Here is a 43,962-nt window from a genome sequence, read left to right as displayed (position 1 = left end):
CTCGTGGAGCCCGCCGACAGCGATCCGCGTGTCAGCGGATCGATGCCGGGCGACGCGCCCCGCTCTGCGGATCGCACTACGTCGTGAAGCCGACCGCGCCGCGGCGGGCGGGGACCGCCGCGCCCTCGTGGAGCCCGCCGACAGCGATCCGCGTGTCAGCGGATCGATGCCGGGCGACGCGCCCCGCTCTGCGGATCGCACTACGTCGTGAAGCCGACCGCGCCGTGTCGGGCGGGGACCGCCGCCCCCCTGGAGCCCGCCGACAGTGATCCGCGTGTCAGCGGATCGATGCCGGGCGACGCGCCCCGCTCTGCGGAACACGCCACGTCGTGAAGCCGACCGCGCCGCGGCGGGCGGGGACCGCCGCGGAAGAGGACTCAGTCCGTCTCGATGAGGATCCCGTCGTGGATGGCGCGCTTGCGGAGCGCCACCTTCGTGCCGACGTCGATGCCGACGACGCGGTACTTCTCGCGGATCCGCTTGAGGTACGACTTCGCGGTCTCCTCCGAGATGCCCAGCTCGAACGCGACCGACTTGACCGGCTCGCCGCCGCCGTAGAGGGCCATCACGCGGCGCTCCTGCGCGCTGAGCTTCGGCGCTCCGTCGGAGTCGCCGGTGGAGAGCGCCATGTCGAGCTCGTGCGAGATGTAGGAGTGGCCGTCCTTGGCCGCGCGGATCGCCTCGACGATCATGTCCGCGTCCTCGGTCTTCACGAGGTAGCCGAGGGCTCCGGAGGCGAGTGCCTCGCGGACCACGGCGGGCTCGGAGTAGGTGCTCATCAGCACGGTCTTCACCCCGGTGGTCTTGAGGGTCGAGAGCTTCACCGAGATCGGGATGTTGTCCTTGAGGTCGAGGTCGAGGAGCACGACGTCGACGGGGAACTCGGGGTGCGTGAGCAGCTCGGGCCAGGAGGCGACCGCGGCCACCAGCTGGATGTCGGAGGCGGCTCCGCGGATCCACTCCGTGAGCGCTCCGAGGAGCATCTTGTGGTCGTCCACGACCGCGAGAGTGATCTTCGCGTCAGCGGTGGGTGTCATCGGTGTCCTTCGGTCGGCGGTCGTCGGCGGTCTCTCGGCGGCTGCTCACCGGTCGGCGGGATTCTCGACCAGGCAGTCGATCTCGATCCGGAGCTCCCCGTCGCGCGAGGTGTCGCGGAAGACGCCGACCTGAGCGATAGCCTCCCACGTCGCAGGATCGACGCCGCGCAAGGGCGCGCCTGAGGAGCGGAGCGTGATCGGCACGAGCAGTCCTCGGGCGGCCGTCCCGGCTCCGGGATCGCGGGGGCTGCCCGACTCGACGTGGAGGACCACGGCGAGCCCGGTCGCGCTGTCGGCGATCAGCCAGATCGCCGAGAGGAGCCCGTCGCGCTGCTGGTGCCCGAGGAGCCCGGCGGTGCCGTCCGGGTCGTCGAGCTCGACGAGCGGCGCGAGCAGCTCGGACTCGAGCACGGCGTGGTGCAGCCAGGTCTCGCGCCGCCCCTCGATGAGGTGGAGGCGGAGCTGGGTGGCGAGCGAGGTCGCGTGCGCGGCGCGCTGGGCGTCGAGGGGCAGGCGGACCGAGCCGTCGCCCACCTCGGCGAGGAGGCGCTCGGCGGCGAGGTCGAGCCGTGCGAGCTCTTCCGAGGCGAGCATCCCGACCGCGTAGCGCGGGCCGAGCGTGGTGCTCTGCACGAGGGCGCGGTCGATCTCGAGCTGGACCATCCGGCGGAACCCGCGCATCATCACGACCACGACGACGGCCGGCGCGATCGTCACCACGAGGGCGCTGATGCGCACCGATAGCGCGCCCGCGCCGCCCGACTCCATCGAGAGGAACGCGATCACCTCGGCGATCGCGACGAGGGCGCTCACCGCGAGGATCTCGATCCCGCGCCGGTGGACGATCAGCGCGGCGTGCGCGACGGCGCCCGCGACCGCGGCGGTGGGGACGGTGCGGGCCGCGCCGGAGTCGGTCACGGCCACCAGGTCGAGCACGACGGCGGCTCCGAGGGCGACGAGGAAGCAGAGGTAGACCGGAAGCGGCAGGCGGCGTCCGCCGAGGTGGATCGCGAGGACGGTGGACCCGAAGGCCAGGACGACGAGGACCCAGGCGATCGCCGCGGGTGCGAGGTCGCTGTAGCGGGCGGAGGTCGAGAGGAAGATCAGCAGCTCGTAGGCGAGGATCGCGGCGGCGATGCCGTTGAGGCCGCTGCCGAGGTAGTTGGTGCCGAGCCCCTCCTGCTGGCGGCGGACCGAGCGGGCGGACCGGGAGGAGCGGCCGTGCGTCGCGGGCACGCGTCCCAGCAGCGGGGCCCGAGACTCCGGCGCGGGGCTCACTTCGGGACCTCCAGCACCACGGTCGTCCCCGATCCGGGGGCGCTGAACAGGCGGGTGCGGCCGCCGACGTCGCCGAGCCGGGCGATCACCGACTCCTTGAAGCCGAGCTTCGTGTCGGGGACGGTCGCGATGTCGAAGCCCGCGCCCGCATCCGTGACCATCGCGCGGACGGTCGTCTCGTCCTCGGTGATCGTCACGTCGGCCGAGGCGACGCCGGAGTGGCGGCGCACGTTCTCGAGGCACTCCGCCAGGGCGAGGACGAAGGAGTCGAGGGCCGCGCCGGTGAGCGCCACCTGGCCGGAGCCGTGCCAGATCACGTCGAGCCCCATCCGGCCGAAGCGGTTGCGGACGGTCTCGAGGGTGTTGGCCGCGGGGGCGGACGTGACGCTGGTCAGCTGGTAGGAGCCGGACGCGCTCGGGGTGGGGGTCCCGCCGAGCCGGAGCTGGCGCAGGAGCTGCGCGTCCTGCGCCGCCTGCTGCCGGAGCGCGTCGACCGACACTCCGCGGCCCGAGTGCGCGAGGAGCGTGAGGGTGGCCAGCACCGTGTCGTGCAGGAGCCGCGCGCCCTGCCGGCGCTGCGCCTCCGTCTCGCTGGCGAGGCGCTCCACGCGGTGGGCGTTGCCGATGCTGTCGATCCGCCGCACCACCCGCGGGACCGCTGTGCCGATCCAGAGGGCGAATCCGCAGAGCGTGCCCCAGGGCAGCAGGCTCTGGACGACCACGGTGGGGATCATGGTGCCGCTCGAGACGAGCACCGACGGGATCAGGCTCGGGAGGAGCACCGGCAGCAGCAGGAGCAGTCGGCGCGCGGACGTCGTCACGACCACGGCGATGCTCGCGGTCACGGCGTTCGCGGTGTTGACCAGGACGAACCCGGCGAAGTCGGCGCCCGGAGCGAGCCCCAGCGCGAGGCCCCAGCCCAGCAGCAGGCCGCCGACGGCGACCGCGATCACGCGGCTGCGGCGCCCCGTCCGGGCGAGCTCGACGTGGGCGGCCATCATGCCCAGGAGCAGCGCGACGGCGAACGGCACGGCGGCGGGCTGGAGCGTCCCGGGGATGAGGGCCATGCCGAGCGCCCCCGCCTCCGTGAGCAGGCCGATCCCGCAGGCGGAGTGGCGCAGCAGCCGGTCGCGCTCGCGGGCGCTGCGGATCATCGGCACGCTCTGGCCCCCTCCGGTCGTGGCGCGGGGCTGGCCCCCGTCTCACGATAGCCACTGGCCGGGCCGGCCGGAGCGGTTCGGGGCGTCGAACCGCGCCGGAGTCGGGCGGGTCAGGCCGTCGCGGGATGCGCCAGCAGCCGGGCGAGGTGCGCGCCGACCGCGTCGTCCTCGATGAGGAACCCGTCGTGGCCGAACGTCGAGGTGATCACCGCGACCTCTCCGCCGTCGAGAGCGCCGGGAGCGTGCGCCGCGATGATCCGCTGGCCCTCGACCGGGAAGAGCCGGTCGCTGTCGATGCCGAGGACGAGAGTCGGGCTGGTGATCCGGGAGAGGGCGGCCGCCTCGCCGCCCCGGCCGCGGCCGACGTCGTGCGAGTTCATCGCCTCGACGAGCGTGATGTAGCTGTTCGCGTCGAAGCGGCGCGTGAACTTGTTGCCGTGGAAGTCGAGGTACGACTCCACGGCGAAGCGGCCGCCGCCGCCGAGCGGGCTGAGCCCCGACTGCCAGCTGCGCTCGAAGCGGTCGTTGAGCTCGGAGGGGCTGCGGTAGTTGAGCAGTGCCATCCGGCGGGCGAGCGCGAGGCCGTGGTACGGGCCCTGGCCGTCGCCCGCGTCGTAGTAGGAGCCGCCCGCGAAGGCCGCGTCGTTGCGGATCGCCTCGAGCTGCACGAAGTTGAGGGCGATCTGGTCGGCCGTGGCCCGCGGGGGAGCGGCGAGGACCGCGAGGCGCGCGACCCGCTCCGCGTGGTCGATCCCCCACTCCAGCGCCTGCATCCCGCCCATCGACCCGCCGATGACGGTGTGCCACCGCTCGACGCCGAGCAGGTCGCTGAACTGCACCTGCGCCCGCACCTGGTCGCGGATGCTCGTGTACGGGAACCGTGCGCCCCACTCGTGGCCGTCGGGGGCGAGGGACGCGGGACCGCTGGAGCCCTGGCAGCCGCCGAGCATGTTCGGGGCGACCACGAAGAAGCGGTCGGTGTCGATCACGAGGCCGGGGCCGACGAGTCCCGACCACCAGCCGTCCGTCGCGTGGCCGGGATCGCCGCGGCCGAGCAGGTGGGAGTCGCCGGTCAGGGCGTGCAGGACGAGGACGGCGTTGTCGCGGCGCTCGTTCAGCGCGCCCCAGGTCTCGTAGGCGATGCGGGCGTGGGGGAGGCGGCCGCCCGCCTCGAAGTCGAACGGGCCGAGGTCGACGAAGCGGCGCCCGCCCGGGTGGTCGCCGTCGCGCCAGGCTCCGGTGGCGGGCGGCTTGCCGATGACCGAGAGGAGCTGGCGCTCGGTGACGAACGCCGACGGGACCGTGTCCTCGAGTGTCTGCTGCCAGTCCATAGCGCTGTCCATCGTGTCAGAGCGCCGCGGGGCGGAGCCGTTTGTTACGCCCTGCTCCCGCGCTCCTCCGCCCGCGCGCGGAGCGCCCTGACGTGGTCCTCGAGGACGGGGACCCCGTCAGGGCGCCGAGGGGCCTCAGGCGTTCGCGCGGGAGGCCTCGACGACGGCGCGCGCGGCGCGGAGAGCCTTGTCGAGGTCGGCGCGGAGGTCGTCGACGTTCTCGAGCCCCACCGACAGGCGCACCAGGCCCGGAGTGACGCCGGCGGTCAGCTGCTGCTCGGGCGAGAGCTGCGAGTGCGTGGTCGACGCGGGGTGGATGACGAGCGAGCGGACGTCGCCGATGTTGGCCAGGTGTGAGAACAGCTCCAGCGAGTCGACGAAGGCCCGGCCGGCGTCCACTCCGCCCTTGAGCTCGAACGAGAGCACCGCGCCCACGCCCTTCGGCGCGTAGCGGTTGGCCGCGGCGTACCAGGGCGAGGTGGGCAGGCCCGAGTAGTTCACCGAGGCGATGTCGGAGTGGTTCTCGAGGTACTCCGCGATCTCCTGCGCGTTCTGCACGTGGCGCTCGATCCGGAGCGAGAGGGTCTCGATGCCCTGGATGAGCTGCCAGGCGCTCGCCGGAGCGATCGAGGCGCCGAGGTCGCGCAGCAGCTGCACGCGGGCCTTGATGATGTAGGCGAGGGAGTCGCCGACCGCGTCGGTGTAGACGGCACCGTGGTAGGACTCGTCCGGCGTGGTGAGGCCGGGGAAGCGCTCGGCGTTCGCGGTCCACGAGAAGCGGCCGCCGTCGACGATCGCTCCGCCGATGACCGTGCCGTGGCCGCCGAGGAACTTCGTCGCCGAGTGCACGATGATGTCCGCGCCGTGCTCGAAGGGGCGGATCAGGTAGGGCGTCGCGATGGTGTTGTCGACGATCAGGGGCACGCCGGCGTCGTGCGCGACATCGGCCACTGTGCGGATGTCGAGGATGTTGATCTTGGGGTTGCCGACGGTCTCGGCGAAGAACAGCTTCGTGTTCGGGCGGACGGCGCGGCGCCACTCCTCGCGGTCGTCCTGGTTCTCGACGAAGGTCGTCTCGATGCCGAGCTTGGCGAGGGTGTACTTGAAGAGGTTGTAGGTGCCGCCGTAGATCGAGGACGACGAGACGATGTGGTCGCCGGCCTGGGAGATGTTCAGCACTGCCGCGGTCTCGGCGGCCTGGCCCGAGGCGAGCAGCAGGGCGCCGGAGCCGCCCTCGAGGGCGGTGAGCCGCTCCTCCACGACCGCCTGGGTCGGGTTCTGGATGCGGGTGTAGATGTTCCCGAACTCGGCCAGCGCGAACAGGTTCTGGGCGTGCTCCGCGTTGTCGAAGACGTAGGAGGTGGTCTGGTAGATCGGCGTCGCGCGGGCCTTGGTCACCGGGTCCGGCGCGGCGCCCGAGTGGATCTGCTTGGTCTCGAACTGCCACTGGTCGGAGTCGGTCATGGTGCTTCCCATCGGATCGTCGGGGTCGGGGACGGGGCCGTTCTCCGTCGCGACGAGCGTACGCGGGGGCCCGCCGGGCGGCCAGGACCGCCGACACACGGGGTAACGGCCGTCAGCGCCGCTCGGGCTGCCGGTCGCGCTTGGCGCCCGTGGGGTCGGCGCGGTCCGGGCGCCGGGGCCTCTCGTCGGCCGCCGGGGCGAAGAGCCAGGCCGCGCGGGGCTCGACCAGCCGGTGGAAGACCGTGCGGGTCCAGCCGAGCGAGAGCACGACCGAGACCGCGATGCAGAACACGATCATCAGCACGAGGGCGAGCGTGCTCTCCGTCCGCGAGAGGATCCCGGACTCCCGCAGCGGATAGAGGACGAAGCTGTGGAGGAGGTAGACGTACATCGTCGACTGCCCCCAGGCGGTGAGCGGGGTGCGGCGGCGCGGAACCAGCGCGAAGAGCGCGAGCGAGAGCACGACCGCTCCGGCCATCAGGGCCAGCCGCACCAGCCCGGCCCACCACTGGGTCTCGCCGAGGGCGTCGTAGGGGCGGTCGTAGAAGAACCAGTAGCGAAGGTCCGCCGCTCGGAACGCCTCGATGTTGACGGTCATGACGACCGCCGTGACCGCGAAGAGGACGACGGCGAGGATCCGGGCGAGGAGCACCCGCGACGGCGGCTGATCGAGCCAGCGCTCGACGGCGGAGCGGCCGCCGGGGGAGAAGCCGCGCAGCCGCCAGCCGAACACGAAGAACGGCAGGATCCCGATCGCGCGTGCGAGCGAGAAGGTCGAGTCGATGTTGTCGTAGTAGCTGACCCCGACCGCGAGCACCACGCTGATCAGCAGCGGCCAGCGCAGCAGCGCCAGGTAGGGGAGGACGAGGCGGAAGATGCCCAGCGCGAGCAGGAACCACAGCGTCCAGCTCGGCTTCGTCGGGTTGAACTCCTGCTTGCCCTCGACCAGGAACTGCACCAGGGTCCAGATCGTCTCCATGATCAGGTAGGGCAGGAGGATGTCGGTCAGCACCCGCCGCATCGCGCGCCCGCTCGGTGCGCCGCTCTTGGAGAAGTAGCCCGAGATGATCGCGAAGGCCGGCATGTGGAAGGCGTAGATCGTCAGGTAGACGATGAGCGAGGTGTCGGAGTTGGCCGTCAGCCTCTGGACGCCGTGCCCGATCACGACGAGGGTCACGCAGACGAAGCGCGCGTTGTCCCAGAGGGGCACGCGGCGCTTCGGGGTGACGGCTGTCCCGGCGGTCGCGGGAACCGGGTCGGCGGGCGGCACGCGGCCAGACTAGCGTTGGGCTGCGACGACGGAGTCGAGGGTGTCCGAGGCTTGACGGAAGGGGACGGGCGTGGATCGACGCGTTGTCGTGACAGGAGCGAGTTCAGGGATCGGGGCGGCCACGGTCCGCCTGTTCCGCGAGCACGGCTGGGAGGTCGTCGCCGTCGCGCGCCGGCGCGACCGGCTGGAGGCGCTCGCCGCCGAGACCGGCGCCGGGTACTTCGCCGCCGACCTCACCGACGCCGCCCAGGTCGACGCTCTGCGCGACCACCTCGCCTCCTCCGGGCCCGTGCACGCGCTCGTGAACAACGCGGGCGGTGCGCTCGGACTCGACTCGGTCGAGAAGTCCGACCCCGAGGACTGGCGCCGCATGTTCGAGATCAACGTGCTCTCGGTGAAGCTCGTGACCAGCGCGCTGCTCCCGCTGCTGCGCGCCGGGATCCGGGGGAGCGGCACCTCCGCGGACATCGTGACGGTCACCTCGATCGCCGGCCACGTCGCCTACGAGGGCGGAGGCGGGTACAACGCCGCCAAGCACGCCGCGCACGCGCTGGTCGCCGTGCTGCGGCTCGAGCTGGCGGGCGAGCCGATCCGCGTGATCGAGATCGCGCCGGGGATGGTGCACACGGACGAGTTCTCGCTGGTCCGCTTCGGCGGCGATCGGGAGCGCGCCGACGCGGTCTACGCCGAGGTCCCCGACCCGCTGGTCGCGGAGGACGTCGCCGCTGCGATCGTCTCCTCGGTGGAGCTCCCCGCCCACGTCAACCTCGACCTCGTGACCATCAAGCCGGTCGCGCAGGCGGCCCCGCACAAGGTCGCGAAGGGACCCCTGGCCCCGCGCGCCTGACCGATGTGACGCGGAGGCCCGCGACGGCCTAGCCTGTCCCTCATGGTTTCCGACGCCGACGACTCCGCCGCCCTCCTCGCCGCCACGGAGAAGGAGGTGCTCGGCTGGCTCGAGTTCGGCGACGCCGCTCGGCACCTGGCCGACGACGTGGTCGCGTCGGGCTACCGGCCGGAGCTGGTCGTCGCCATCGCGCGCGGCGGTCTGCTCCTCGCGGGCGCCGTGGCCTACGCGCTCGGCATCAAGAGCTGCGGCGCGCTGAACGTCGAGTTCTACACCGGCGTCGAGGCGCGCCTGGCGGAGCCCGTGGTGCTGCCGCCGCTGCTCGACGAGGCGTCCGTGCGCGGCAAGCGCATCCTCCTGGTCGACGACGTCTCCGACTCCGGCCACACCCTCGCCCTCTCGGTGAAGCTCATCCGCGCGATGGGTGCCGAGGTGCGCACCGTGACCCTGTACACGAAGCCGCGCACGGTGCTCGAGCCCGATTTCTTCTGGCGCCGCACCCCGCGCTGGATCGTCTTCCCCTGGTCGGCTCTGCCCCCGGTGGACGGAGCCCTCGCCGAGGACGACGAGTGAGCGTCCACCTGATCGGCGGCGGAGGCGGCGTCGAGCACGACCAGCAGCTGTACGGGGCGTTCCTCGCGGAGGCGCGCGCCCACGCGGTCGACGCCGGCCGGATCGAGGGCCCGCGCATCGCGATCGTCGTCGTCCACGACGGGCTCGGCCCGGAGGCCTACGCCGGCTACGCGGCACTGCTCGCGACGGTCGGCCCGCTCGACGCGTTCGCCGTGATGAAGCCGGAGGGCGGCCGGATCGATCCCGCGGTCTTCGACGACGTCGACGGGATCTTCGTCGGCGGAGGGCTGACCCCGGCCTACCGCGACGCGCTCGAGGCCTGCTTCCCGCGGCTGCGCGATCTCGTCTCCTCCGGAGTGCCGTACGCCGGCTACTCGGCGGGAGCCGCCGTCGCAGCCGATCGCGCCCTCGTCGGCGGCCACCGGATCGGCGGTGTCGCCGTCGTCCCGGAGGGCGCGGCGGAGGAGCTCGACGAGGTCACGGTGCTCGAGGGCATCGGCCTCATCGACGTGACGGTCGACGTGCATGCGGCGCAGTGGGGGACCCTCGGCCGCCTGGTCGCGGCCGTCGAGGCGGGCCTGGTCGACGGCGGCGTCGCGCTCGACGAGTCCACCGTGCTGATCGTCGGGACCGGCGCGCTCCGCGTCGGCGGCGCCGGCTCGGTGTGGCGCGTGAGCGGCAGCGACGCCGGAGTCGTCGTCGCGACGCTCGCGGCGGGCTGACCGGGTGGACCTCGCGGAGCTCGCGGCCTCGGGACTGATCGACAGGGGCTGGGCGGAGGCGCTCGCCCCCGTCGCCGGGGACATCGCCGCGATGGGCGACTTCCTCCGCGGCGAGGTCGCGGCCGGCCGGCCCTACCTCCCCGCGGGCCGCGACGTGCTCCGCGCCTTCGCCGCACCGCTCGCGGACGTGCGCGTCCTGATCGTCGGACAGGACCCGTATCCGACGCCCGGGCACCCGATCGGGCTGTCCTTCGCGGTCGAGCGCCACGTGCGCCCGCTGCCGAGGAGCCTGCAGAACATCCACCGCGAGCTCCGGGACGACCTCGGCGTCGAGCCGCCCGAGCACGGCGACCTCAGCGGCTGGACCTCGAGCGGCGTGATGCTGCTCAACCGGGTCCTCACCGTCGCCCCCGGCTCTCCCGCCTCGCACCGCGGGAAGGGCTGGGAGGCGGTCACCGAGCACGCGATCCGTACGCTGGCCGCCCGGGACGCGCCTCTCGTCGCGATCCTCTGGGGCCGCGACGCCGCGTCGCTCCGCCCGATGCTGAGGGAGGCCGGAGTGATCGAGAGCGCGCACCCCAGCCCGCTGTCGGCCTCGCGCGGCTTCTTCGGCTCCCGGCCGTTCAGCCGCGCCAACGCCCTCCTGGAGGAGCGCGGCGCGGAGCCGGTCGACTGGAGCGCTCTCGCGTGACCGGGCGCTCGCCCGCGGGGCGGCTACGCTGGCCCGGATCGATGGGCGGAGCCGAAGGGGAGCCGGATGCTTGAGGAAGAGTACGAGAGCCGGCGCGTCCTGCCGCCGCACCTGCGGAAGGCGCCGCCTCCCGAGCCCGGCTTCTCGTTCGAGATCCGCGACGCCCGCGACGCCGACCTCCCGGACATCCGCGAGATCTACAACCACTACGTGCGCAACACGGTGGTGACCTTCGACGAGGACGATTCGACGCTGAAGGAGTGGCGGACGAAGTTCTCCCGCAATCAGAAGCTCGGGCTGCCCTTCATCGTGGCCGTCTCGCCGTCGGGCCAGATCCTCGGCTACGCGATGGTGTCGCCGTGGTCCTCCAAGCGGGCGTACCGCTTCACCGTGGAGAACTCGATCTACCTGCGGGCGGCCTCCACCGGGAAGGGCCTCGGCCGGGCGCTGATGGCCGAGCTCCTCGAGCGCGCGAAGGCCGTGGGGATCCGTCAGATCATGGCCGTCATCGCCGACAAGGGCGCGGAGGCGTCGCTGGCGATGCACGCGCAGTTCGGATTCGTCGAGGTCGGCCGGATGGGCCGGGTCGGCTTCAAGTTCGAGCGCTGGCTCAGCACCGTCCTGCTGCAGAAGACCCTCAAGTAGGGCCGACCCGCCCCTGCGAATGCGCCTCATCGACAGGTGCCGGGGAGCGCGCCGTCCCTACACTGGACGGCATGGAATGGCTCGTCCCGCTCATCGTCGTCGTCGCGCTCGTCGTCATCCTCGGGGTCTACCTCTGGGCGACGTACAACTCGCTGGTCACCCTCAACGTCCGCGTGGACGAGGCGTGGAGCGACATCACCGTCCAGCTGAAGCGCCGCGCGGATCTGATCCCCAACGTGATCGACTCCGTGAAGGGCTACGCCTCGCACGAGCGCCAGGTCTTCGAGTCGGTGACGCAGGCTCGCGCCGAGACGCTGCAGGCCCAGGGCCCGGCGGAGGCGTCGGTCGCCGAGGACCACATGCAGAGCGCTCTGAAGTCGATCTTCGCGGTCGCGGAGGCGTACCCCCAGCTGCAGGCGAGCCAGAACTTCCTCCAGCTGCAGGGCGAGCTGGTCGACACCGAGGACAAGATCCAGTCGGCCCGGCGCTTCTACAACGGCGGCGTGCGCGAGATGAACACCAAGGTGAAGGTCTTCCCGAACACGCTCTTCTCGCGCCGGCTCGGCTTCTCGGAGCGCGAGTTCTTCGAGGTCGGCGATCTCGCTGCGATCTCGGAGCCCCCGCGCGTCCAGTTCTAGGCAGGCGCCGTGTACAGCGCGATCGCCCGCAACAAGCGCAACACGGTCCTGATCCTCGTCCTGTTCCTGGCGATCATCGGCGGCCTGGGCGCCCTGGCTGCAGCGGTCTACCGCAGCACGATGATCGTCGTGGTGGTGCTCGTGATCGCCGCCGGGTACGCGTTCTTCCAGTACTTCTTCGCCGCTCGCCAGGCGGTCGCGCTCAGCGGCGGCGTGGCGGTGGAGAAGGCGGACGAGCCGAGGCTGTACCGCATCGTCGAGAACCTCTCGATCGCGACGGGCACGCCGATGCCGAAGGTGTACCTGATCGACGACCCGGCGCCGAACGCGTTCGCGACCGGCCGTGATCCCGAGCACGCCGTCGTGGCCGCGACGACGGGCCTGCTCGCGATCATGGACGACGCCGAGCTGGAGGGCGTGATGGCCCACGAGCTGGGCCACGTCCGCAACTACGACATCCGCGTCTCGATGATCGTCTTCGGTCTCGTCGTCGCGGTGGGCTTCCTCTCGGACGCCTTCCTCCGCCTGGCCTTCTTCGGGCGGGGCGGCAACGGCAACGGCGGGGGCAACCCGGCGCTCCTGATCGTCGGGCTGGTGTCGATAGTCCTCGCGCCGATCGTCGCCTCGGTCGTGCAGCTCTCGATCTCCCGTCAGCGCGAGTACCTCGCCGACGCCACCGGTGCGCTGACGACCCGCCACCCCGACGCCCTCGCCCGCGCCCTGCTGAAGCTCGAGTCCGCGGGCCGGCCGATGCAGCGGCAGAACAGCTCGATGGCGCACCTCTGGATCGCCGACCCGTCGAAGCCGGGGGTGGTCGCGCGCCTCTTCGCGACCCATCCGCCGATCGCGGACCGCGTCGCCCGCCTCTCCGAGATGGGCTCGCGCTTCTAGCAGGCCGATCCGGCCGACGCCCCGTCGACGATCGCCGCCCCGCACCGCGTCCCGCTTCGGTCGGAGGTGCGCCCGTCACCGCGCCGGACGGGACGTCATCCGGTCGGAGCCGCGAGCGGACCGCCGTCGACGGTCGTCAGGTACTCGGCGAAGACCGGCGCCGGGTCGATGCCGCTCGCCGCCGCGTCGACCAGCGCCCGCCGGACCAGGGCGAGGACGACGGTGGCCAGGACGGCCGCCCGGTGCGGGGACGTGCGGCCGAGCCCCATCCGCTCCGCGAGGAACGGCGTCAGCGCCTCCTCGCCGTCGTGCAGCGACTGCGCCCAGACGGCGCGCATCGCCGAGGTCTCGGTGAGCAGGGGGATCAGCCGGAGGGTGCGGTCGAGCTGGGGACCGGAGGCCGCCGCGGCGAAGGCGTGGCCGAGCGCCGCGTTCAGCGGCTCGGCGGCCGGGCGCTCGAGGAGGGCGCGTCCCATCGCGGCGATCGCGGCGGCGAGCACCGGGCGCACGCAGTCCTCCTTCCCGCCGAGGTACCGGTGGAAGGTCCGGAGGGAGACGCCGGCCGCGTGGGCGAGCTCGCCCGTGCCGACCCCGACGACGCTCCCGCGCTCGAGCAGACGGGCGACGCAGCGCTCCGAGAGCGCCAGCGCCAGGACGCCGCCGGGCGCGCTCACGCGATCCTCCTCAGTGCTGCGGCGAGGGCGGCCGCGAGGTCGCCGCGACCGACGACCTCGACGGCGTCGAGGGCCTGCCAGGCCGCCGCCTCGACCAGCAGTGCGGCGAGCCGCTCCGGCGTGTCGGCCGGGGCCCCCGGCTCGAGCCAGGCGGCCTGCACGAGGAGGACCCGGCGTTTGCGCTCGCTCTTGAGGTCGACCCGTGCAGCGATCACGTCGTCGAGGAGCACGGGGAGGACGTAGTAGCCGTGGATCCGCTGCTCGGCCGGGGTGTAGATCTCGATCCGGTAGTGGAAGCCGAAGAACAGCTCGGCCCTCGGCCGGTGCCAGACCACGGGGTCGAACGGCGAGAGGAGCGCGTCCGCCCGGAGCGTGCGGGGGCGTCGGGCGTCGACGTGCCGCCAGAGCGGAACGGGCCGCCCGCCCCGCTCCCAGCCGCGCACCTCGACGCGCTCGAGCTCGCCCGCCTCGACCAGCTCGTCGATCGCGACGCGCGTGGGGGACTGGAGCAGCCGGTGGTAGTCGGCCAGGTCGCCGAGGGTGCCGATCCCGTGGGCCCGGGCCGCCCGGCGCACGAGCTCGCGGACGGCGTCGGGGAGGGGCACGTCGGCGTCGAGCACCGCGCTCGGGAGGAGCCGCTCGGCGAGACCGTAGGAGCGCTCGAAGCGCGTGCGCCCCGCCGTCACCACCTCGCCCCAGCGGAACAGGACCTCGAGGCCGCGCTTGATGTCGGACCAGCCCCACCAGGGGCCCGTGCGGACGTTGGCCTCGTGCTCGATCTCGGAGGCGCGGAGGGGACCGTCGGCGAGCGCGGCGCGGAGCCAGTCGAGGGTGGCGCGGTTCTCGTGGGCCCAGCCCTCGTGCTCGGGCAGGCGGACCCGGCGGTAGTGCTCCATCCGCCAGCGGTAGAGCGGGAGATCCTCGCGGCGGACGAGGGCGGCCTCGTGGGCCCAGTACTCGACGTAGGGGCCGTCGGGGGAGAAGGCCGCGGCGTCGAGGAGGGAGCGATCGTACGGGCCGAGCCGCGCGAGCAGCGGCAGGTAGTGGCTCCGCTCGAAGACGTTCACCGAGTCGAGCTGGAGCGGGCGGATCCGGTCCACGGCGGCGCGCACCCGGCGCGCGTCGACCCGGGACGGACGGGGGACGCCGAACCCCTGCGCCGTCAGGGCGATGCGGCGCGCCAGCGCGGCGGAGAGCTGCTCGGTCATGGTCCGCCCACGCTAGCGAACGCCCCCGACATCGCCGTCCCCGATTCGGCCCCCGGCGTTCGCCCGGCATTCACCGCCGCGCTCCCTCGCCGACTCGCGGCGCTCCTACCGTGCCCGAGGCCGTCCCACCGGGGCGGCCCACCCGACTCCTGGAGGACCCTTGACCATTCAGCGCCTGTCGCGCGCCGCCGCGGTCGCCGCCGCCGGCACCGCCCTCGTCTTCACACTCTCGGCCTGCTCCGGCGGCGCCACCGCCTCGTCCGACGGCGGCGGCGCGGACGCGGCGTCCGCCACGTCCGCCGCGGACCTCGGCGGGCTGGACGCCCTGGTCGAGGCCGCGAAGGCCGAGGGCGAGCTCAACGTCATCGCCCTGCCCGACACCTGGGCGAACTACGGCGAGCTGATCAGCGGCTTCGAGGACGAGTACGGCATCACCGTGAACTCCGCCGACCCCGACGTCTCCTCCGCGGAGGAGATCAGCACGGCGGAGAACCTCGCCGGGCAGGACACCGCTCCCGACGTGTTCGACCTCGGGCCGGCCGTCGCTCTGGCGAACACGGACATGTTCGCGCCGTACAAGGTCGAGTCCTGGGACGACATCCCCGAGGGGAACAAGGAGGAGTCGGGCCTCTGGGTCAACGACTACACCGGCCTGATGTCGATCGGGTTCGACGCGGCCGCGGTGCCTGCGCCCACGTCGCTCGAGGACCTCCTCGGCGCCGACTACCGCGGCTCGGTCGCGATCAACGGCGACCCGACCCAGGCGGGAGCCGCCGCGGCCGCAGTGCAGCTCGCGGCTCTCCAGTCCGGCGGCTCCGCCGACGACGTCCAGGCGGGGATCGACTTCTTCGAGAAGCTGAACGACGCCGGCAACTTCCTGCCGCTGGACCCGACCGACGCCACCATCGCCTCGGGCGAGACCCCTGTCGTCTTCGACTGGAGCTACAACAACCTCGCCGCCGGGAAGGCGAACGAGGGCACCCGCGAGTGGACGACGACCGTCCTCCCGGGCTCCGCCGTCGGCAGCTACTACAACCAGGCGGTCAACGCCGACGCTCCGCACCCCGCGGCCGCGCGGCTCTGGCAGGAGTACCTCTACTCCGACGCCGCGCAGAACCTCTACCTCGCCGCCGGCGCCTACCCGGTGCGCCTGGCCGCGATGACCGAGGCCGGCACGGTCGACCAGGACGCGCTCGACGCCGTCGGCGCCGCTCCCTCCGACCTCGTCCAGTTCACGGAGGAGCAGACCGAGGCGGCCTCGTCGCTCCTCGCCGAGAAGTGGGCCGCGGCGATCCAGTGACCACCGCTCCCGCCGAGGCCGTCTCCGGGGCGTCCGCGCTCCGGGGACGGCGCGGCACCCCGGCCGTGCTGGGCGTCGCCCCCTTCGCGCTCTACGTCCTGCTGTTCCTGGCCGTCCCCACGGTCCTCGCGGTGGCGACCGGATTCACGGACGGAGACGGCCGCTTCACCACGGCGAACGTGCTGGCGCTCGGGGATCCCGTCGTGCTGTCCGCCTTCGGCGCGTCGCTCGGGCTCTCGGCCGTCACCGCCGTCGTCGGCGCGGTGCTGGGCGCGGTCGTGTGCCTGGCCCTGCTCGGCTCCGATCCGCGCGGGGCGCTCCGGACCGTCGTCAATGCAGCGGCGAGCGTCCTCGCGCAGTTCGGCGGCGTGATGCTCGCGTTCGCGTTCATCGCGACGATCGGCGTGCAGGGGCTGGTGACCACCCTCCTCGCGGGAGCGGGCGTCGACCTCTACGCCGACGGCGTGTGGCTCTACCAGCTGCCCGGGCTCGTCCTCCCCTACCTCTACTTCCAGGTGCCCCTGATGGTGCTCACGTTCCTGCCCGCGCTCGAGGGCCTGCGTACGGAGTGGGCCGAGGCGAACGCGGTGCTCGGCGGGGGCCGGCTCGGCTACTGGCTGCACGTGGCACTCCCGGTGCTGGCGCCGTCGTTCCTCGGCTGCGTCCTGCTGCTGTTCGCGAACGCGTTCTCCTCCTTCGCCACCGCGGCGGCGCTCATCAGCCAGGGCGCGCAGATCGTCCCGCTGCAGATCCGCGCCGCGCTGGTCAGCGAGACGGTGCTGGGCCGCGAGAACCTCGCGGGCGCCCTCGCGCTCGGGATGCTCGCGGTGATGGTGGTCCTGATGTCCGGGTACGCGCTGCTGCAGCGCCGGGCCCGGCGGTGGCAGCGATGAGGCCCGCGCGGCTCCTGTCCGGGGCGGTGCTCGTGATCACCGGGCTGGTGTTCGCCGTCCCGATCGTCGCGATGGCGGAGTTCACGCTCCGCAGCGCCGGCGGCCACGACCTCGCGCACTGGACGGCGATCCTCGACCCGGAGAACGAGCGCGCCTACCGCTCGCTGTTCCAGGGGATCGGCAACTCGCTGGTCCTCGCCGTCGTCACCGCCCTCATCGTCCTGGTCCTGCTGGTGCCGACGATGCTGCTCGTCGAGGTCCGGCTCCCGCGCCTGCGCCGGGCTCTGGAGCTGGTCTGCCTGCTCCCGCTGACCGTGCCCGCCATCGTCCTCGTCGTCGGCCTCGCGCCGGTCTACTCCGTGGTCACCCGGCTCGCCGGCTCCGCGCCGTGGACGCTCGCTCTCGCCTACGGGGTGCTGGTCCTGCCCTACGCCTACCGCGCCGTGGCGGCGGACCTCGCCGGTCTCGACGCCGTGACGCTCTCGGAAGCGGCCCGCTCGCTCGGCGCGGGCCCGCTCGCGGTGCTCGGGAGGGTCCTCCTGCCGAACCTGCGCCGGGGCCTGGTCGCGGCCGCGCTGATCACCGTCGCAGTCGTTCTCGGCGAGTACACGATCGCCTCGCTCCTCAGCCGCACCACCCTCCAGACCGGCCTGGTGCAGGTGTCGAAGTCCGACGCCTACGTCGCCGTGATCTTCTCGCTGCTCTCGCTCCTCTTCGCCTTCGCCCTCCTGCTCGGGATCGGCCGCCTCGCGCGGATCGGCCTGCCGACGGGCCGGGCGCGCTCCTCGAAAGGCTCCTCGTGACCGCTCCCACCCTCCCCGGCGCCCGCGTGCGCTTCGTCGACGTGGAGCGGCACTACGGCTCCGCGCGAGCGCTCGACGGCGTCTCGTTCGACGTGGCCCCGGGTGAGTTCATCGCGCTGCTCGGCCCCTCCGGCTGCGGCAAGACCACAGCCCTGCGCGCCCTCAGCGGTCTCGAGCGGATCGACGCGGGGCGGATCCTCGTCGACGAGGAGGACGTCGCCCACGTCCCCGTCGCGAAGCGCGACATGGGCATGGTCTTCCAATCGTACTCGCTCTTCCCGCACCTGCGGGCGCGCGAGAACGTCGAGTTCGGGCTGCGCACCCGGGGAGTCGGGGCGCGCGAACGCCGGGCGGCCGCGGGGGAGGCGCTGGAGGTCGTGGGCCTCGGCGCCCTCGGCGACCGCTACGCGCACGAGCTCTCCGGCGGCCAGCAGCAGCGGGTGGCGCTCGCGCGCGCCCTCGTCACGCGGCCGCGGGTGCTGCTGCTGGACGAGCCCCTGTCGGCACTGGACGCGAAGGTCCGCGTCCAGCTGCGCGACGAGATCAAGCGCCTGCAGTCCGAGATCGGCATCACCACGTTCTTCGTCACGCACGACCAGGAGGAGGCGCTCGCCGTCGCCGACCGCGTCGCGGTGATGAACGCCGGGCGGATCGAGCAGCTGGGCGCGCCGGAGGACCTCTACGCGCGCCCGGCGACCGCCTTCACGGCCCGCTTCGTCGGCCTCTCGACGGTGGTCACGGGGACGGTCTCGTCGGGATCGGTCCTCGCGCTCGGCGTGCGCCTGCCGCTCGTCGACGCGGCGGCGGCGGACGGGCCCGTGTCGGTGTTCCTCCGCCCCGAGGACCTCGCCGTCGTGGCCGACGGCGCTCCCGACTCCCTGCCCGGAGTCGTCCTCGCCTCGAGCTTCCTGGGGCCGGTGCGGCGCTCGACCGTCCGGCTGTCGACGGGCGAGGAGGTCACCGTCCAGCACGCGTCGGGGCATCGCCTCGAGCCGGGGGAGCGGGTCGGCGTGCTGCCCGCGCGGCGCCCGGTGGCGGTCGGTCCGGCACCGGAGCAGGCGGCGGTCGGCGCCGCCGCATGAGCACTCCCCGGGGATACCGCGCGGGGTATGCGCCGGGGCCTAGTCTGGGCAGATGAGACTCGGCAGGTCCCGCCGCACCTCCGGCCCGCGCGCCGTCCAGCCCGCCGCGCCCGTCGCCCCGGCCGCCCCCTCCCGGCCCGCTCCCGTCGCCGATTCGGCCTTCGTGAGCGACGGGATGCGCATCGCGGGCGCCTGGGCCTGGCGCGTCCTCGTCGTGGTCGCGGCGCTCGCGGTGCTGGTGCTGCTCGTCATCGAGCTGCGGCTGATCGTCATCCCGCTCCTGCTCGCGATCGTGATCGCCGCCCTCCTGGTGCCGTTCTCGAGCTTCCTCCAGCGCCACCGCTGGCCCAAGTGGGCCGCCGTCGTCCTGGCGGAGCTGGGGATCGTCGTGGTGATCGGCGGGCTCCTCTTCCTCGTCGTCACCCAGGTCTACTCCGGCTTCGACGACCTCAGCCGGCAGACGGTGCAGTCCTACGACGACTTCAAGGCCTTCCTCCTCGAGTCGCCGCTCCACCTCACCGAGACCGATATCAACCAGTACGCGCAGCAGGCCCTCACGGCCCTGCAGCAGGACTCGGGGATGCTGGTCAGCGGCGCGCTCAGCGTCGGCTCGACCGTCGGCCACCTGCTGACGGGCGTGCTGCTCACCCTCTTCTCGACGCTGTTCATCCTCATCGACGGGCCGAACATCTGGAGCTGGGTCGTCCGCCTCTTCCCGCGCCGCGCCCGCGGAGCCGTCGATGGCGCCGGTCGCGCAGGGTGGGTCACGCTGACCAACTTCGTGAAGGTGCAGATCCTGGTCGCCTTCGTCGACGCGGTCGGCATCGGCCTCGGCTCCTTCCTCCTCGGCGTCCCGCTGGCCATCCCGATCGGCGTGCTCGTCTTCCTCGGCTCCTTCGTGCCGGTCATCGGCGCCGTGGTGACCGGGGCGCTGGCCGTCTTCATCGCGCTGGTCTACAACGGACCGCTGATCGCGCTCTTCCTGCTGATCGTCGTCCTCGCGGTGCAGCAGCTCGAGGGCCACATCCTCCAGCCGCTGATCATGGGGTCGGCGGTCAAGGTCCACCCGCTGGCCGTCGTGCTCGCTGTGGCCGGAGGCTCGATCATCGGCGGCATCGCCGGCGCCTTCTTCGCGGTGCCCGTCGTGGCCACGCTCAACGTCATGGTCAAGTACGTCGCGAGCGGAGCCTGGCGCTCGCCGACCCGAACCCCCGAGAGAGTTGCCGCAGAGCATGCAGACTAGCCGCGTCGTCGGACCCGCCCTCCACGAGTTCGAGGCGGCCCGCGCCGTCCTCGCCCCCGTCATCGCCGCCACCCCCATGGAGACGAGCACCTTCCTCGCGCAGGTCCTCGGCTCGCCCGTGTTCCTCAAGTGCGAGAACCTCCAGCGCACCGGCTCCTACAAGATCCGCGGAGCCGTGTTCCGGATGTCGCGGCTCACCCCGGAGGAGCGGGCCCGCGGAGTCGTGGCGGCCTCGGCCGGCAACCACGCGCAGGGCGTCGCCTACGCGGCGCGAGAGCTGGGGATCAAGGCCACGATCTTCATGCCGATCGGCGTCGCGCTGCCCAAGCTCGCGGCCACCCGTGACTACGGCGCTGACGTGGTGCTGAGCGGGCACATCTTCAACGAGGCGCTCGCGGCGGCGGCGGAGTTCGCCGAGCGCACCGGCGCGGTCTTCGTTCCTCCCTACGACCACCCCGACGTGATCACCGGCCAGGGCACGGTCGGCCTCGAGATCCTCGAGCAGGCCCCCGCCGTCGAGACCATCGTGGTGCCCATCGGCGGGGGCGGCCTCATCGCCGGGGTCGCCTCGGCGGCCAAGCAGAAGGCGGCCGAGGAGGGGCGCACTCTCCGCGTCATCGGCGTGCAGGCGGCCAACGCGGCGCCGTACCCCCTCTCGCTCGCGAGCGGCGAGCCGACCGCGATCACGATCTCTCCGACGATCGCCGACGGCATCGCCGTGGCGAAGCCGGGGCAGCTGAACTTCGCGATCGTCCGCGAGATGGTGGACGAGGTCGTCACCGTCGAGGACGACGACATCGCCCGGGCTCTGCTGGTGCTGCTGGAGCGGGCGAAGCTCGTGGTGGAGCCCGCGGGCGCGGTGGGCATCGCGGCGATCCTGACGGGGAAGATCCGCGACGCCGGAGCGACCGCGGTCATCCTGTCGGGCGGCAACATCGATCCGCTGATGATGGAGCGGGTGATCAGCCGGGGCCTGGCCGCGTCGGAGCGCTACCTCAAGATGAGCATCGGGCTGCCGGATCGTCCGGGGCAGCTGTCGCGCATCGCGGAGCTCATCTCGGAGGCGAACGCGAACGTGGTCGAGGTGCTGCACACCCGGCACGGCCGGGGCCTGCAGATCAGCGAGGTCGAGATCGAGATCAGCGTCGAGACCCGCGGCCCCGAGCACGCCGACCGCGTCATCCAGGTCCTCACCGACGCCGGCTACGCCCCCCGCATCTCCCGCAACTGACCGCTTGAGGGCGCCGCGGTGTTCTCCGCAGAGCGGAGGACAAAGCCGGTACCGGCGATCTCGCGCCCTCGCCGTCGCCGCGAAGCCTGCGCGGCGCTCCCGTTCGGAGAGGGCTGATCGTGCGTCACGGTGCTCTCCGCAAGGCGGAGGAGGAAGCGGTACCGGCGGTGTCGCGCCCGACGCTGTCGCCGCGAAGCCGGCGCCCCCCGTCTGGAGAGGGCTGATCGTGCGTCGCGGCGTTCTCCGCAAGGCGGAGGAGGAAACGATACCGGCGGTATCGCGCCCGACGCTGTCGCCGCGAAGCCGGCGCCCCGCTCCCCTTCAGAGAGGGCTGATCGTGCGTCGCGGCGTTCTCCGCAAGGCGGAGGAGGAAGCGATACCGGCGGTGTCGCGCCCGACGCTGTCGCCGCGAAGCCGGCGCCCCCCGGTCTGGAGAGGGCTGATCGTGCGTCGCGGCGTTCTCCGCAAGGCGGAGGAGGAAGCGATACCGGCGGTATCGCGCCCGACGACAACGCCGCGGAGAGCGCCGCGACGTGCGATCAGTGGCCGGACCAGGTCTCGACGTTGGCGACGCGGACCTCGATCTCCCGCCCGTTGGGTGCCGTGAAGCGGGCGGTGTCGCCGACGTTCAGGCCCATGATCGCCGATCCGAGGGGGCTCTGGGGGCTGTAGACGTCGAGGTCGCTCTCGCCCGCCATCTCGCGGTTGCCGAGGAGGAAGCGGGACTCGTCGCCGGCGATCTCGGCGGTGATGATGGTGCCGGCCTCGACGACCCCGTGGCTCTCGGGGGGCGTGCCGATCTCGGCTTCGCGGAGGAGGGAGGTCAGCTGGCGGATGCGGGCCTCGATCTTGCCCTGCTCGTCCTTCGCGGCGTGGTAGCCGCCGTTCTCCTTCAGGTCGCCCTCCTCGCGGGCGACCTCGATGCGCTTGGCGATCTCCTCGCGTCCGTTGGTGGACAGCTCGGTGAGCTCCGCCTCGAGGCGGTCGTACGACTCCTGGGTCATCCAGGTCACCTGTGACTGGTCGGCCATGGTGGGCTCCTGCTCTGCGGGCCGCGCTCGCGGCGCCCGGCAGCACCGTGCGGAGGTGTCCGCGTCCGGCGGTGGGGACGGCCGGCGTCAGGCGGCGGTGGAAATGGCGAGGCCCCGACGAGTCCGTCAGGGCTTCGGGCAAGCCTACGGGAGCCAGCAGGAGGAGATCAAACCTGTGTTCGCGAGCTCGGTGGTGCGGACGGTCTCCGTGTAGGAGCGGAAGCGCTCCGTCGAGGCGGGGTACTCCACGACCAGCCAGCCGACCACGGCGGACTGCTCGTTGAGGGCCTGGACCGCGCAGGCGACCTCGCGGCCGACGGGCGCGGTGAGGTCGAAGGAGACCGTGACGGTGCGGTCGTCGATGACCTGGTGCGCGGTGTCCTGGACGTCCACTCCTCCGCGTGCTCCGTCGAGTCCGGCCCAGACGACCCAGGCGGCGAAGACGGCGACGAAGGCGAGCGCGACACCGCCGAAGAGCCAGCGGTTCCCGCGGCGGGTGCGCGTCGTGCGGCCGTAGCGGGTGGCGAGGGGTCCAGCGGCGCGGACGGCGTCCGGATCGAGCGCGGGCGCGGCGGCTCCCTCGACGCTCTCGGACGTGCGGGCGGCCACGGAACTCCCTGGGTGATGCGTCTACTCTGGACGGGTGGCGCGCGTCCTTCGCGGACGGGAGCGCCGATCCCATTAAACCCCGAGGAATCGAGCGATCGTGTCCCAGGCCGTCGAGGTCTCCGTCGATTCGGAGGTGCGGGACACTCCGCGCCTTCTCGCCGTGCACGCCCATCCTGACGACGAGTCGAGCAAGGGCGCGGCGACGCTGGCCGCCTACGCCTCGCGGGGCGCCGAGGTCATGGTGGTCTCCTGCACCGGAGGCGAGGCCGGCTCCGTGCTGAACGAGGGCCTCGAGGCCCGCGCGCACGCCGAGCGCGACATCGGCGGCCTCCGCCGGTACGAGATGGCGGCCGCTCGCGAGGCGCTCGGCGTCGAGCACGCCTGGCTCGGCTTCGTCGACTCCGGCATGCCCGAGGACGGGAAGGTCGACGCCGCCTCGTTCGCGGGCCTGCCGCTCGCCACGGCCGCCGCTCCGCTCGTGCGCCTGGTCCGCCGGTTCCGGCCGCACGTGATCATCAGCTACGACGAGAACGGCGGCTACCCGCACCCCGACCACATCCGCGCCCACCAGGTCGCCGTCGAGGCCTACCGCGCGGCGGGCCTCGCCGAGGAGTACCGGGGCACGGGCGCTCCGTGGTCGATCTCGAAGCTGTACTACGACCGCGTCTTCAGCGGCCAGAAGCTGCGGGCGATCGCCGAGCACCTGCGCTCGATCGACCCGGGGGACCCGCGCCTGTCGGTCTTCGAGGAGATGAAGCGCTGGAACGAGGACACCCCGTACCTCGCGACCACGCGGGTCGTGATCTCCGGCTTCCACGATCGGCGCGATGCGGCCCTGCTCGCCCACGCCAGCCAGGTCGCTCCGGACAACGCCTTCTTCTTCCTCCCGCACGAGGCGATCGACGCCGCCTGGCCGACCGACGACTTCCAGCTCGTCGAGAGCCGGGTCGACGCGCCGACGCCCGAGACGGATCTCTTCGCCGGTCTCGACCTGGCCGAGCTCGCCCCGGGCCCGACCGCGGTCGTCCCGCCGATCGCTCCCGACCCCGAGCCCTCGGGGGACGCCCCGGTGCCCCCGGAGCCCGACGGCTCCGGCGTCGTCGTCGCCGACGAGGTGCGCGCGTGATCGCCGGGCTGCTCGAGGGCGCCCAGCGCGCCGTCGTCCTCGCCTCCACGACGGTGCCGACCCCGGGTCCCGAGTTCAACGAGGACACGGTCACGCCGGGCCTCTTCGGCTTCATCACGATGCTCGTGATCGCTCTGGCCGCCGTCCTCCTCGCGCTCGACATGGTCCGGCGCGTGCGGCGCACCACCTACACCGCCCAGGTGAAGGAGCGGCTCGACGCCGAGGAGGCGGAGCGCAGCGAGGGCTGAGCCCGGCCCGCACCGGTGGGCCCGGGCCCCGCTAGGCGTTGTAGGCGGGGTGGAGCGAGACGATCAGCGCCGCCGTCCAGTGGCAGAGGAACGCCACGGCAGTGAGCGCGTGGAAGATCTCGTGGAAGCCGAAGACGCCCGGGACCGGGTTGGGCTTCTTGATCCCGTAGATCACGGCGCCCGCGGAGTAGCAGAGCCCGCCGACGAGGACGAGCACCATCATCGTCGCGCTGGCCTCGAAGAGCGGTCCGAGGTACATCACGGCCGCCCAGCCCAGCAGCAGGTAGAGCGGCACGTAGAGCCAGCGCGGTGCCCCGATCCAGAAGACGCGGAAGCCGATCCCGAGCAGCGCCCCCGCCCAGACCAGGACCAGCAGGAGCGTGCCCTGCGCGGGCGGCAGGGCGAGCACGGCCAGCGGCGTGTAGGTGCCGGCGATCAGCAGGAAGATGTTGGCGTGGTCGATCCGCTTGAGGATCATCTTCGTCCGCGGCTTCCAGTCGAAGCGGTGGTACAGAGCGGAGTTCCCGAAGAGCAGGAGCGACGTGGTCGCGAACACCGCGGCCGCCCACTTCGCCGCGGTCCCCTCCGCGACCACGATCAGCACCACTCCGGCGACGATCGCGAGCGGGAAGAGGCCGGCGTGGATCCAGCCGCGCCAGGTGGGCCGGACCTCCGCCGAGGAGTCGTGCTCGATCGCGTCCTCGACGAGGGGGAGGGCGGGCAGGTCCGGGCCGTCCGCTCCGACGGCGTCTCCGCCGCGGACGGTGCGGGCGCGGGGATCGGACGGGGGAGGCGTCGGCCGCTGGCTCATGCCGGACAGACTACGACGCCGTCCCGGGCCGACGCCGAGCGCCGCCGGGCTTCGAGGAGCGCCCCGGGTCGACTACCGTGTCACTGTGCCGAAGCCGAGACTGCCTGTGGGAAGGGACCTCCTCTACGGCGTCTACAAGAAGCGCCTCCGCTCGAGCCTTCCCCCCGACTCCCTGCCGAACCACGTCGCGATGATCATCGACGGCAACCGGCGCTGGGCGCGGCAGCGGGCCCTCGAGACCGCCGCGCACGGCCACCGGGCCGGCGCCGCCAAGGTGCACGAGTTCCTGCAGTGGTGCGACGAGCTCGGCGTGCGCCACGTCACCCTCTACCTGCTCTCGCAGGACAACCTCGTCGGCCGCGACAGCAGCGAGCTGACCGAGCTGATCGCGATCATCGCCGACCTCGCCGAGGAGGTCTCGCAGCAGCCCGACTGGCGGGTGCAGCACGTCGGCTCCGACGAGGGCCTCCCGCCCTCGCTCGTGGCCGCGCTCGACACGGCGGAGGCGCGCACCGCCTCCCACACGGGCCTGCACGTCAACCTCGCGGTCGGCTACGGCGGGCGGCACGAGATCGCCCAGGCCGTGCGGAGCATCCTGGAGGAGCACGGCAAGCGCGGCTCCTCCATCGAGGACGTCGCGGGCCTGCTGACCCCGGAGCTCATCGGCGAGCACCTGTACACCAGCGGGCAGCCCGACCCCGATCTGGTCATCCGCACCTCGGGGGAGCAGCGCCTCTCCGACTTCATGCTCTGGCAGAGCGCGCACAGCGAGTTCTACTTCATGGAGGCGCTCGGCCCCGACATCCGCGAGGTCGACTTCCTCCGCGCGCTCCGCGACTACGCCGGACGGCACCGCCGCTTCGGCAGCTGACCTCGCGGCTCCTGCCGCACCACCGACCGGAAGGGCCGGCATGAGCTCGAACGAGGCCACCTCCACCACGACCGAGGACTACCTCGCCGGTTTCGGCGAGGAGACCGGGTACCTCGACTTCGGCCGGGTGGGCCCGCTCTCGGCGACCGTCGCCGCCGAGCAGGAGGCGGCCGTCGAGCTGCTGGTGCGCGCGCGCAGCGGCACCCTCGACGAGCTGTTCCGGCAGGACGAGCGCGTCCGGGAGGCGGCGGCGGCGCTCGTGCGCGTCCCCAGCGACCGCGTCGTCTTCCAGCCCAACACCTCGACCGGCCTCCTGCACGCGCTGTTCGGCGCCTCGGGCGCGGTGCTGCTGTCGGCCGCGGAGTTCCCGAGCCTGCCGTTCGCGGCGGTGCGCTCGGCGCAGGCTCTCGGCTCGGTGGAGCCCCGCTGGCTGCGGACCGAGCAGGGACGGGTGACGCCGGAGGCGGTCCGCGAGCAGCTCACGGACGACGTGACGACCGTCGCGGTGAGCCTGGTCGACTCCCGCACGGGCTACCTCGCAGACGTCGCGGCGATCCGCGACGTGATCGGCGACCGGATGCTCGTCCTCGACGCGATCCAGGGCTTCGGCGTCGTCGACGCGCCCTACGAGCTGGCGGACGTGGTCGTCACCGGCGGCCAGAAGTGGCTCCGCGCCGGCTGGGGGACGGGCTTCCTCGCGCTCAGCGAGCGGGCGCTGTCGCGGCTGACCCCGGTGCTCTCGGGCTGGACGGGATCGGAGCAGGCGGAGCCGTGGGACGAGGTGGCTCCGCCGCGCGGCGACGCCCGCGCCTTCAGCATCAGCAACCCGGACCCGATCGCCCAGGCCCGGCTCGCGTCGGCGCTGGAGGAGGTCGCCGCGGTCGGGCAGTCGACGATCGCCGCGCTCGTGGCGGAGCGGGTCAGCGCGATCGTCGACCTCGCGGACGAGTTCGGGCTGGCGGTCGTGGGCTCCCGCGGCGAGCACGAGCGCGCCGGCATCGTGGTCGTCGAGCCGGAGCCGGAGGAGCTGGCCCCGCTGGCGGCCTCCCTCGCCGCGCACGGCGTCACCGCGCGCCTGCGTCCGAGCACCGTCCGCTTCAGCGCGCACGCCGGCACCACCGACGCGACCCTCGCGCTGCTCCGCGCCGCCCTGATCTCGTCGGCCACGAGCATCGACTACTAGGCCGGATTCCGCGCGTTCACACACTGGTTACACATTCGTAGCGGTGAGAAGCACACGGATGTCATTCGCCGGGTTAGGTTCGAGTCATCAGGTACAGCGCCTGGTCGAGACGGCCACAGAAGTACGGCTCGACATCGCGCAGACGCCGAAGGGACACTGCGCGGTGCACGACACGCACCGATGAGACCGGCTCGAGGACATGAGCCGGGGGCTCCGGCCCCCGGAGTGTGGAGAGTCGTCGTGACAGTTCCCCAGGGCATGGATCCGCAGACCGGGACGCAGGGCGGCGTCCACCGCCGTGTCCAGCACGGCTCCTCGGATCCGGCCGATCAGCTCCTCCGCACCTACGTCCTGGACACCTCGGTGCTGCTGTCGGATCCCTCCTCGATGTTCCGGTTCGCGGAGCACGCCGTCGTGCTGCCGATCGTCGTCATCAGCGAGCTCGAGGGCAAGCGCAACGATCCCGAGATCGGCTACTTCGCCCGGCAGGCCCTGCGCCGCCTCGACGAGCTGCGCGTGCAGCACGAGCGCCTCGACTTCCCCATCGCCGTCGGCCGCGGCGGCACGCTCCGCGTCGAGCTCAACCACTCGAACATGTCGGTGCTGCCGAGCGGGCTCCAGATGGGCGACAACGACGCGAGGATCCTCGCCGTCGCGCTCAACCTGCAGAGCGAGGGCGCCGCGGTGACCGTCGTGTCCAAGGACATGCCGATGCGCGTGAAGGCCGCCTCCATCGGCCTCGCCGCGGAGGAGTACCTGGCCGAGCAGGCCCCCGAGTCCGGTTGGACCGGCATGGACGACGTGACGCTCGGCGGCGACGCGATGAGCGAGCTCTACGACCGCGAGCGGCTCTTCACGGACGTCGTGGCCGACATCCCGGTCAACACCGGACTCGTCGTCCACTCCGACCGCGGCTCCGCTCTCGCGAGGGTCACCGGCAAGCGGCAGATCACGCTGGTCCGCGGCGACAAGGACGTGTTCGGCCTGCACGGGCGGTCGGCGGAGCAGCGGCTCGCGATCGACCTGCTGCTCGACCCGGAGGTCGGCATCGTCTCGCTCGGCGGCCGGGCCGGCACCGGCAAGTCGGCGCTGGCGCTCTGCGCGGGCCTGGAGGCGGTGCTGGAGAAGCGCCAGCACAAGAAGATCATGGTCTTCCGGCCGCTCTACGCGGTGGGCGGCCAGGACCTCGGCTTCCTGCCCGGCGACGCGGCCGAGAAGATGAACCCCTGGGCGCAGGCGGTCTTCGACACGCTCGGGGCGCTGGTGTCGCAGAACGTGCTCGACGAGGTGATCGAGCGCGGGATGCTCGAGGTGCTGCCGCTCACGCACATCCGCGGGCGCTCGCTGCACGACGCGTTCGTGATCGTCGACGAGGCGCAGTCGCTGGAGCGGAACGTCCTGCTCACGGTGCTCTCGCGCGTCGGGCAGAACTCCCGGGTGGTGCTGACCCACGACGTGGCGCAGCGCGACAACCTCCGGGTCGGCCGGCACGACGGGGTCGCCTCCGTGATCGAGACGCTGAAGGGCCACCCGCTGTTCGCGCACGTCACGCTGACCCGCTCCGAGCGCTCGGCGATCGCCGCTCTGGTCACCGAGATGCTGGAGTCGAACGAGCTCGCCTGACGGGCTCGCCGTGCGTCCGACCCGTGGGATCCGAGGATCCCCGGGCCGGGCGCGTCCCTGCAGCGCACCGGGGCGTAGCGTGGACGGGTGAGCATCCTCGACGACGCGCTCCTCGAGCGCTTCCGCACCCGCGCGGCCGACTACGACGAGCGCAACGCGTTCTGCGCGGACGACCTGGAGGAGCTGCGCTCGATCGGCTACCTGGCGCTGCTCGTCCCCGAGGAGCTCGGCGGTGCCGGCCTCGGCCTGGAGCAGGCGGCCGCCGAGCAGACGCGCCTCGCGACCGCCGCGCCCGCGACCGCGCTCGCCGTCAACATGCACCTGGTCTGGACCGGGATCGCGCGACTCCTGCTCGAGCGGGGCGACGACTCCCTCCGCTCGGTTCTCGTCGACGCCGCGGCGGGTCACGTCTTCGCCTTCGGCAACAGCGAGGCGGGCAACGACCTGGTGCTCTCGGACTCGCTGACGCGGGCGGAGCCGCTCGGGGACGGCGGCTACCGTTTCACCGGCACGAAGGTGTTCACCTCCCTCGCGCCCGCCTGGACGCGGCTCGGCGTGTTCGGCCGCGACGACAGCGGGTCGGAGCCGCGGCTCGTGCACGGCTTCGTCCACCGCGGGAGCCCGGACTCGCCGGTCGCCGGGCTCGAGGTCCGCGACGACTGGGACACGCTCGGCATGCGGGCGACCCAGAGCCGCACGACGGTGCTCGACGGCGTCGTCGTCCCGGCCGAGCGGATGATCCGCTCGCTGCCCGTCGGACCGACCGCCGACCCCTTCGTCTTCGCCGTCTTCGCGGCCTTCGAGCTGCTGATCTCCTCGGTCTACCTCGGTGTCGCGCAGCGCGCGCTCGAGCTCGCCGTCGCCTCCGTCCGCCGACGGACCTCCCTCCGGGCGGGAGGGCGGCCACTGGCGGAGGACCCCGAGGTGCGGCACCGGGTGGCTGAGACCGGGATGCTGCTCGACGGGCTCGAGGCGCCCCTGCGCTCGGCGGCGGCCGACGTTGACGCGCTCGTCGACCGGGGCGCGCGCTGGTTCCCGTCGCTGGTGGGGGTGAAGATCCGCACCACGGAGGGAGCGCTCCGCGTGGTCGAGAGCGCCGTCCGGATCGCGGGCGGGTCGGCGTACCAGCGCAGGTCGGAGCTCGGCCGCCTCTACCGCGACGTGCTCGCCGGGCACTTCCACCCCTCCGACGACGCGTCGGCTCACGGCGCCTGGGCGTCGCTCCTGCTGGGACCGCTGCCTCCGCGCGACTGAGGCCGGGGAGGGACCCGCCGCCGCCCGAGCACACCTGCGGGCCGCCCTGTGGAGAACTCCGACGCCCCGAGGGCGGTGCCCCCTAGTCTCGGCGGATGCTCCGCGGATCTCTACTCGACCGGGCCGCCCTGCTCCTGGGCGCCCTGGCGCTCCTCCTGATCGGGGGCCCGCACCTCGGTCGGGCGCCCGGCCTCGTCCCGGTGGCGCTCGCGAGCGTGCCGCTGGTGCTGGCGGACGTGCGCGGGCATCGGCTCCCGAACGCGGTCACGCTCCCGCTGCTGGTGGTCGGAGCCGTCCTCGCGCCCACGGCGGGGACGCTTCTCGCCGTCCTCGCGACGGTGCTGTGCCTGGGCGTGCTGCATGCGGCGGGCGGGCTGGGCCTCGGTGACGTGAAGCTCCAGGCGGCCCTCGCACCGCCGCTCGCGGCTCTCGGACCCGAGCAGGTCGTCGCCGCGCCCGCTGTCGGCTTCGCGGTGGCAGGGCTGTGGGTGCTCGTGCTGCGCGTCCGCGGACGGGTCGCGTTCGGACCGTTCCTGCTCACGGGGTTCTGGCTGGTGCTCTGACGGCCCGCCTCCGCGCCGAGCGCAGGGACGGGCCGTCGGAGGGCCGGGCTCAGCCGGGGTGGGTCATCGACATGACGTCGAGGGCGCTGTCGAGCTGCTCCTCCGTCACCTCGCCGCGCTCGACGAAGCCGAGGTCCACGACCGACTCGCGGACGGTGATCCCCTTGGCGACCGAGTTCTTCGCGACCTTGGCGGCGGCCTCGTAGCCGATCACCTTGTTGAGCGGGGTGACGATCGAGGGGGAGGACTCGGCGAGAGCGCGGGCGTGCTCGACGTCGGCCTCGAGGCCGTCGACGGTCTTGTCGGCGAGCAGCACGGCGGAGTTCGCGAGCAGGCGGATCGACTCCAGCAGCGCCGTCCCCATGACGGGGATCGCGACGTTGAGCTCGAAGGCACCCGAGGCGCCTGCCCAGGCGATGGTGGCGTCGTTGCCGATCACGCGCGCGCAGACCATGAGGACGGCCTCCGGGATCACCGGGTTCACCTTGCCGGGCATGATCGAGGATCCGGGCTGGAGGTCGGGGATCCGCAGCTCTCCGAGGCCGGTGTTGGGGCCGGAGCCCATCCAGCGGAGGTCGTTGTTGATCTTGGTCAGGCTCACCGCGAGCACGCGCAGCGCTCCGGAGGCCTCGACCAGCGAGTCCCGCGCGCCCTGGGCCTCGAAGTGGTTGCGGGCCTCGGTGACGGGAAGGCCCGTCTCCTCCGCGAGGCGCGCGATGACCTTCTGCGGGAAGCCGGCGGGGGTGTTGATCCCGGTGCCGACCGCGGTGCCGCCGAGCGGGACCTCGGCGACGCGGGGGAGCGCCGACTGCACGCGCTCGATGCCGAGGCGGATCTGCGCGGCGTAGCCGCCGAACTCCTGGCCGAGCGTGACCGGGGTGGCGTCCATCAGGTGGGTGCGGCCGGCCTTGACGACCTCGGCCCACTGCTCCGCCTTGACCTCGAGCGACTCGGCGAGCTGCTCGAGCGAGGGGATCAGCGACTCGATCAGCGCGCCGGTGACGGCGACGTGGACCGAGGTGGGGAACACGTCGTTGGAGGACTGCGAGGCGTTGACGTGGTCGTTCGGGTGCACGGTGCGGCCGAGGGCCGTGGTCGCCAGCGAGCCCAGCACCTCGTTCATGTTCATGTTCGAGGACGTGCCCGAGCCGGTCTGGTAGACGTCGATCGGGAAGTGCGCGTCGTAGCCGCCCCCGACGACGAGGTCGGCCGCGTCGGCGATCGCCGCGGCGATGTCGGCGTCGAGCACGCCCAGCTCGGCGTTGGCCAGCGCCGCCGCCTTCTTGATGCGCGCGAGGGCCGCGATCTGGGCCGGCTCGAGGCCCGCACCGGAGATCGGGAAGTTCTCGACCGCCCGCTGGGTCTGCGCAGCGTAGAGGGCGTCGCGGGGGACCCGCACCTCGCCCATCGTGTCGTGCTCGATGCGGAAGTCGCCGGAGTCGTCGGTCGGGGAGTGATCCACCACGCTGTGTTCGTCCTTGTCTGATCGGTTGGTGCTGTGCTGTCCGGAGCCGCTCACGCGGGATCCGATCCCACCGCGCTCGGAGCGGCGGCGGAGGAGGCGGAGCCGGAGTCGCGCTCCAGCTCGGAGACGTAGGGGCTGAGCTCGGGCGGATCGATGCCGAGCACGACATCGGACATCACGGTGCCGTCCGAGAGCCGGTAGTTGGCGCCCACGAGGGCGAGCCGCCCGGTCGCGACCGCGTCGGCGATCAGCGGGGAGCGCTGGAGCAGCTCGGCGACCGTGTCGCGCAGGTGCTCGCGGCCGACGGCCAGCGCGTCGGTCGCCGACGGGTCGACGAGCACGCGGCCGTCCGGCTGGGCGCCCACGAGGCGGCGCACCGCGGGGATGATCGGCTCGATCAGGTGCTCGATGTGCGGGGGGAGCCGCTCGGCGCCGGGCGCCTGCGACTGGATCGCCGCCCGGACCGCTCCGCACTCGTCGTGGCCGAGCACGAGCAGCACCTTCACGCCGAGGACGGCGACGCCGTACTCCAGCGAGCCGATGATGGAGTCCGCGATCACCTGGCCGGCGTTGCGGACGACGAAGAGGTCGCCGAGCCCCAGGTCGAAGATGATCTCGGCCGCGAGGCGGGAGTCGCTGCAGCCGAAGAGCGCGGCGAGCGGGGCCTGCGCGGCGGCGAGCTCGGCGCGGCGCTCGACGTCCTGGCGGGGGTGGCGGGGCTCGCCGGCGACGAAGCGCTGGTTGCCGCGGAGCATCTCCTTCCAGACCCACGCCGGCGGGCGGGACTCGCGGGGGACGGTGCTGCTGGTTCCGAGGCTCATCGGGACTCCTCCTGGCCGATCTGCGGGGTGATGGCGTCCACGACCAGGCGGACCTCGTCCGTCGGGGCCGTGCCGTAGACGAGGTAGGTGCTGGAGCCCTCCGTCGTCTCGAGTGCGTAGGGCGTGTTGCCGGTGTCGTCGCCGGAGTCGCGGTGGTCGTAGACGGTCCAGTCGCGGCCGTCGATCGTCTCGACGCCGGTCGCCGCCCGGCGGTCGAGCTGCGTCGCGACCCAGGCCGCGTCCGCGTCGAGCCCCTGGCTCAGGCCGATGTAGCCCGCCTTCGGGGTGATCAGGCCGACGTACCAGTAGTCGGTGCCGTTCTCGCGGCGGAGCTCGGCCGCGTTGGCCTTCCAGCCCTCGGGCAGGGAGGGCACGGCGAGCGTCTGCTCCTCGCCCAGCTGGACCTGCGCGGCGACGCGGGGGACGTCGACCGAGGAGAGCTCCACGGTGTCGCCGCGGGGGACGAGCAGGACGATGAGCGCTACGGCACCGACGGTCGCGAGCAGCGAGAAGACGAGGTTGTTGACCGTCTTGCGCTGACGGTAGAGCCGGGAGTTCTCGGCCTTGCGTGCGGCCGTCTCGGCGGCCGTCTCCGGGCGCCCGAGCTCGGCGACGACCCGCGCGGGCTTCGCGCGGCTCATCCGGCGGCCGCCCCTCCGGAGCGGGCCGCGTCCAGCCGGGCGCGTGCTCCGATCAGCCACTCCTCGCAGCGGGCGGCGAGGGCCTCGCCGCGCTCCCACAGGGCGAGCGAGCGCTCGAGGGTGGAGCTGCCCTGCTCGAGCTCGGAGACGACGCGGACGAGCTCGTCGCGCGCCTGCTCGTAGGAGAATCCCGAGACGTCGGAGTCGGTCGCCGGGGCGTCGGGGGAGTCGGGCATGGGTCTGATCCTATCGATCGGGGCTGAGGGGGGACGGGTGGCGCGGCGGGCTCAGGACCGGCCGGCGGGATCGCCGGTGGGCCCCTCGGAGCGGGCGCCGACGGCCCCCTCCGAGAGCGTGAGGACGAGTGCGCCGCCGGCCGGCGCGTCACCGGGCGCCCGGACGACGTGCCCGGCCGCGTTCTGGACGATCGCGTAGCCGCGGTCGAGGGTGTGCTGGGGTGAGAGGGCGCGCAGGTGGCCGTGCAGGCGCTCGACCTCGAGGTGCGCGCGCTCGAGGCGGCGGTCCACCAGCTCGGCGCCGCGCGCGACCCAGCGGGTCAGCTCCTCGGAGTGCCGGTCGACCAGCACGTGCGGCTGGGCGAGCACCGGCCGCGAGCGCAGCTGCGAGAGCCGGTCGATCTCGTGCGAGACGAGCCCGCTCACGCGGCCGGTCATCCGCAGCCGGGCCTGCTGCACGCGCAGCAGCTCGTCGGAGACGTCGGGCACGACCCTCTTCGCGGCGTCGGTGGGAGTGGAGGCGCGCAGGTCGGCGACGTCGTCGAGCAGCGGGCGGTCGGCCTCGTGGCCGATCGCGCTGACGACCGGAGTGGAGCAGGCGGCGACGGCGCGCACGAGCGCCTCGTCGCTGAAGCCGAGCAGGTTCTGGAAGTCACCGCCTCCGCGGGCGATCACGATCACGTCGATGCTGTCGTCGGCCTCGAGGGTCCGCAGGGCCGAGAGCACCTCCGGGACCGTCCGGTCGCCCTGCACGGCCGAGTGGACCACCCGGAAGCGCACGGCCGGCCAGCGCAGCTGCGCGTTCCGCAGCACGTCCTTCTCGGCGTCCGAGTCCTTGCCGGTGATGAGGCCCACGCCGTGCGGGAGGAACGGCAGCGGCTTCTTGCGGGAGGCGTCGAACAGCCCCTCCGACGCGAGCTGCCGGCGGAGCCGCTCGAGCTTCTCCAGCAGATCGCCCAGGCCGACGTGGCGCATCTCGAAGACCTGCATCGAGAGCGTGCCGCCCTTGACCCAGTAGTTGGGCTTCACCAGCGCGATGACCCGATCGCCCTGCTTGAGGTCGGCCGGGAGGCGGCTCCGCACCGACGACCAGACGGTGAAGCCGACCGTCGCGTCTCCGGACAGGTCCTTCAGCTTTCCGTAGACGTTGCCGCCGGACGCGCCCCACTGGGTGATCTCGCCCTCGACCCACGCGGTGCCGAGGCGCTCGATCCAGCCCTTGATCTTGCTGGCGAGCAGGCCGACCGGCCAGGGTGCGTCGGCGGTGGGTGGGGCGTCGGTCATCGCTGCCTCTGCTCGGAGGGACGGGGGGAGCGGGAGTGCCCTCCCGCGACGACAACGGTACGGGACGGGTCCGACACCGGGACGGCCCGGGCACAGGATGCACCACGTAGAATCAGGGGGTGAGCCAAGTCCCGATCAGCCTGCCCATGCCGCGCATGCCCCGCGCCACAGGGCGTCTGCGCGACGTCCCCGTCGAGGGCCGCAAGCGCGTCCTCCTCGCCGCGCCCCGCGGCTACTGCGCCGGAGTCGACCGCGCGGTCGTCGCCGTCGAGAAGGCCATCGAGCACTACGGTGCCCCGGTCTACGTGCGCAAGCAGATCGTGCACAACGTGCACGTCGTCTCCACGCTCGAGAGCCAGGGCGCCATCTTCGTCGACGAGGTCGACGAGGTGCCCGAGGGATCGCACATCGTCTTCAGCGCGCACGGCGTCTCACCGGCCGTCGTCCAGGGCGCGGCCGACCGCAGTCTCCAGGCGATCGACGCGACCTGCCCCCTGGTGACGAAGGTGCACCGCGAGGCCGTCCGCTTCGCGCGCGACGACTTCGAGATCCTCCTCATCGGCCACGAGGGCCACGAAGAGGTCGAGGGCACCGCGGGCGAGGCTCCCGATCACGTCACCCTCGTCGGCAGCCCCGACGACGTGCCGAACATCGTCGTGAAGGACCCGGACAAGGTCGTCTGGCTCTCGCAGACGACGCTCTCGGTCGACGAGACGATGGAGACGGTGCGCCGCCTCCGCGAGCGCTTCCCCAACCTGCAGGACCCGCCGAGCGACGACATCTGCTACGCCACGCAGAACCGCCAGGTCGCGATCAAGAAGGTCGCCGCGGGCGCCGAGCTGGTCATCGTCGTCGGCTCCGCGAACTCCTCCAACTCCGTGCGCCTCGTCGAGGTCGCCCTCGAGTACGGCGCGAAGGCCGCCTACCGGGTCGACTACGCCAGCGAGATCAAGCAGGAGTGGCTCGAGGGCATCCGCACCGTCGGCGTCACCAGCGGCGCCTCGGTGCCCGAGGTGCTCGTCCAGGAGGTCCTCGACGACCTCGCCGCCGCCGGGTACGGCGATGTCGAGGAGGTCAAGACCGCGGAGGAGGACCTGATGTTCTCGCTCCCCAAGGAGCTGCGCAAGGACGTCGCCGGCAAGCGCGACGCCCGCGGCGTCGGTGGACGCATCAGCGCGGGAGCGGGCGCCTAGAGCGTTCCGGCCCGGACACGGAAGAGGCCGCCCTCCCTCGGGAGCGGCGGCCTCTTCCGTGTCCGGTCGGACGGGGATCGACGCTAGACGTCGGTGCCCGCGCCGCCCTGCGAGCCCGACATGCGCGTGACGTACTCCGCGAACGTCGGGTCGCCCAGGATCGCGATCGCCGCGACGATCAGGGAGAGCAGCACGGTCGCCGCGATTCCGAGGATCGGGACGAGCACGGCGCGCTTGCCGGCGCGGAGCCGCCGGATCGAGATCCACACCGCGAAGGCGACGATCAGCGACTGCGCGAGCGCCACCACGACGCCGAGGATCCGCGCGAGCTCCGGAGACGCGTAGGTGCCGATGCCCTGGGAGCGGTAGAGCTCCTGGAGGGTCGTCGCGAAGCTCGAGGGGTCGAGCAGCGTCGGCACGGCGAAGAACACGCCGAGCGCGAGCAGCACGATCGTGAGCAGGCGGTCGACGGGATACGCGACCGGCTTCGCGGCCGGAGCGGTCGCGGGCCTCGGGTCGGTCTCCGACCCCCGCGGATCGGGGACGACCACGGCGTCCTCCGGCGGCTGCCACGACCAGCCGGGCGGCGCGTACTCGCCGTACTGCGGCTCCGGACGCCTGTCGCCCGGCTGATCGTGTGCGTTCGTCACGGAGCGGTGCCCTACTTCCCGGAGTTCCCGGCCGAGCCGAGCTGACGGGTCGCCTCGGCGACGCGCGCGGCCATCGCGGTCTCGGCGATCTTGCCCCACGAGCGCGGGTCGTAGACCTTCTTGTTGCCGACCTCGCCGTCGACCTTGAGGAAGCCGTCGTAGTTCTTCAGCACGGTGTCCGCGACGGAGCGGCTGAACGCGTACTGCGTGTCGGTGTCGATGTTCATCTTGACGACGCCGTTGCGGACCGCCTCGGCGATCTCCTCGTCGGTCGAGCCCGAGCCGCCGTGGAAGACGAGATCGAGGGGGAGCGCGCCGGTGCCGTACTTCGCCTGCAGGCCGTCCTGGATCTCGCGGAGCAGCTCCGGGCGCAGGCGGACGTTGCCCGGCTTGTAGACGCCGTGGACGTTGCCGAAGGTGAGGGCGGCCATGTAGCGGCCCTGCTCGCCGAAGCCGAGGGCCTCGACGGTCGCGATCGCGTCGTCGAGCGTGGTGTAGAGGTGCTCGTTGATGTCGTGCGAGACGCCGTCCTCCTCGCCGCCGACGACGCCGATCTCGACCTCGAGGATGGCGTTGATGTTCTTGACGCGCGGGAGGATCTCCTTCGCGATGGCGAGGTTCTCGTCGAGCGGGATCGCGGAGCCGTCCCACATGTGCGACTGGAAGAGCGGCTCGCGACCGGCCTTGACCTCCTCCTCGGAGGCGGCGATCAGCGGGTAGACGAAGCCCTCGAGCGCGTTCTGCGGGCAGTGGTCGGTGTGGAGCGCGACCGTGACCGGGTAGTTCTTGGCGACCTCGGTCGCGAACCTCGCGAAGGCGATCGCGCCTGCCGCGCGGTTCTTCACGGTGTGGCCGGCGAAGTAGTCCGCGCCTCCGGTGGTGACCTGGATGATGCCGTCCGAGCCCGCCTCGGTGAGGCCCTGGAGGACCGCGTTGATCGTCTGCGACGACGAGACGTTGAACGCCGGGTAGGCGAAGCCGCCCGCCTTCGCCTTGTCGAGCATCTCTGCGTACTGGTCCGGGGTAGCGACGGGCATGGCATCTCCTTTGACGGATGAACGAAGGGGGGTCGGGCGAGGCCCGCGTCGCGGACGAGTCTAGCGAGGCGCCCCTCCGCGGTCCCTCCGCCTGTGGAGGGCCCTGGACTAGGCTTCGGGCAGGGATGGGGATCCGCTCCGCGGGTCCTGCGACGACGTGCACGAACTCGACGACGAAGGACTCCGCTCTGTGATCGACAACGACTCGCTCTACCTCCACCCCGACCGCAACCTCGGCATGGAGCTCGTCCGCGCCACCGAGGCCGCCGCGATCCGCGCCGTGCCCTTCATCGGCAAGGGCGACAAGAACGCCGCCGACGGCGCAGCGGTCGACGCCATGCGCACCTTCCTCGGGACCGTGAACTTCGACGGAGTCGTCGTGATCGGCGAGGGCGAGAAGGACAACGCGCCCATGCTCTTCAACGGCGAGCACGTCGGCAACGGCTCGGGGCCCGCCGCCGACATCGCCGTCGACCCGATCGACGGCACCTCGCTGACCGCGGCCGGGCGCCAGAACGCGCTCTCGATGATCGCCGTCGCCGACCGCGGCGCGATGTTCGACCCCTCCGCCGTGTTCTACATGGAGAAGATCGTCACCGGGCCCGAGGGCGTCGGGATCATCGACATCCAGCGCCCGATCGGCGAGAACATCCGCGCCCTGGCCCGCGCCAAGCGCAAGCCCGTCGAGGAGATGCGCATCGCGGTGCTGGACCGCCCGCGCCACGCTCAGCTGATCGAGGACATCCGCGCGGCCGGAGCCGGCACGCGCCTCCTGCTCGACGGCGACGTCGCGGGCGGCATCAACGCCGCTCGCCACGACTCCCGACTCGACATGTGCGTCGGCACCGGAGGCACGCCCGAGGGCATCATCACGGCCTGCGCCATCCGCGCGCTCGGCGGAGTGATCCAGGGCATCCTCCGCCCGAAGGACGACGACGAGCGCCAGCGCGCCATCGACGCCGGCCACGACCTCGATCGCGTCCTCCACGCCAACGACCTCGTCCGCAGCGACAACACCTACTTCGTCGCGACCGGAGTGACGAACGGCGGGCTCGTGAAGGGCGTGCGCAAGGAGGGCCACGTCATCACGACGGAGTCCATCGTGCTGCGCTCCCGCTCAGGCACCATCCGCCGCGTGACCGCCCAGCACCTCGCGGAGAAGTGGGTCTAGGCCGTCACGCTCTCTCAGAGACGCCGCACTGCTGCCGAGGCGCCGCCCCGCTGACGGCGCACTCGTCGAGTGCGGCGGCGTCTCGGCGTGCAGGACGCGGAAGGACACCGGCCTCGGTCACCGAGGCGAGCGGGCGGGGCCGCGGCGGGTCTCGAGACGCCTCGCGGGCGCTCCTCCGCCGAGCCGCGGAGGTGGAGCGCCGTCGCGAGCTGCGGTCGTCCGGGTGTCGAGCCGGATGGACGGCGCCGCTCGCGCCCGGCCTGCACGCCCGGTGCTCGCTCAGCGGGGACCCGGGACCCTACGCGCTCCGCTCGGACTCGTCGTCCGCGGCGAGCAGCTCGACGGCGGTGAGGCGGCGCGGCGAGGAGGCGACTCCTCCGACCGGGGCGATGACGCGCGACTCGTCGAGGGAGTCGAACTGGCGCGCGGTGACCAGCACGCGGCTCTCGAGCGAGCCGGCGAAGGCGTTGTAGGAGTCGACCGTCTTCTCGAGCGATCGGCGCAGGCCCTCGGCGTGGTCGGCGAGGGTGCCGAGACGGGCGTAGAGCGTCTTGCCGAGGTCGAGCAGGCGCTTGGCGTCGTCGGTGAGCACGTCCTGCTGCCAGGTGTATGCGACGGTCTTCAGCACCGACCACAGGGTCACGGGGGAGGCGAGGGCGACGCGCTTGCGGAACGCGTACTCGAGCAGGCTCGGGTCGGCGTCGAGCGCGCTCGCGAGCAGCGGCTCGCTCGGGACGAACGCGATGACGAACTCGGGGCTCGCCGGGAGCCCGGTCCAGTAGGAGCGGGCGGCCAGCGCGTCCACGTGGCCGCGGAGGGCGCGGACGTGCGCGCGCAGGAGCCCCGCGCGCCGCGCCTCCTCCTCTCCGCCGGCGCCCGCGGGGATCGCGCTCGCCTCCAGGTACGCGTCGAACGGCACCTTGGCGTCCACCGCGATCGCCTTGCCGCCGGGCAGGCGGACCACCATGTCGGCGCGGCCGCGGCCCGCCTCGCCCTCGAGCCCGAACTGCACGTCGAAGTCGACCCGCTGGGTGAGCCCGGCGGCCTCGACGACGTTCCGCAGCTGCGTCTCGCCCCAGGCGCCGCGGCTCGTGGTGGAGCGGAGCGCGGACGCGAGGGTCTCGGTCGTCGAGCGCAGCTGCTCGCCCGCCGCCCGCTGTCCCTCGAGCTGCTCGGTGATCGCCCCGAACTGGGCGGCGCGCTCGCGCTCGAGCCGGCCGACCGCCTCCTGCATGCCGCGCAGGCTCTCGGCGACGGGGGAGAGGGTCTGCAGGATGCGCGCGTCGTGCCGCTCGCGCTCGGCGACGACGCGCAGCTGCTCCTGGAGCTCGCGGATCTGGTCGCGGGCGGAGCCGAGGTGCTCGCGGTGCTGCTCGACGACGGCCTCGTGCCGCTCCTCCAGGCCCTCAGCGCGGGCGCGGGCCGTCGCGAGGTCGAGGGCGAGGGCGGCGTCGGGCGTGCGGGAGCGGGCGAGGAGGACGGCCACGACTCCCGCGAGGAGCGCACCGACCACCAGGCCGAGGACGAAGGAGAGATCCATGCCGCCGATGACACCACGCACCTCCGACATCGAGCGATCGACGCGCCACGACCACCGAACGAGGGCCAGGACGCCCTGCGACCGCCTCGTAGACTTCGCGATCATGGGGAATCACCACCGCTCATCGCGCCTGCTCACGGCCGCGCTCGCTCTCGCCGTCGGGCTCGGCACCGCCCTCGTCCCGATCACCTCCGCCTCCGCCGCCGAGGACGCGCCGTCGACCGTCTCGGTCGAGACCGGCGCTCTCGACGCGTCCCTCGACCGCGCCGACCTCGGCGTCCCGGACCAGTCGACGCAGTACAGCGCCGAGGAGACGAAGAGCTTCCGCGCCGGCTTCATCGTCAGCGACGCCCAGTTCTTCGACGGCGACGCGCTGAGCACCGGCCAGGTGCAGTCGCTCCTGGACGAGAAGGGCAGCCGGTGCTCCACCGCCGGCACCGCCCCCTGCCTCAAGAACTTCTCGCAGGCGACGCCGTCCAAGGCGGCGGACGCGATGTGCAGCGCCTACCAGGGCTCCGGCAGCGAGTCGTCGGCCTCGATCTTCACGCGCGTCGGCCTGGCCTGCGGCATCAACCCGCTCGCCCTGGTCGTGCTCGTGCAGAAGGAGCGCAGCCTCGTCACCGACACGACGCCGAGCCCCGAGGACTACGCCAAGGCGACCGGCTACAACTGCCCGGACACCGCGGCGTGCGACCCCGGCTCCGCCGGATTCTTCACCCAGGTCTACAGCGCGGCCCGCCAGTTCAAGCGCTACGCCAACCCGCCCGGCTCCGGCTCGAACTTCACCACCTACGCTCCGGGCACGACGCCGAACGTCGCCTACTACCCGAGCACCGCGTGCGGCTCCTCACCGGTCACCATCCGCAACCAGGCCACGGCCGACCTCTACTACTACACGCCGTACCAGCCCAACGACTACGCGCTCACCGGCTCCGGCAACGCGGCCTGCGCGACCTACGGCAACATCAACTTCTGGTACCTCTTCAGCGACTGGAACCCGAACGGCACCCTGGCCAACGCCGGGATCGCCCCCGCGGGACGCGTCGACGCCCCGCGCATCTCGGGCAGCACGCTGAGCGTGTCCGGCTGGGCCGTCGATCCGACGACGCAGCAGGCCGCGCTGACCACGACGGTCACGGTGACCGGCCCCGACGGCACCCGCACGGTCCGCACGCAGACCGCGAACGGCGACCGCGGCGACATCCCGGGCGAGTACTCCGTCGCCGGCCGCGCACACGGCTTCGGCGCCACCACGCCCGTCTCGGCACCCGGCACCTACCAGGTCTGCGTCTCCACCGACTCCGTCGAGTGGAACCGCTGGGTCGGCTCGGGCGACTCCCGGGGCCCCGGCCGGAAGGATCTCGGCTGCTCGACCGTGAGCACGTCGGCCGGGATCGACGTCTCGCGTCTGGCCGGCACCGACCGCCAGGGCACCGCCGTCGAGATCTCGAAGGCCGTCTTCGGCCCGAACGTCCCCGTCGTCTACATCGCGACCGGCGCGAACTTCCCCGACGCGCTGAGCGCCGCCCCGGCCGCGGCCAAGCAGAAGGGTCCGCTGCTCCTGGTCGACCGCGACTCGATGTCGCAGCCCGTTCGCGACGAGCTCAGCCGGCTCAAGCCGGCGAGGATCGTCGTGGTCGGCTCCGCACTGAGCGTCGGCGACGGCCTGCTGAACCAGCTGAGGTCCTACTCGCCGACGGTGGACCGCATCGGAGGGAAGGACCGCTACGACACGTCCAGGCTCATCATCCAGAGCGCGTTCTCGGGCGGCTCGACGCGGGCCTGGCTCGCCACGGGCGAGAAGTTCCCCGACGCGCTCGGCGCGAGCGCCGCGGCCGGCTCCGTCGACGCACCCGTCGTCCTCGTGAACGGCACCGGCAGCACGGCCGACGCCGTGACGAAGGGCATCCTCTCGAAGCTCAAGGTGCAGAACCTCACCATCGCGGGCAGCCCCCTGTCGGTGAGCGAGGGGATCAAGAACTCGCTTCCGGTGCCGACGATCACCCGCATCGGCGGAGTCGACCGCTACGACACCTCGGAGCAGCTGAACCGGGCAGCCTTCTCGAGGGCCAAGACCGTGTTCCTGGCGACGGGCGAGAACTTCCCCGACGCCCTCGCCGGAGCCACGGCGGCGGGCTACTCGAACAGCCCGCTGTTCGCCGTGCCGACGAACTGCGTGCCCCGCGCCGTCCTGACCGACATCGCGAAGTCGGGAGCGCAGCGGGTCGTCCTCCTCGGCGGTCCCACCACCCTCTCGGAGGACGTCGCGCGGCTCACCCCCTGCGGCTGATCGCCCGCGACCCCGCCACTAGCGTGGAGGGATGACCCCGACCGCACCGTCCCCGACCGGCCTCCGACGCCGGCGGGGCGGTGCGGTCGTCGTCGTCGCGGCGCTGGTGGCACTCCTGCTGGGAGGCTCCGTCGACGGCACGCGCCTCGCCGCGGTGCCGTCCGAGCCGCAGACCGTCCGGCTGTGGACCTTCCTCCAGCCGGGCCCCGTCGCGGCCGACTTCGACCCGGGCGACCTGATCTCCGACGAGGTCTTCTTCGACGGCGACGCGTTCGGACCGCTCACGGTGCAGGCGTTCCTCGACGCCCGCGTCCCCGACTGCGCGGGCGGGCCGGTGCCGTGCCTGCGCGACTACGCCGAGGACACCGCGGCGATCACGGCCGACGAGCAGTGCGACGCGCTGCCCGCCGGACGCGACGTCCCGGCCGCGGAGATCATCACCTCGGTCGCCGGCGCGTGCGGCGTGAATCCGGCCGTCCTCCTGGTGCTGCTGCAGAAGGAGCAGTCGCTCGTGACCGATCCGGAGCCGAGCGAGCGGCAGTTCCGCAGTGCCACGGGCTACGGCTGCCCGGACACCGCGGACTGCGACACGGACTCCTACGGCTTCGCCGCGCAGGTGTACGGAGCGGCGTGGCAGTTCCAGCGCTACCGGAATCCGGACTCGAGCTTCGACTGGTACCCGGTCGGCGCGGCCGGCGACGTCCGCTACTCCCCGGACGAGTCCTGCGGTACCGCCCCGGTGACGATCGCCAACGCGGCCACGGCGGGTCTCTACTACTACACGCCGTACCAGCCGAATGCGGCGGCGCTCGCGAACCTCTACGGCGAGGGCGACGACTGCTCGGCCTACGGGAACCGGAACTTCTGGCGCATCTTCAGCACCTGGTTCGGCGACCCCCGCGGCTGAGCCGATCGTCTCGAGCCGGCTCGGCACGACGGACGTCAGGCGGCGACGGGGGCCTTCGGGCGCAGGCGCTTCACGGAGACGCCGGCCAGCTCGCCGAGCTCGGCCATGCTCGCGGCGCCGTGCCGCCGGGCCGCGTGCACGACGATCGCGGCGCACGCCTCGGCGTCGGCCGACGCGTCGTGGTGGCGGAAGTCCTCGAAGCCCGCGGCCATGGCGACGACGGGGAGACGGTAGGAGTCGAGCTCGTACGTCTTGCGGGCGAGCTGCAGCGAGCAGAGGTAGTCGTACTCGGGGTGCTCGAGGGAGGTCGCCGCGCAGGCTGCGCGGATGACGCCCATGTCGAAGCCGGCGTTGTGCGCGACGAACACGTCCTCGCCGGCGAAGGCCGCCAGGTCGGCGAACTGGTCGACCCAGGAGGCGGCGGCGT

General features: G+C 72.7%; 44 protein-coding genes. 24 read left to right on the top strand and 20 right to left on the bottom strand.

All coding sequences use genetic code 11. The annotated features are described in order from the left end of the window. Nucleotides 1–377 precede the first annotated feature (377 nt). The 6 genes from C5D66_RS09420 to C5D66_RS09395 all read right to left on the bottom strand — a co-directional run bounded on the left by C5D66_RS09420 (nucleotide 378) and on the right by C5D66_RS09395 (nucleotide 7,540). A complete protein-coding gene (locus tag C5D66_RS09420; RefSeq protein WP_104224447.1) occupies nucleotides 378–1,037 on the bottom strand; it encodes a response regulator in 660 nt (219 codons plus the stop codon). Between the two features lie 45 nt (nucleotides 1,038–1,082). Further along, the gene (locus C5D66_RS09415; RefSeq protein ID WP_104255275.1) at nucleotides 1,083–2,273 is read right to left on the bottom strand and encodes a hypothetical protein; all 1,191 of its coding nucleotides are present in this window, start codon (nucleotides 2,271–2,273) and stop codon (nucleotides 1,083–1,085) included. Between the two features lie 38 nt (nucleotides 2,274–2,311). Then, a complete protein-coding gene (locus C5D66_RS09410) occupies nucleotides 2,312–3,469 on the bottom strand; it encodes a sensor histidine kinase (RefSeq protein ID WP_104224445.1) in 1,158 nt (385 codons plus the stop codon). A gap of 116 nt (nucleotides 3,470–3,585) precedes the next feature. Next, entirely contained in the window at nucleotides 3,586–4,806 is a 1,221-nt protein-coding gene (locus tag C5D66_RS09405; protein WP_104255276.1) for a homoserine O-acetyltransferase, read from the bottom strand. Nucleotides 4,807–4,941: 135 nt separating this feature from the next. Then, nucleotides 4,942–6,270 carry a bifunctional o-acetylhomoserine/o-acetylserine sulfhydrylase gene (locus C5D66_RS09400; RefSeq protein WP_104326893.1) on the bottom strand — a complete coding sequence of 443 codons (1,329 nt, stop codon included), beginning with the start codon at nucleotides 6,268–6,270 and terminating at the stop codon, nucleotides 4,942–4,944. 112 nt (nucleotides 6,271–6,382) lie between these two features. Next, nucleotides 6,383–7,540 carry an acyltransferase family protein gene (locus C5D66_RS09395; protein WP_258061207.1) on the bottom strand — a complete coding sequence of 386 codons (1,158 nt, stop codon included), beginning with the start codon at nucleotides 7,538–7,540 and terminating at the stop codon, nucleotides 6,383–6,385. A 70-nt stretch (nucleotides 7,541–7,610) separates the two neighbouring features. Here C5D66_RS09395 and C5D66_RS09390 point away from each other — a divergent pair, with 70 nt between their 5' ends. The 7 genes from C5D66_RS09390 to C5D66_RS09360 all read left to right on the top strand — a co-directional run bounded on the left by C5D66_RS09390 (nucleotide 7,611) and on the right by C5D66_RS09360 (nucleotide 12,547). Next, a complete protein-coding gene (locus tag C5D66_RS09390; protein WP_258061205.1) occupies nucleotides 7,611–8,387 on the top strand; it encodes an SDR family NAD(P)-dependent oxidoreductase in 777 nt (258 codons plus the stop codon). Between the two features lie 42 nt (nucleotides 8,388–8,429). After that, nucleotides 8,430–8,960 (top strand): phosphoribosyltransferase, encoded by a 531-nt coding sequence (locus C5D66_RS09385; protein WP_104224441.1) that lies wholly within the window; start codon nucleotides 8,430–8,432, stop codon nucleotides 8,958–8,960. Then, on the top strand, nucleotides 8,957–9,682 hold the full coding sequence (locus C5D66_RS09380; RefSeq protein ID WP_104224440.1) for a peptidase S51: 726 nt from the start codon (nucleotides 8,957–8,959) through the stop codon (nucleotides 9,680–9,682). The genes C5D66_RS09385 and C5D66_RS09380 overlap by 4 nt, the downstream gene beginning before the upstream one ends. Before the next feature lie 4 nt (nucleotides 9,683–9,686). Then, a complete protein-coding gene (locus tag C5D66_RS09375; protein WP_104255278.1) occupies nucleotides 9,687–10,373 on the top strand; it encodes a uracil-DNA glycosylase in 687 nt (228 codons plus the stop codon). A gap of 66 nt (nucleotides 10,374–10,439) precedes the next feature. Beyond that, nucleotides 10,440–11,018, top strand: a complete 579-nt coding sequence (locus C5D66_RS09370) for a GNAT family N-acetyltransferase (protein WP_104224438.1) — start codon at nucleotides 10,440–10,442, stop codon at nucleotides 11,016–11,018. Between the two features lie 71 nt (nucleotides 11,019–11,089). Then, nucleotides 11,090–11,656, top strand: coding sequence for a LemA family protein (locus C5D66_RS09365; RefSeq protein ID WP_104225511.1), 567 nt, complete (start codon nucleotides 11,090–11,092; stop codon nucleotides 11,654–11,656). Between the two features lie 9 nt (nucleotides 11,657–11,665). Next, nucleotides 11,666–12,547 (top strand): M48 family metalloprotease, encoded by an 882-nt coding sequence (locus tag C5D66_RS09360; RefSeq protein WP_104255279.1) that lies wholly within the window; start codon nucleotides 11,666–11,668, stop codon nucleotides 12,545–12,547. A 95-nt stretch (nucleotides 12,548–12,642) separates the two neighbouring features. Here C5D66_RS09360 and C5D66_RS09355 read toward each other — a convergent pair whose 3' ends face one another. Together C5D66_RS09355 and C5D66_RS09350 are read right to left on the bottom strand one after the other, a co-directional pair. Continuing rightward, nucleotides 12,643–13,221, bottom strand: a complete 579-nt coding sequence (locus C5D66_RS09355; protein WP_104224435.1) for a TetR/AcrR family transcriptional regulator — start codon at nucleotides 13,219–13,221, stop codon at nucleotides 12,643–12,645. Then, nucleotides 13,218–14,429, bottom strand: coding sequence for a winged helix-turn-helix domain-containing protein (locus tag C5D66_RS09350; protein ID WP_104255280.1), 1,212 nt, complete (start codon nucleotides 14,427–14,429; stop codon nucleotides 13,218–13,220). Before C5D66_RS09350 ends, C5D66_RS09355 begins: the two co-directional genes overlap by 4 nt. A gap of 160 nt (nucleotides 14,430–14,589) precedes the next feature. On the opposite strand from C5D66_RS09350, the gene C5D66_RS09345 reads away from it, so the two are divergent. Genes C5D66_RS09345 through ilvA form a run of 6 tightly spaced genes read left to right on the top strand, consistent with a single transcriptional unit; the run spans nucleotide 14,590 to nucleotide 20,981 of the window. Beyond that, a complete protein-coding gene (locus C5D66_RS09345; protein WP_104255281.1) occupies nucleotides 14,590–15,729 on the top strand; it encodes an ABC transporter substrate-binding protein in 1,140 nt (379 codons plus the stop codon). Then, a complete protein-coding gene (locus tag C5D66_RS09340) occupies nucleotides 15,726–16,622 on the top strand; it encodes an ABC transporter permease subunit (protein WP_104255296.1) in 897 nt (298 codons plus the stop codon). Before C5D66_RS09345 ends, C5D66_RS09340 begins: the two co-directional genes overlap by 4 nt. Then, nucleotides 16,619–17,425: an ABC transporter permease gene (locus tag C5D66_RS09335; RefSeq protein WP_104255282.1), complete on the top strand. Its 807-nt coding sequence runs from the start codon at nucleotides 16,619–16,621 to the stop codon at nucleotides 17,423–17,425. The genes C5D66_RS09340 and C5D66_RS09335 overlap by 4 nt, the downstream gene beginning before the upstream one ends. Continuing rightward, nucleotides 17,422–18,507, top strand: a complete 1,086-nt coding sequence (locus tag C5D66_RS09330) for an ABC transporter ATP-binding protein (protein ID WP_104255283.1) — start codon at nucleotides 17,422–17,424, stop codon at nucleotides 18,505–18,507. Before C5D66_RS09335 ends, C5D66_RS09330 begins: the two co-directional genes overlap by 4 nt. A gap of 52 nt (nucleotides 18,508–18,559) precedes the next feature. Further along, entirely contained in the window at nucleotides 18,560–19,750 is a 1,191-nt protein-coding gene (locus C5D66_RS09325; protein ID WP_104225517.1) for an AI-2E family transporter, read from the top strand. Next, nucleotides 19,740–20,981 (top strand): threonine ammonia-lyase, encoded by a 1,242-nt coding sequence (ilvA, locus tag C5D66_RS09320; protein WP_104224429.1) that lies wholly within the window; start codon nucleotides 19,740–19,742, stop codon nucleotides 20,979–20,981. Before C5D66_RS09325 ends, ilvA begins: the two co-directional genes overlap by 11 nt. Nucleotides 20,982–21,520: 539 nt before the next feature. Here the strand turns inward: ilvA and greA are convergent. After that, entirely contained in the window at nucleotides 21,521–22,012 is a 492-nt protein-coding gene (gene greA / locus C5D66_RS09315) for a transcription elongation factor GreA (RefSeq protein ID WP_104225519.1), read from the bottom strand. A gap of 144 nt (nucleotides 22,013–22,156) precedes the next feature. Beyond that, on the bottom strand, nucleotides 22,157–22,621 hold the full coding sequence (locus tag C5D66_RS09310; RefSeq protein ID WP_104255284.1) for a DUF4307 domain-containing protein: 465 nt from the start codon (nucleotides 22,619–22,621) through the stop codon (nucleotides 22,157–22,159). Nucleotides 22,622–22,718: 97 nt separating this feature from the next. On the opposite strand from C5D66_RS09310, the gene mca reads away from it, so the two are divergent. Next, nucleotides 22,719–23,747, top strand: a complete 1,029-nt coding sequence (gene mca / locus C5D66_RS09305) for a mycothiol conjugate amidase Mca (RefSeq protein ID WP_258061203.1) — start codon at nucleotides 22,719–22,721, stop codon at nucleotides 23,745–23,747. Beyond that, nucleotides 23,744–23,995 carry a hypothetical protein gene (locus tag C5D66_RS09300; RefSeq protein ID WP_244230611.1) on the top strand — a complete coding sequence of 84 codons (252 nt, stop codon included), beginning with the start codon at nucleotides 23,744–23,746 and terminating at the stop codon, nucleotides 23,993–23,995. The genes mca and C5D66_RS09300 overlap by 4 nt, the downstream gene beginning before the upstream one ends. Nucleotides 23,996–24,026: 31 nt before the next feature. Here the strand turns inward: C5D66_RS09300 and C5D66_RS09295 are convergent, their stop codons facing one another. Then, complete coding sequence (locus C5D66_RS09295; RefSeq protein WP_104249532.1) at nucleotides 24,027–24,806, bottom strand: hemolysin III family protein; 780 nt, start codon at nucleotides 24,804–24,806, stop codon at nucleotides 24,027–24,029. 85 nt (nucleotides 24,807–24,891) lie between these two features. Here C5D66_RS09295 and C5D66_RS09290 point away from each other — a divergent pair, with 85 nt between their 5' ends. From C5D66_RS09290 to C5D66_RS09270, 5 genes are all read left to right on the top strand, one after another. Continuing rightward, nucleotides 24,892–25,677, top strand: a complete 786-nt coding sequence (locus tag C5D66_RS09290; protein ID WP_244230612.1) for an isoprenyl transferase — start codon at nucleotides 24,892–24,894, stop codon at nucleotides 25,675–25,677. 40 nt (nucleotides 25,678–25,717) lie between these two features. After that, nucleotides 25,718–26,860 carry an aminotransferase class V-fold PLP-dependent enzyme gene (locus C5D66_RS09285; RefSeq protein WP_104232765.1) on the top strand — a complete coding sequence of 381 codons (1,143 nt, stop codon included), beginning with the start codon at nucleotides 25,718–25,720 and terminating at the stop codon, nucleotides 26,858–26,860. 258 nt (nucleotides 26,861–27,118) lie between these two features. Further along, on the top strand, nucleotides 27,119–28,483 hold the full coding sequence (locus tag C5D66_RS09280; RefSeq protein ID WP_104224423.1) for a PhoH family protein: 1,365 nt from the start codon (nucleotides 27,119–27,121) through the stop codon (nucleotides 28,481–28,483). 87 nt (nucleotides 28,484–28,570) lie between these two features. Further along, entirely contained in the window at nucleotides 28,571–29,737 is a 1,167-nt protein-coding gene (locus C5D66_RS09275; RefSeq protein WP_104255285.1) for an acyl-CoA dehydrogenase family protein, read from the top strand. A gap of 95 nt (nucleotides 29,738–29,832) precedes the next feature. Continuing rightward, complete coding sequence (locus C5D66_RS09270) at nucleotides 29,833–30,300, top strand: prepilin peptidase (RefSeq protein WP_104255286.1); 468 nt, start codon at nucleotides 29,833–29,835, stop codon at nucleotides 30,298–30,300. Between the two features lie 49 nt (nucleotides 30,301–30,349). Here the strand turns inward: C5D66_RS09270 and C5D66_RS09265 are convergent, their stop codons facing one another. The 5 genes from C5D66_RS09265 to xseA are packed head-to-tail and all read right to left on the bottom strand — an operon-like array spanning nucleotide 30,350 to nucleotide 34,747. Beyond that, on the bottom strand, nucleotides 30,350–31,765 hold the full coding sequence (locus C5D66_RS09265; RefSeq protein ID WP_104255287.1) for an aspartate ammonia-lyase: 1,416 nt from the start codon (nucleotides 31,763–31,765) through the stop codon (nucleotides 30,350–30,352). Between the two features lie 50 nt (nucleotides 31,766–31,815). Next, the gene (locus tag C5D66_RS09260; RefSeq protein WP_208543312.1) at nucleotides 31,816–32,586 is read right to left on the bottom strand and encodes a carbonic anhydrase; all 771 of its coding nucleotides are present in this window, start codon (nucleotides 32,584–32,586) and stop codon (nucleotides 31,816–31,818) included. Beyond that, a complete protein-coding gene (locus tag C5D66_RS09255) occupies nucleotides 32,583–33,227 on the bottom strand; it encodes a DUF4245 domain-containing protein (RefSeq protein WP_104255288.1) in 645 nt (214 codons plus the stop codon). Before C5D66_RS09255 ends, C5D66_RS09260 begins: the two co-directional genes overlap by 4 nt. After that, the gene (locus tag C5D66_RS09250; protein ID WP_104224418.1) at nucleotides 33,224–33,463 is read right to left on the bottom strand and encodes an exodeoxyribonuclease VII small subunit; all 240 of its coding nucleotides are present in this window, start codon (nucleotides 33,461–33,463) and stop codon (nucleotides 33,224–33,226) included. Before C5D66_RS09250 ends, C5D66_RS09255 begins: the two co-directional genes overlap by 4 nt. Before the next feature lie 51 nt (nucleotides 33,464–33,514). Further along, on the bottom strand, nucleotides 33,515–34,747 hold the full coding sequence (gene xseA / locus C5D66_RS09245; protein WP_104255289.1) for an exodeoxyribonuclease VII large subunit: 1,233 nt from the start codon (nucleotides 34,745–34,747) through the stop codon (nucleotides 33,515–33,517). A 146-nt stretch (nucleotides 34,748–34,893) separates the two neighbouring features. Here xseA and C5D66_RS09240 point away from each other — a divergent pair, with 146 nt between their 5' ends. After that, nucleotides 34,894–35,940 carry a 4-hydroxy-3-methylbut-2-enyl diphosphate reductase gene (locus tag C5D66_RS09240; RefSeq protein WP_104232760.1) on the top strand — a complete coding sequence of 349 codons (1,047 nt, stop codon included), beginning with the start codon at nucleotides 34,894–34,896 and terminating at the stop codon, nucleotides 35,938–35,940. An 83-nt stretch (nucleotides 35,941–36,023) separates the two neighbouring features. On the opposite strand, the gene C5D66_RS09235 is transcribed toward C5D66_RS09240, so the two are convergent. Both C5D66_RS09235 and fbaA read right to left on the bottom strand, forming a co-directional pair. Beyond that, nucleotides 36,024–36,590, bottom strand: coding sequence for a DUF6264 family protein (locus tag C5D66_RS09235; protein ID WP_104255290.1), 567 nt, complete (start codon nucleotides 36,588–36,590; stop codon nucleotides 36,024–36,026). Between the two features lie 11 nt (nucleotides 36,591–36,601). Further along, nucleotides 36,602–37,627, bottom strand: a complete 1,026-nt coding sequence (gene fbaA / locus C5D66_RS09230; RefSeq protein ID WP_104224414.1) for a class II fructose-bisphosphate aldolase — start codon at nucleotides 37,625–37,627, stop codon at nucleotides 36,602–36,604. A 238-nt stretch (nucleotides 37,628–37,865) separates the two neighbouring features. On the opposite strand from fbaA, the gene glpX reads away from it, so the two are divergent. Beyond that, nucleotides 37,866–38,798 (top strand): class II fructose-bisphosphatase, encoded by a 933-nt coding sequence (gene glpX, locus C5D66_RS09225; RefSeq protein ID WP_097165697.1) that lies wholly within the window; start codon nucleotides 37,866–37,868, stop codon nucleotides 38,796–38,798. A gap of 298 nt (nucleotides 38,799–39,096) precedes the next feature. On the opposite strand, the gene C5D66_RS09220 is transcribed toward glpX, so the two are convergent. Beyond that, on the bottom strand, nucleotides 39,097–40,338 hold the full coding sequence (locus C5D66_RS09220; RefSeq protein WP_219812324.1) for a DNA recombination protein RmuC: 1,242 nt from the start codon (nucleotides 40,336–40,338) through the stop codon (nucleotides 39,097–39,099). 103 nt (nucleotides 40,339–40,441) lie between these two features. On the opposite strand from C5D66_RS09220, the gene C5D66_RS09215 reads away from it, so the two are divergent. Beyond that, nucleotides 40,442–42,628, top strand: coding sequence for a cell wall-binding repeat-containing protein (locus tag C5D66_RS09215; protein ID WP_104255291.1), 2,187 nt, complete (start codon nucleotides 40,442–40,444; stop codon nucleotides 42,626–42,628). 31 nt (nucleotides 42,629–42,659) lie between these two features. After that, complete coding sequence (locus tag C5D66_RS09210; RefSeq protein ID WP_104255292.1) at nucleotides 42,660–43,535, top strand: hemagglutinin; 876 nt, start codon at nucleotides 42,660–42,662, stop codon at nucleotides 43,533–43,535. 35 nt (nucleotides 43,536–43,570) lie between these two features. Here C5D66_RS09210 and C5D66_RS09205 read toward each other — a convergent pair. Then, nucleotides 43,571–43,962, bottom strand: a 392-nt coding sequence (locus tag C5D66_RS09205; RefSeq protein WP_258074856.1) for an exonuclease domain-containing protein, incomplete at its 5' end; no start/stop codon positions are given.

This window comes from Rathayibacter sp. AY1B4 (genome assembly GCF_002932815.1).
Classification (GTDB): domain Bacteria; phylum Actinomycetota; class Actinomycetes; order Actinomycetales; family Microbacteriaceae; genus Rathayibacter.
This window is presented reverse-complemented; position numbering and strand designations above follow the sequence as displayed.

Bases quoted from the DNA above. Each gene is read 5' to 3' on its own strand.
- C5D66_RS09420 (WP_104224447.1), bottom strand. From the start codon at position 1,037: ATGACACCCACCGCTGACGCGAAGATCACTCTCGCGGTCGTGGACGAC.
- C5D66_RS09410 (WP_104224445.1), bottom strand. From the start codon at position 3,469: ATGATCCGCAGCGCCCGCGAGCGCGACCGGCTGCTGCGCCACTCCGCC.
- C5D66_RS09405 (WP_104255276.1), bottom strand. From the start codon at position 4,806: ATGGACTGGCAGCAGACACTCGAGGACACGGTCCCGTCGGCGTTCGTC.
- C5D66_RS09400 (WP_104326893.1), bottom strand. From the start codon at position 6,270: ATGACCGACTCCGACCAGTGGCAGTTCGAGACCAAGCAGATCCACTCG.
- C5D66_RS09385 (WP_104224441.1), top strand. From the start codon at position 8,430: ATGGTTTCCGACGCCGACGACTCCGCCGCCCTCCTCGCCGCCACGGAG.
- C5D66_RS09370 (WP_104224438.1), top strand. From the start codon at position 10,440: ATGCTTGAGGAAGAGTACGAGAGCCGGCGCGTCCTGCCGCCGCACCTG.
- C5D66_RS09365 (WP_104225511.1), top strand. From the start codon at position 11,090: ATGGAATGGCTCGTCCCGCTCATCGTCGTCGTCGCGCTCGTCGTCATC.
- C5D66_RS09350 (WP_104255280.1), bottom strand. From the start codon at position 14,429: ATGACCGAGCAGCTCTCCGCCGCGCTGGCGCGCCGCATCGCCCTGACG.
- C5D66_RS09335 (WP_104255282.1), top strand. From the start codon at position 16,619: ATGAGGCCCGCGCGGCTCCTGTCCGGGGCGGTGCTCGTGATCACCGGG.
- C5D66_RS09325 (WP_104225517.1), top strand. From the start codon at position 18,560: ATGAGACTCGGCAGGTCCCGCCGCACCTCCGGCCCGCGCGCCGTCCAG.
- ilvA (WP_104224429.1), top strand. From the start codon at position 19,740: ATGCAGACTAGCCGCGTCGTCGGACCCGCCCTCCACGAGTTCGAGGCG.
- greA (WP_104225519.1), bottom strand. From the start codon at position 22,012: ATGGCCGACCAGTCACAGGTGACCTGGATGACCCAGGAGTCGTACGAC.
- C5D66_RS09295 (WP_104249532.1), bottom strand. From the start codon at position 24,806: ATGAGCCAGCGGCCGACGCCTCCCCCGTCCGATCCCCGCGCCCGCACC.
- C5D66_RS09285 (WP_104232765.1), top strand. From the start codon at position 25,718: ATGAGCTCGAACGAGGCCACCTCCACCACGACCGAGGACTACCTCGCC.
- C5D66_RS09280 (WP_104224423.1), top strand. From the start codon at position 27,119: ATGGATCCGCAGACCGGGACGCAGGGCGGCGTCCACCGCCGTGTCCAG.
- C5D66_RS09270 (WP_104255286.1), top strand. From the start codon at position 29,833: ATGCTCCGCGGATCTCTACTCGACCGGGCCGCCCTGCTCCTGGGCGCC.
- C5D66_RS09260 (WP_208543312.1), bottom strand. From the start codon at position 32,586: ATGAGCCTCGGAACCAGCAGCACCGTCCCCCGCGAGTCCCGCCCGCCG.
- C5D66_RS09255 (WP_104255288.1), bottom strand. From the start codon at position 33,227: ATGAGCCGCGCGAAGCCCGCGCGGGTCGTCGCCGAGCTCGGGCGCCCG.
- C5D66_RS09250 (WP_104224418.1), bottom strand. From the start codon at position 33,463: ATGCCCGACTCCCCCGACGCCCCGGCGACCGACTCCGACGTCTCGGGA.
- xseA (WP_104255289.1), bottom strand. From the start codon at position 34,747: ATGACCGACGCCCCACCCACCGCCGACGCACCCTGGCCGGTCGGCCTG.
- C5D66_RS09240 (WP_104232760.1), top strand. From the start codon at position 34,894: ATGCCGCGCATGCCCCGCGCCACAGGGCGTCTGCGCGACGTCCCCGTC.
- fbaA (WP_104224414.1), bottom strand. From the start codon at position 37,627: ATGCCCGTCGCTACCCCGGACCAGTACGCAGAGATGCTCGACAAGGCG.
- glpX (WP_097165697.1), top strand. From the start codon at position 37,866: ATGGAGCTCGTCCGCGCCACCGAGGCCGCCGCGATCCGCGCCGTGCCC.
- C5D66_RS09220 (WP_219812324.1), bottom strand. From the start codon at position 40,338: ATGGATCTCTCCTTCGTCCTCGGCCTGGTGGTCGGTGCGCTCCTCGCG.
- C5D66_RS09215 (WP_104255291.1), top strand. From the start codon at position 40,442: ATGGGGAATCACCACCGCTCATCGCGCCTGCTCACGGCCGCGCTCGCT.
- C5D66_RS09210 (WP_104255292.1), top strand. From the start codon at position 42,660: ATGACCCCGACCGCACCGTCCCCGACCGGCCTCCGACGCCGGCGGGGC.